56 protein-coding genes and 1 pseudogene (1 of these 57 only partly in view) are annotated in these 54,072 nt (G+C 75.3%); 31 read left to right on the forward strand and 26 right to left on the reverse strand.

Annotated features, from left to right (window positions below; translation table 11 throughout):
• Positions 1 to 156 precede the first annotated feature (156 nt).
• A complete protein-coding gene (locus AB0P35_RS28160; protein ID WP_363516221.1) occupies positions 157 to 840 on the forward strand; it encodes a class F sortase in 684 nt (227 codons plus the stop codon).
• Between the two features lie 556 nt (positions 841 to 1,396).
• Here AB0P35_RS28160 and AB0P35_RS28165 read toward each other — a convergent pair.
• Complete coding sequence (locus tag AB0P35_RS28165; protein WP_363516037.1) at positions 1,397 to 1,879, reverse strand: hypothetical protein; 483 nt, start codon at positions 1,877 to 1,879, stop codon at positions 1,397 to 1,399.
• Positions 1,880 to 1,991: 112 nt separating this feature from the next.
• Here AB0P35_RS28165 and AB0P35_RS28170 point away from each other — a divergent pair, with 112 nt between their 5' ends.
• Positions 1,992 to 2,405: a hypothetical protein gene (locus AB0P35_RS28170; protein ID WP_363516040.1), complete on the forward strand. Its 414-nt coding sequence runs from the start codon at positions 1,992 to 1,994 to the stop codon at positions 2,403 to 2,405.
• Positions 2,406 to 2,413: 8 nt separating this feature from the next.
• Here the strand turns inward: AB0P35_RS28170 and AB0P35_RS28175 are convergent, their stop codons facing one another.
• Both AB0P35_RS28175 and AB0P35_RS28180 read right to left on the reverse strand, forming a co-directional pair.
• On the reverse strand, positions 2,414 to 2,602 hold the full coding sequence (locus AB0P35_RS28175) for a hypothetical protein (RefSeq protein WP_363516043.1): 189 nt from the start codon (positions 2,600 to 2,602) through the stop codon (positions 2,414 to 2,416).
• A complete protein-coding gene (locus AB0P35_RS28180; protein WP_363516046.1) occupies positions 2,595 to 3,635 on the reverse strand; it encodes a hypothetical protein in 1,041 nt (346 codons plus the stop codon). Before AB0P35_RS28180 ends, AB0P35_RS28175 begins: the two co-directional genes overlap by 8 nt.
• A gap of 207 nt (positions 3,636 to 3,842) precedes the next feature.
• On the opposite strand from AB0P35_RS28180, the gene AB0P35_RS28185 reads away from it, so the two are divergent.
• Positions 3,843 to 4,574 carry a DUF4190 domain-containing protein gene (locus AB0P35_RS28185; protein WP_363516049.1) on the forward strand — a complete coding sequence of 244 codons (732 nt, stop codon included), beginning with the start codon at positions 3,843 to 3,845 and terminating at the stop codon, positions 4,572 to 4,574.
• 326 nt (positions 4,575 to 4,900) lie between these two features.
• On the opposite strand, the gene AB0P35_RS28190 is transcribed toward AB0P35_RS28185, so the two are convergent.
• Positions 4,901 to 5,113, reverse strand: a complete 213-nt coding sequence (locus AB0P35_RS28190; RefSeq protein ID WP_363516052.1) for a hypothetical protein — start codon at positions 5,111 to 5,113, stop codon at positions 4,901 to 4,903.
• Positions 5,114 to 5,191: 78 nt separating this feature from the next.
• Entirely contained in the window at positions 5,192 to 6,181 is a 990-nt protein-coding gene (locus AB0P35_RS28195; RefSeq protein ID WP_363516055.1) for a LysR family transcriptional regulator, read from the reverse strand.
• Between the two features lie 173 nt (positions 6,182 to 6,354).
• Here AB0P35_RS28195 and gcvH point away from each other — a divergent pair, with 173 nt between their 5' ends.
• Complete coding sequence (gcvH, locus tag AB0P35_RS28200) at positions 6,355 to 6,750, forward strand: glycine cleavage system protein GcvH (protein ID WP_363516058.1); 396 nt, start codon at positions 6,355 to 6,357, stop codon at positions 6,748 to 6,750.
• Between the two features lie 71 nt (positions 6,751 to 6,821).
• On the opposite strand, the gene AB0P35_RS28205 is transcribed toward gcvH, so the two are convergent.
• Positions 6,822 to 8,225: a PLP-dependent aminotransferase family protein gene (locus AB0P35_RS28205; protein ID WP_363516061.1), complete on the reverse strand. Its 1,404-nt coding sequence runs from the start codon at positions 8,223 to 8,225 to the stop codon at positions 6,822 to 6,824.
• Between AB0P35_RS28205 and AB0P35_RS28210 the strand changes: the two genes are divergently transcribed.
• Together AB0P35_RS28210 and AB0P35_RS28215 are read left to right on the forward strand one after the other, a co-directional pair.
• Positions 8,224 to 9,459: an aminotransferase class V-fold PLP-dependent enzyme gene (locus AB0P35_RS28210; RefSeq protein WP_363516064.1), complete on the forward strand. Its 1,236-nt coding sequence runs from the start codon at positions 8,224 to 8,226 to the stop codon at positions 9,457 to 9,459. The genes AB0P35_RS28205 and AB0P35_RS28210 overlap by 2 nt on opposite strands.
• On the forward strand, positions 9,456 to 10,772 hold the full coding sequence (locus AB0P35_RS28215; protein WP_363516067.1) for an MFS transporter: 1,317 nt from the start codon (positions 9,456 to 9,458) through the stop codon (positions 10,770 to 10,772). Before AB0P35_RS28210 ends, AB0P35_RS28215 begins: the two co-directional genes overlap by 4 nt.
• 79 nt (positions 10,773 to 10,851) lie before the next feature.
• On the opposite strand, the gene AB0P35_RS28220 is transcribed toward AB0P35_RS28215, so the two are convergent.
• On the reverse strand, positions 10,852 to 11,004 hold the full coding sequence (locus AB0P35_RS28220; protein WP_363516070.1) for a DUF6194 family protein: 153 nt from the start codon (positions 11,002 to 11,004) through the stop codon (positions 10,852 to 10,854).
• 4 nt (positions 11,005 to 11,008) lie between these two features.
• Here AB0P35_RS28220 and AB0P35_RS28225 point away from each other — a divergent pair, with 4 nt between their 5' ends.
• Positions 11,009 to 11,200: a hypothetical protein gene (locus AB0P35_RS28225; RefSeq protein ID WP_363516073.1), complete on the forward strand. Its 192-nt coding sequence runs from the start codon at positions 11,009 to 11,011 to the stop codon at positions 11,198 to 11,200.
• A 25-nt stretch (positions 11,201 to 11,225) separates the two neighbouring features.
• Here AB0P35_RS28225 and AB0P35_RS28230 read toward each other — a convergent pair whose 3' ends face one another.
• Positions 11,226 to 12,620 (reverse strand): MFS transporter, encoded by a 1,395-nt coding sequence (locus AB0P35_RS28230; protein ID WP_363516076.1) that lies wholly within the window; start codon positions 12,618 to 12,620, stop codon positions 11,226 to 11,228.
• A 145-nt stretch (positions 12,621 to 12,765) separates the two neighbouring features.
• Between AB0P35_RS28230 and AB0P35_RS28235 the strand changes: the two genes are divergently transcribed.
• Complete coding sequence (locus tag AB0P35_RS28235; protein WP_095875746.1) at positions 12,766 to 13,005, forward strand: ribbon-helix-helix protein, CopG family; 240 nt, start codon at positions 12,766 to 12,768, stop codon at positions 13,003 to 13,005.
• Positions 13,005 to 13,373 (forward strand): fic family toxin-antitoxin system, toxin component, encoded by a 369-nt coding sequence (locus AB0P35_RS28240; RefSeq protein ID WP_363516079.1) that lies wholly within the window; start codon positions 13,005 to 13,007, stop codon positions 13,371 to 13,373. The genes AB0P35_RS28235 and AB0P35_RS28240 overlap by 1 nt, the downstream gene beginning before the upstream one ends.
• A 51-nt stretch (positions 13,374 to 13,424) precedes the next feature.
• Here the strand turns inward: AB0P35_RS28240 and AB0P35_RS28245 are convergent, their stop codons facing one another.
• Positions 13,425 to 13,886: a MarR family transcriptional regulator gene (locus AB0P35_RS28245; RefSeq protein WP_363516082.1), complete on the reverse strand. Its 462-nt coding sequence runs from the start codon at positions 13,884 to 13,886 to the stop codon at positions 13,425 to 13,427.
• A 118-nt stretch (positions 13,887 to 14,004) separates the two neighbouring features.
• On the opposite strand from AB0P35_RS28245, the gene AB0P35_RS28250 reads away from it, so the two are divergent.
• Positions 14,005 to 14,853, forward strand: coding sequence for an SDR family NAD(P)-dependent oxidoreductase (locus AB0P35_RS28250; RefSeq protein WP_179419577.1), 849 nt, complete (start codon positions 14,005 to 14,007; stop codon positions 14,851 to 14,853).
• A gap of 105 nt (positions 14,854 to 14,958) precedes the next feature.
• Here the strand turns inward: AB0P35_RS28250 and AB0P35_RS28255 are convergent, their stop codons facing one another.
• A complete protein-coding gene (locus tag AB0P35_RS28255; protein WP_095875750.1) occupies positions 14,959 to 15,948 on the reverse strand; it encodes an aldo/keto reductase in 990 nt (329 codons plus the stop codon).
• A gap of 233 nt (positions 15,949 to 16,181) precedes the next feature.
• On the opposite strand from AB0P35_RS28255, the gene AB0P35_RS28260 reads away from it, so the two are divergent.
• The gene (locus AB0P35_RS28260; protein ID WP_363516086.1) at positions 16,182 to 16,694 is read left to right on the forward strand and encodes a SigE family RNA polymerase sigma factor; all 513 of its coding nucleotides are present in this window, start codon (positions 16,182 to 16,184) and stop codon (positions 16,692 to 16,694) included.
• A gap of 30 nt (positions 16,695 to 16,724) precedes the next feature.
• Positions 16,725 to 17,702, forward strand: coding sequence for a hypothetical protein (locus AB0P35_RS28265; protein WP_363516089.1), 978 nt, complete (start codon positions 16,725 to 16,727; stop codon positions 17,700 to 17,702).
• A gap of 62 nt (positions 17,703 to 17,764) precedes the next feature.
• Here the strand turns inward: AB0P35_RS28265 and AB0P35_RS28270 are convergent, their stop codons facing one another.
• Both AB0P35_RS28270 and AB0P35_RS28275 read right to left on the reverse strand, forming a co-directional pair.
• Positions 17,765 to 20,218, reverse strand: coding sequence for a WD40 repeat domain-containing protein (locus AB0P35_RS28270; protein ID WP_363516092.1), 2,454 nt, complete (start codon positions 20,216 to 20,218; stop codon positions 17,765 to 17,767).
• A 63-nt stretch (positions 20,219 to 20,281) separates the two neighbouring features.
• Complete coding sequence (locus AB0P35_RS28275; RefSeq protein WP_363516095.1) at positions 20,282 to 21,268, reverse strand: GNAT family N-acetyltransferase; 987 nt, start codon at positions 21,266 to 21,268, stop codon at positions 20,282 to 20,284.
• A gap of 279 nt (positions 21,269 to 21,547) precedes the next feature.
• Here AB0P35_RS28275 and AB0P35_RS28280 point away from each other — a divergent pair, with 279 nt between their 5' ends.
• The 8 genes and pseudogenes from AB0P35_RS28280 (at position 21,548) to AB0P35_RS28315 (ending at position 29,460) form a co-directional block, all read left to right on the forward strand.
• The gene (locus tag AB0P35_RS28280; protein ID WP_363516098.1) at positions 21,548 to 22,186 is read left to right on the forward strand and encodes a TMEM175 family protein; all 639 of its coding nucleotides are present in this window, start codon (positions 21,548 to 21,550) and stop codon (positions 22,184 to 22,186) included.
• A gap of 148 nt (positions 22,187 to 22,334) precedes the next feature.
• Positions 22,335 to 23,695: pseudogene (locus AB0P35_RS28285) on the forward strand (hypothetical protein).
• Between the two features lie 122 nt (positions 23,696 to 23,817).
• The gene (locus tag AB0P35_RS28290) at positions 23,818 to 24,828 is read left to right on the forward strand and encodes an MBL fold metallo-hydrolase (RefSeq protein ID WP_363516101.1); all 1,011 of its coding nucleotides are present in this window, start codon (positions 23,818 to 23,820) and stop codon (positions 24,826 to 24,828) included.
• 94 nt (positions 24,829 to 24,922) lie between these two features.
• Positions 24,923 to 25,735 carry a Mut7-C RNAse domain-containing protein gene (locus AB0P35_RS28295; RefSeq protein ID WP_363516104.1) on the forward strand — a complete coding sequence of 271 codons (813 nt, stop codon included), beginning with the start codon at positions 24,923 to 24,925 and terminating at the stop codon, positions 25,733 to 25,735.
• Positions 25,736 to 25,819: 84 nt separating this feature from the next.
• Entirely contained in the window at positions 25,820 to 26,281 is a 462-nt protein-coding gene (locus AB0P35_RS28300) for a GNAT family N-acetyltransferase (RefSeq protein WP_363516107.1), read from the forward strand.
• Between the two features lie 217 nt (positions 26,282 to 26,498).
• On the forward strand, positions 26,499 to 26,882 hold the full coding sequence (locus tag AB0P35_RS28305) for a VOC family protein (protein ID WP_363516110.1): 384 nt from the start codon (positions 26,499 to 26,501) through the stop codon (positions 26,880 to 26,882).
• A 335-nt stretch (positions 26,883 to 27,217) separates the two neighbouring features.
• Positions 27,218 to 27,811: a peptidase inhibitor family I36 protein gene (locus AB0P35_RS28310; protein ID WP_363516113.1), complete on the forward strand. Its 594-nt coding sequence runs from the start codon at positions 27,218 to 27,220 to the stop codon at positions 27,809 to 27,811.
• A gap of 434 nt (positions 27,812 to 28,245) precedes the next feature.
• Positions 28,246 to 29,460 (forward strand): glycosyltransferase, encoded by a 1,215-nt coding sequence (locus AB0P35_RS28315; protein ID WP_363516116.1) that lies wholly within the window; start codon positions 28,246 to 28,248, stop codon positions 29,458 to 29,460.
• Between the two features lie 54 nt (positions 29,461 to 29,514).
• Here the strand turns inward: AB0P35_RS28315 and AB0P35_RS28320 are convergent, their stop codons facing one another.
• A complete protein-coding gene (locus tag AB0P35_RS28320; RefSeq protein ID WP_363516119.1) occupies positions 29,515 to 29,994 on the reverse strand; it encodes an SRPBCC family protein in 480 nt (159 codons plus the stop codon).
• Between the two features lie 297 nt (positions 29,995 to 30,291).
• Between AB0P35_RS28320 and AB0P35_RS28325 the strand changes: the two genes are divergently transcribed.
• Genes AB0P35_RS28325 through AB0P35_RS28335 form a run of 3 tightly spaced genes read left to right on the forward strand, consistent with a single transcriptional unit; the run spans position 30,292 to position 32,737 of the window.
• Positions 30,292 to 31,188 (forward strand): hypothetical protein, encoded by an 897-nt coding sequence (locus tag AB0P35_RS28325; RefSeq protein WP_363516122.1) that lies wholly within the window; start codon positions 30,292 to 30,294, stop codon positions 31,186 to 31,188.
• 5 nt (positions 31,189 to 31,193) lie between these two features.
• The gene (locus AB0P35_RS28330) at positions 31,194 to 32,009 is read left to right on the forward strand and encodes an SDR family NAD(P)-dependent oxidoreductase (protein WP_363516125.1); all 816 of its coding nucleotides are present in this window, start codon (positions 31,194 to 31,196) and stop codon (positions 32,007 to 32,009) included.
• Positions 32,006 to 32,737, forward strand: a complete 732-nt coding sequence (locus tag AB0P35_RS28335) for a polysaccharide deacetylase family protein (protein ID WP_363516128.1) — start codon at positions 32,006 to 32,008, stop codon at positions 32,735 to 32,737. Before AB0P35_RS28330 ends, AB0P35_RS28335 begins: the two co-directional genes overlap by 4 nt.
• 15 nt (positions 32,738 to 32,752) lie before the next feature.
• Here the strand turns inward: AB0P35_RS28335 and AB0P35_RS28340 are convergent, their stop codons facing one another.
• The 6 genes from AB0P35_RS28340 to AB0P35_RS28365 form a co-directional block, all read right to left on the reverse strand.
• The gene (locus tag AB0P35_RS28340) at positions 32,753 to 33,847 is read right to left on the reverse strand and encodes a hypothetical protein (protein ID WP_363516131.1); all 1,095 of its coding nucleotides are present in this window, start codon (positions 33,845 to 33,847) and stop codon (positions 32,753 to 32,755) included.
• A 16-nt stretch (positions 33,848 to 33,863) separates the two neighbouring features.
• Entirely contained in the window at positions 33,864 to 34,817 is a 954-nt protein-coding gene (locus AB0P35_RS28345) for an NAD-dependent epimerase/dehydratase family protein (RefSeq protein ID WP_363516133.1), read from the reverse strand.
• A gap of 13 nt (positions 34,818 to 34,830) precedes the next feature.
• Complete coding sequence (locus AB0P35_RS28350) at positions 34,831 to 35,955, reverse strand: DegT/DnrJ/EryC1/StrS aminotransferase family protein (RefSeq protein WP_095875767.1); 1,125 nt, start codon at positions 35,953 to 35,955, stop codon at positions 34,831 to 34,833.
• Between the two features lie 321 nt (positions 35,956 to 36,276).
• Positions 36,277 to 37,338 (reverse strand): PhlD, encoded by a 1,062-nt coding sequence (locus AB0P35_RS28355; protein WP_363516136.1) that lies wholly within the window; start codon positions 37,336 to 37,338, stop codon positions 36,277 to 36,279.
• A gap of 278 nt (positions 37,339 to 37,616) precedes the next feature.
• A complete protein-coding gene (locus AB0P35_RS28360; RefSeq protein ID WP_363516139.1) occupies positions 37,617 to 38,549 on the reverse strand; it encodes an MBL fold metallo-hydrolase in 933 nt (310 codons plus the stop codon).
• 450 nt (positions 38,550 to 38,999) lie between these two features.
• On the reverse strand, positions 39,000 to 39,812 hold the full coding sequence (locus AB0P35_RS28365; RefSeq protein WP_363516142.1) for an aminoglycoside adenylyltransferase domain-containing protein: 813 nt from the start codon (positions 39,810 to 39,812) through the stop codon (positions 39,000 to 39,002).
• 220 nt (positions 39,813 to 40,032) lie between these two features.
• On the opposite strand from AB0P35_RS28365, the gene AB0P35_RS28370 reads away from it, so the two are divergent.
• The 3 genes from AB0P35_RS28370 (at position 40,033) to AB0P35_RS28380 (ending at position 42,545) form a co-directional block, all read left to right on the forward strand.
• The gene (locus AB0P35_RS28370) at positions 40,033 to 40,731 is read left to right on the forward strand and encodes a DUF6882 domain-containing protein (RefSeq protein ID WP_363516145.1); all 699 of its coding nucleotides are present in this window, start codon (positions 40,033 to 40,035) and stop codon (positions 40,729 to 40,731) included.
• 126 nt (positions 40,732 to 40,857) lie between these two features.
• Complete coding sequence (locus AB0P35_RS28375; protein WP_363516148.1) at positions 40,858 to 42,114, forward strand: HEAT repeat domain-containing protein; 1,257 nt, start codon at positions 40,858 to 40,860, stop codon at positions 42,112 to 42,114.
• 224 nt (positions 42,115 to 42,338) lie between these two features.
• Positions 42,339 to 42,545 (forward strand): hypothetical protein, encoded by a 207-nt coding sequence (locus tag AB0P35_RS28380; protein ID WP_363516151.1) that lies wholly within the window; start codon positions 42,339 to 42,341, stop codon positions 42,543 to 42,545.
• A 20-nt stretch (positions 42,546 to 42,565) separates the two neighbouring features.
• Here the strand turns inward: AB0P35_RS28380 and AB0P35_RS28385 are convergent, their stop codons facing one another.
• A complete protein-coding gene (locus AB0P35_RS28385) occupies positions 42,566 to 43,183 on the reverse strand; it encodes a TetR/AcrR family transcriptional regulator (protein WP_363516154.1) in 618 nt (205 codons plus the stop codon).
• A gap of 95 nt (positions 43,184 to 43,278) precedes the next feature.
• Here AB0P35_RS28385 and AB0P35_RS28390 point away from each other — a divergent pair, with 95 nt between their 5' ends.
• Together AB0P35_RS28390 and AB0P35_RS28395 are read left to right on the forward strand one after the other, a co-directional pair.
• Complete coding sequence (locus AB0P35_RS28390; RefSeq protein WP_363516157.1) at positions 43,279 to 44,931, forward strand: MFS transporter; 1,653 nt, start codon at positions 43,279 to 43,281, stop codon at positions 44,929 to 44,931.
• Between the two features lie 59 nt (positions 44,932 to 44,990).
• Positions 44,991 to 46,319 (forward strand): M48 family metallopeptidase, encoded by a 1,329-nt coding sequence (locus AB0P35_RS28395; protein ID WP_363516160.1) that lies wholly within the window; start codon positions 44,991 to 44,993, stop codon positions 46,317 to 46,319.
• Positions 46,320 to 46,373: 54 nt separating this feature from the next.
• Here AB0P35_RS28395 and AB0P35_RS28400 read toward each other — a convergent pair whose 3' ends face one another.
• Both AB0P35_RS28400 and AB0P35_RS28405 read right to left on the reverse strand, forming a co-directional pair.
• Positions 46,374 to 46,850, reverse strand: coding sequence for a hypothetical protein (locus AB0P35_RS28400; protein WP_363516163.1), 477 nt, complete (start codon positions 46,848 to 46,850; stop codon positions 46,374 to 46,376).
• 92 nt (positions 46,851 to 46,942) lie between these two features.
• Entirely contained in the window at positions 46,943 to 47,830 is an 888-nt protein-coding gene (locus AB0P35_RS28405; protein ID WP_363516166.1) for a hypothetical protein, read from the reverse strand.
• A 252-nt stretch (positions 47,831 to 48,082) separates the two neighbouring features.
• Here AB0P35_RS28405 and AB0P35_RS28410 point away from each other — a divergent pair, with 252 nt between their 5' ends.
• A complete protein-coding gene (locus tag AB0P35_RS28410) occupies positions 48,083 to 49,135 on the forward strand; it encodes an NUDIX hydrolase (protein WP_363516169.1) in 1,053 nt (350 codons plus the stop codon).
• 63 nt (positions 49,136 to 49,198) lie between these two features.
• Here AB0P35_RS28410 and AB0P35_RS28415 read toward each other — a convergent pair whose 3' ends face one another.
• Positions 49,199 to 50,689 carry a HAMP domain-containing sensor histidine kinase gene (locus tag AB0P35_RS28415; protein WP_363516172.1) on the reverse strand — a complete coding sequence of 497 codons (1,491 nt, stop codon included), beginning with the start codon at positions 50,687 to 50,689 and terminating at the stop codon, positions 49,199 to 49,201.
• Positions 50,682 to 51,359 (reverse strand): response regulator transcription factor, encoded by a 678-nt coding sequence (locus tag AB0P35_RS28420; protein ID WP_363516175.1) that lies wholly within the window; start codon positions 51,357 to 51,359, stop codon positions 50,682 to 50,684. The genes AB0P35_RS28415 and AB0P35_RS28420 overlap by 8 nt, the downstream gene beginning before the upstream one ends.
• A gap of 184 nt (positions 51,360 to 51,543) precedes the next feature.
• On the opposite strand from AB0P35_RS28420, the gene AB0P35_RS28425 reads away from it, so the two are divergent.
• Positions 51,544 to 52,173: a hypothetical protein gene (locus AB0P35_RS28425; RefSeq protein WP_363516178.1), complete on the forward strand. Its 630-nt coding sequence runs from the start codon at positions 51,544 to 51,546 to the stop codon at positions 52,171 to 52,173.
• A 73-nt stretch (positions 52,174 to 52,246) separates the two neighbouring features.
• Here the strand turns inward: AB0P35_RS28425 and AB0P35_RS28430 are convergent, their stop codons facing one another.
• Positions 52,247 to 52,906, reverse strand: a complete 660-nt coding sequence (locus AB0P35_RS28430) for an NAD(P)-binding domain-containing protein (protein ID WP_095875781.1) — start codon at positions 52,904 to 52,906, stop codon at positions 52,247 to 52,249.
• A gap of 152 nt (positions 52,907 to 53,058) precedes the next feature.
• Entirely contained in the window at positions 53,059 to 53,676 is a 618-nt protein-coding gene (locus AB0P35_RS28435) for a carbonic anhydrase (RefSeq protein WP_363516181.1), read from the reverse strand.
• A gap of 83 nt (positions 53,677 to 53,759) precedes the next feature.
• Here AB0P35_RS28435 and cynR point away from each other — a divergent pair, with 83 nt between their 5' ends.
• Positions 53,760 to 54,072, forward strand: the beginning of a protein-coding gene (cynR, locus tag AB0P35_RS28440) for a transcriptional regulator CynR (RefSeq protein ID WP_363516184.1). It continues 587 nt past the right edge of the window; the window shows 313 of its 900 coding nt (coding positions 1–313); the start codon lies at positions 53,760 to 53,762; the stop codon falls past the right edge of the window.

Raw genomic sequence — 54,072 nt, forward strand, 5'->3', positions numbered from 1 at the left:
CCTGACCGGCCGGCCCCGCTGCCCGGCGCCCCGGACGCACCTGTCCGGGGCGCCGGGCCGTCCCGCCTTTCCGCGCGAACGAAGGGCCCGATCACCATGGACACCCGGCACGACACCTCCGCCCCCGGACGGCTGCCCACCCCGTCGGCCCTCCTGCTGGGCTGCGCGCTCGCGACCGGGATCCTGCTGATCGGACAGGGGACGCACCCCGAGCGGCCACCGCAGCCCTCCGCCGCCCAGGCCTTCCCCAGCCAGAGCCCGACCGCCCCCGCACCGGCCACCGCACCGGCCGCCGCACCGCCGTCCACCGCACCGCCGAGCGCCTCCGCCTCGACCCCCGCCCTGCCGTCCCCTGCCGAGCCGGAGACCCTCCGGCCGCTGCCACCCTCGGACCCGGTCCGGCTGCGGATCCCCGCCATCGGAGTCGACGCCCCGATGACCGGACTGGACCTCGACGCGGCCGGAGCACTGCAACCGCCGTCCGCCGACAACCCGAACCTCACGGGCTGGTACCGCGGCGGCGCCTCCCCCGGCTCGTCCGGCACGGCCATCGCGACCGGGCACGTGGACACCCGCAGCGGTCCCGCCGTCTTCTTCCGGCTCGGCGCCCTGCCCAAGGGGAGCACCGTCGAGGTCGCCCGGGCCGACGGCAGCACGGCGGTGTTCACCGTCGACGCGGTCGAGGTCTACGACAAGAAGGCCTTCCCCGACGACAAGGTCTACGGCAACACCTCCGGACTGCCGGAACTTCGGGTGATCACCTGCGGCGGCGGCTACACGAAGCCGACCGGCTACCTCGGCAACGTCGTCGTGTACGCCACCCTCTCCGGCACCGAGTAGCTCGGTCGCCGGTGACCCCCCAGAAGTACGGCTCCTCCGGCCGGCCGACCTACCGGGCAGTACCACCTCCGCCGTGGCCCGGCCCTTTTCGCCTGCTGAGACGGTCCGGCGGACCGCGGCGGATGTGTGGAACAGTCCTCGGCGGGCGGCCTGGGCCTGGGGCCAGGTCATGGTTGGGCCGCAGGCCGCCCGCTCGACCACAGGTACGGGACAGCCTTTGGCCCTGTGGCTGACCGGCGGCGCGATCTGCTCGGACCTGTATGGGTCACGCCGGTGGCGGTGGCGGATTCCGAGGTCCGTCAGTGGCGCGGCGCCGCTTCAGATGCAAGTACAGCCATGAGCCGCCCGAGGCCAGGGCGCCGGACAGAACGGGCATGAGGGCGTCGGCGGCATCAGAGACGCTCGCCAGAACCGCCACGATCTGTCAGCATCCAAGCCACCCCATCGTCCGCCGCGTGCGGCCGCCTCATGTGACGGTAGCCCCTCCCGGGCGGGCGCACAGGGCCTTACCGCACAAAAGGGCACATCCGGCCCGGCCGGCGGCCCGGCCCGGGCTTCAGGGGTCTCCGTGGGTGACGACCGCGGCCGTTCCGTGCAGCACCAGGCCCTGGAGTCGGGCCGCCTCCAGGCTCCGTCCGAAGGCCTCGGCCTGTTCGAGCGGGTCGAGGCCCATCAGCCCGGGCGGCCAGGTGCCGGGCGGGACGACGAGGACCAGGACGCCGGTCGGTTCGGCCGCGGCGGACGTCCAGACCGGGGAGGCCGCCACCGGCGGGTGGGGCTCCCAGACGCCGCGGCCGCCGACCAGGACCAGGCGCTCGAACCAGCCTTCGCGGACCTCCACCACGCCCGTGGTCGTGGGCGGGTTGCCGGCCGCCAGCATGAACCCGCTGTCCAGGGCGTCCTGGACGAGTTCTCCGTACCAGTCCTCGCCGACCTCGACGATCGCCTCCGCGGCCGACCTGCCCTCCGGCCCCTCGCGTACCGCCAGCGCCCACACCATCGGCGCCGCCCGCCGCCCACCACCCGCATTCTCCGCCACACCCACCCAACGAGCGAGGCTGCGAAAGTGCACACCCGACCCGCCGAACGGCCCTGCAGCCCCGACCGCAGCCGGCGCCGGTGACGCCGACCGGTTTGGCTAGGCTGCCGCCATGGCGCGCAAGAACGAGGCACCGCGGCGGATGGTCGTCGGCGACGAGACCTACGTCTGGTCGGTCCGGCACGACCACTCGCGCCGCGGCGAGGGCGACGAACGTCACTGCCGGACGCTGCTGACGGTGCGTCGGCCGGGCGGCACCGGGCGGCTCGTGCTGACCTTCGAGGCGGGGCCGGGCCGGATGGTGGCGGAGGCCTTCATGCCGGCCGGCGCGGTCGAGACGGCGGACAGCCCGATGGTGAACCTCCACGAGCCGGGGACGGCCCGGGCCTTCCTCGACGCGGCGCTCGCCGGCGGCTGGGACCCGCAAGGCCGCACCACCCTCCTGGTGGACGGCTGGCCGCTGCTCCCGGGGGTCGCCGCCGAGCGTGCGGGTGCCGCCGGCCCGGGGCTCCAGGACCGCCCCTGACTCCGGGCTCAGCGCTTGAGCCGGCGGTAGCGCCGCATCAGCTCGGTGAGGCGGTCCGGGTCGGCCGGCCCGTTGAGCTCGCCGAGGAGGTCGTCCGGGCAGTGCTCGTACAGGTCTCCCCACCAGCGGCGTACCCGGTTGTCCCAGATCCGGTAGCCGCCGGGAACGCCCCGGGCCACGTATCGCCGCCTAGCCATGCCGCCGCCCCTCACCCTGGCTGCCCTCGCCCCGGCTGCCTTCACCCCGGCTGCCCTCGCCCCCGGGCCGGGCCACCCGGGGTTCCTGCCGGCGGACGAGGACGGTGACCTCGCGTCCGTGGGCGGCGAGCAGGCGTTCCACGGGCAGGGCGGCGAGCGCGGTCACCGGTTGCGGCAACCGCAGGTCGGGGGCGGACGGGCCACGGGTCGTCAGATCGGTGAGCCGCAGCGTCCCGTCGTCCCCGCCGGTCGCGAGGACGGGACCGTCGGCCCACTGCGCCACGGCCATCGCCCCGATCATGCCGTGGTGGGAGGCGGGCCGGTGTGCGAACTCCCGCGCCGCGGGCACGTCCCAGAGGCGGAGGGCGCCGCGCCAGTCGCCGGTGGCGAGCACGGCACGGCCGTTCGCGGTGGTGAGGGCGACCGCGTTGACCGCTGCGGTGGCGGCGGCCGGGAGGCGGGCGAGCAGCCGGCCGTCCGTCAGGTCGCGGACCAGGACGTCGTGGTCCCAGCTCTGGTCGACGTCCATGCCGGTGGAGGTGGCCGCGACGGGCCGGCCGTCGACGACGGTCACCGCGATCGCGTGCACCGCCTGGCCGTGGCCGCCGAGGACCGGGCCGAGCGGGGTGTGGTCGGTGAGGTCCCAGGTGCGGGTGGTGCCGTCCTCGTGGCCGGTGACGGCGATCGGGCGGCCGGCCGGGCTGCAGACCGCCACCGCCGTGGCGTCGTCGACGGGGAGGGCCCACAGGCAGTCCCCGGTCAGCGGGTCGCGGACGAACCGCGGGTCGTAGTCCCCGACCGTCAGGACGACCGGGCGGCCCGCGACGACGGCCACCGCGATCGCCGGATGGCTGCCGACGGCGAATCCGCCGAGCGCCCGGCCGGCCGCCGGGTCCCACCACCGCACGGTGCCGTCCTGGCCGGCGCTGGCCGCCACCGGCCGCCCGTCGACGACGGCTGTCGCCACGGCGGCCACCGGCGCCGGATGCCCGCTGTCCTCCGGTCCGGCCGCCCACTCCGCCACCCATGCCATCCGCTCCCCCTCAGGCGCGATCCCCCGGCCCGCTACGGCGCCGCTGCCGGTCGCCGCCCATGATCCCCCACGGACGAGCCGGCGGCCGTGGTCCGGTGTGCGAACGAGGCCGATGTTCCGTGGACGGCTCCGGTGCGGGTGTGATCGACTGCGCGCCGATCCACGCGGAGCAGGTCCGGGCAGTGGAGGGGGAACCCGGGAGGGGTCATGACGGCGGCCGCGGACGAGGGCACCGGCGGGTCACCGGCTTCCAGCCGGTCCGCCGACGACACCCGCTCGGCGGCACTCGCCGCGTTCCTGCAGCGGTCGGTGGAGCCGGATCCGGATGCTCGGCCGGCGTGGAGCCGACTGGCGTTCGCCTCGGCGATCGCCGGGCTGATCGGCCCGCTGTGGCCGGTCGGCCTGGTGGCGGGCGTGGTCGCCCTGGTACGGGTCCGCCGGTCGAAGCGGGGCGGTCAGGCCTTCGCGGTCGCGGGGATCGCCCTGAGCGCCCTGTGGGCGGCGATGTTCCTGGTGGTCGACACCGGCACCTCGGGTGACGACAGGGTCAGGACCGTCAGCGGCTACGACCTCCGCGCGGGCGACTGCTTCGGCCTGCAGTCCGCCGATGCGTTCCTCGCCCACGAGGTCACGGCCGTGCCGTGCGCACGCACCCACCACGGCGAGGCGGTCGGCTTCGCGGACCTGGGCGTCCTGATCGCCGGCAGCCCGGCCGACCGGGAGCGTCAGGCCCGGACGGACTGCGCCGCCCTGGTCCGCGACCATGTCGCCGCCGGACGGGACCTGCCGGCCACGGCGGCCGTCGACGTCCTTCTGCCGCAGGGCAACTCCGTGGTGGTGCGGACACGGACCAGGGTGGTGTGCGCCGTCGTCGACCCGGGCCCCGGGTGGACGGGCTCGCTCCGCGACCCCGTCCCGGCGGATGCCGCCGGGGCCTGACCCGGGTACGGGCGGCACGGCTCATGCACGTGGTCGCCGAGGTCGGTTTCCGTCCGCTCCGCCGTGCCGGTTGCCGACGCACACGGACGGAGCGGTCACCGGCCGGTGCCGGTGACCGCTCCGCAGGCGCTCAGCACTGTGGACGACGACCGTGGTTCGCTCCGCGCCTGGCGCGTGCCTTCTTCTTCCGACGCCGCTTCGACGACATGGACCGCTCCTCTCACCGCGGGGTGGCCGGCCCCCCGGTCCCACGGTTCCACACCCCGGCCGGAGTGGCCTCCGGACGGCCTTCCGGGCGGACGTCGCCGGATCGTGCCCCGGGCGGGTCACCGGCGCAGGCTGCGGCCGTACGCCAGGTAGGCGGCGACGCCGAAGAGGTTGCCGAGGAGGCAGATGAGCAGCCAGGTCTGCGGCGGGTAGCGGCGGGTGTCGGGGTGTCGCGAGATGTCGACCATGCAGGTCGGCGCGGGGACGAGCGCGACCAGCAGGACGAGGGCGGCCGGCAGCCCCGGGGACGGGGGCAGGGAGGCGGTGAGCACGCGGTCGCCCCTTCCGGTCGGCGGACGGGCGGCCGCCGGGGCCGCACATCCAGAGCTTTGGCCGCTCGCGGCCGCGCGTCAAGGTCCGGTGGCGGGGTGCGGGTGTCGCAGCGCCGGCTCCGACGGCGCGCTGCCGGTGGAGGCCTCCGGGAGCCAGTCGCGGCCGGGCCGGTACTCCAGCCAGCGATGGCGGCGGGCGGTGTCGGCGAAGGCGCGGAGCAGGGCCGGCAGGCCGGGGTCGGGCCGGTCGCGGTGCCAGAGCAGCGACCATGCGTAGAGCGGTGTCGGGTCGGTGAGGGGCACGGCCGCGATGCCGCGGCCCGGGGTGAGAGGGAGTTCGGCGGGCAGCAGGGTGAAGCCGTCGCCGCTGGTCCGGACCCGTTCCAGCAGGTGGCCGAGGCCGAGGTTGGTCCCGCCGGGTTCGACCTTCGGGCCGAACCGTGCGGCGAAGGCGCCGAGGAAGTCCAGCCGGCCGGTGGCCGCGGGCAGGAGCAGGCGCAGGTCGGCGAGGTCGGCGGGGCGGAGCCGGTCGGCGGCCGCGTGCGGGTGGCCGGCCGGGAGCACCGCGTCGACCGGCTCCAGGCGGACCGGGCGGTGGGCGATCGCCCGGTCGAGGCCCTCGTCGAGCGGGTGGAAGCGGCCGAGTCCGGCGCCGATCTCGCCGCGCAGCAGTGCGGCGGCGACGCCGGGCAGGTCGCGTCCGCGGCCGAGTTCGACGGGTGGCGCGCCGTCGGCGTCGAGTGCCGCCCGGACGGTCCGCAGCGGGTCGAACAGGTGGCCCCAGACGTCGACCCGGATCGGGCGGTCCTGCTGTCGTGCGGCGGCCGTCGCCGCGGTGCCGGCGGCCAGGGCCGCGCGGGCCGGGTCGAGGAAGCGTGTCCCGGCGGGGGTGAGCCGGACGTGTGCGGGGGTGCGGTCGAACAGCCGGGTGCCGAGGGTGGCCTCCAGGCGGGCGACGCGTTTGGAGAGGCCCTGCTGGGTGAGTGCGAGGGACTGTGCGGCCCGGCCGAAGTGCAGGTGCTCGGCGGCGGCGACGAAGGCCCGTACCTGCGCCAGATCAAGATCCACGGTGGCATTCTCCCGGACGTCCGGCCTGGGGCCGACCCCGCCCCCTCCGCGTGCGACCCACCCGGTCGGGTGACAATCCCCGGCCCGGCCCGGAGGGTTGTAGGAGTCTTCCCGGGAGCGCCCTCGACGGGGGCGCCGACCGGCGCCCACGCGGCCGCAGCACGGAGGACCCCATGGCGAACGTCCCGCAGGATCTCAGGTACACCAAGGACCACGAGTGGGTCCGCGAGCTCGGCAACGGCCGGGTCCGGGTGGGCATCACCGACTACGCCCAGCGGCAGCTCGGCGACGTGGTCTACGTCGAGCTGTGGAAGGTGGGCGACCGGCTGGAGGCGGAGGAGCCCTTCGGCAGCGTCGAGTCGGTCAAGTCGGTCAGCGAGCTCTTCGCGCCCCTGGGCGGGAAGATCGCCGCGGTGAACGAGCTGCTGGAGGGCGAGCCCGAGCAGGTCAACGACGACCCGTACGGGGACGGTTGGATGATCGAGATCGAGGTCGGCAGGTCTCCGGACCTCACGTCCCTGCTCTCCGCGTCCGGGTACGAGGAGTTCATCTCCCCCGGCACCGAGTAGCGGTCGGTCACCGCGCGGGCTCCGGCCGGTCCCCGGCGGAGCCCGCACGCCGTCGCCGGGGCGGCGCGCCGTCAGTGTGCGGTGCGGGCGGCCGCGGCGAGGCGGCGGGCCGCCTCGGAGAGTTCCACCGGGTCCGCCGCGGCGGCGAAGGCGAGCCGCAGGTGGGCGGCGGGCGGTTCGGCGGGGAAGAACCGGCGGCCGGCGTCCACGGCCACGCGGTGGGCGCGGGCCGCGTCCACGACGGCCTCCTCGGTGAGTCCGGGCGGGAGGCGGAGCCACAGGTGCAGGCCGCCCTCCGGCGGTGCGGCGGGGGCCCAGTCGGGGAGTTCGCGGGCCACGGCGCCGGACAGGACGGCGCAGCGGCGTCGCAGTTCGGTGCCGAGGGAGCGCAGGTGGCGGTCCCAGGCGGGGGTGGAGAGCAGTTCGACGGCGGCTTCCTGGAGCGGGCGGGCGATGAAGAAGTCGTCGGCGCGGCGCAGGCTGTGCAGCCGGTGCAGGACGGGGCCGCGGGCGACGACGGCGCCGATCCGCAGGCTGGGCGAGGCCGGTTTGGTGAGCGAGGTGAGGTGGACGACGGTGCCGTCGCGGTCGTCGGCGGCGAGCGGTCGCGGCAGGGGGCGGCCGTGGCCGAGGTGGCGGGCGAAGTCGTCCTCGATCAGGAAGGCGCCGGCGGCGCGTGCGACGTCGGTGATCTGGCGGCGCCGTTCGGGGGCGAGGACGGTGCCGGTCGGGTTGTGGACGGTGGGCTGGCAGTAGAGCAGTCGGGCGCCGGTCATCGCGAAGGCGTCGGCGAGCAGGTCCGGTCGCAGGCCCTGCGCGTCCATGGGGACGGGGACGGGTCGCAGGCCCGCGGCCCGTGCGGCGGCGAGTGCGCCGGGGTAGGTGGGGGACTCCACGAGGACGGGTGCGCCGGGGGCGGCGGTGGCGCGGAAGAGCATCGAGAGGGCGTTCTGGCCGCCGCCGGTGACGAGCACGTCCTCGGGGGTGTGGTCGCCGCCGGCCTGGCGGGCGAAGAGGGCGCGCAGGGTGGCGAGCCCGGCGGCCGGTGCGCGGTGCCAGGCGTCGGGGCGGCGGGCGGCGCGGGCGAGGGCGGCGCCGAGGGTCTTCGCGGGTTGGAGGCTCTCGTGCAGGTAGCCGCCGGAGAGGTTGGCGGCGCCGGCGGCGGGCTCCTGCGGTGCCGTCTCCTCGTGCCGGGCGTCGATGTGGCGGCCCGCCAGGGCGACGGACTGCCAGGAGGTGTCGGGGGCCGCGGTGGTGGCGGGCGGGCGGGCGGTGACGTAGGTGCCGCTGCCGGGCCGGGTCACGACGGCGCCCTCGGCCGCGAGCTGGGCGATGGCGCGGGAGACGGTGACCGGGCCGACCCCGTGACGGGTGATCAGGTCGCGGCTGCTGGGCAGGCGGTCACCGGGGGCGAGCCGGGCGATCTCGGTACGGAGGATCGCCAACAACGTCTCGATACTGCTACCGTCGGACATGAGGAAACAGAATAGCGCTTTCGCAGGAACGACGGAACCGCTCCTGGACGTGGCGGCCCTGCGGGCCGACACCCCGGGCTGTGCGAACGTCGTCCACTTCAACAACGCCGGCTGCGGTCTGATGGCCCGTCCGGTGCTGCAGGCGACGCTCGACCATCTGCGACTGGAGGCCGAGACGGGCGGCTACGAGGCGGCCGCGGCCCGCGCGGAGGGCATCGCCGACTTCTACGCCGCGACGGCCGAGCTGGTGAACACCCGCCGCCGCAACATCGCGTTCGCCGCGAGCGCGACCCATGCCTGGTCGAAGGCGGTGTCCGCGATCGACTTCCGGACCGGCGACACCGTCCTGACGACCCGCAACGACTTCATCTCCAACCAGATCGCCCTGCTGTCGCTGCGCCGGCGCCACGGCGTCCGGATCGTGCACGCGCCGGACCGCGCCGACGGCGGCGGTGTCGACGTGGACGCGATGGCCGCGCTGATGCGGGCCCACCGTCCGCGTCTGGTCGCCGTCACCCACGTGCCCACCAACTCCGGCCTGGTCCAGCCGGTGGCCGCGATCGGCCGGCACTGCCGGGACCTCGGCCTGCTCTACCTGGTCGACGCCTGCCAGTCGGTCGGCCAGCTCCCGGTCGACGTGGCGGAGATCGGCTGCGACCTGCTGACCGCCACCTGCCGCAAGTTCCTGCGCGGTCCGCGCGGCTCGGGCTTCCTGTACGTCTCCGACCGGGTGCTCGACGCCGGCTCCGAGCCGCTGTTCATCGACATGCACGGCGCGCGCTGGGTCGCCCCCGGCCACTACCGCCCGGTGGCCACCGCCGCCCGCTTCGAGGAGTGGGAGTTCCCGTACGCCACCGTGCTCGGCTGTGCCGCCGCCGTCCGCTACGCCCTGCGGGTCGGCCCGGACGCGGTCGCCCGGCGCACCCCGGCCCTCGCCGGCCGGCTCCGCGACCGGCTGGACGCCATCGCGGGCGTGCGCACCCTCGACCGGGGCCCGGCACCCGCCGCCCTGGTCACCTTCGCGATCGAGGGCTGGGAGGCCCGGCCGTTCAAGGCGGCGCTGGACGCGCGCGGCGTCAACTCGGCGCTGAGCTTCCGCGAGTTCGCCCAGTTCGACTTCCGCGACAAGGAGGTGGAGTGGTGCCTGCGGCTCTCGCCGCACTACTACAACACCGAGGAGGAGGTCGACCTGGTGGCCGGCGCGGTGGCCGAGCTGGCGGGGGCCGCGCGGTGACCGGCTCCCCTCCCCCGCTCGCGGAACCGCGGTCGGCCCTGTCGGAGCCGGGGACGGCGCCGCGGAGCCTCTGGCGCAACCGCGACTTCGTGCGGTTCTGGCTGGGCGAGACGGTGTCGCTGCTCGGCACCCAGGTCACCGCGCTCGCCCTGCCGCTCACCGCCATCGGCGCCTTCGGAGCCACCGACGAGCAGGTCGGACTGCTGCGCTTCCTGCAGCTCGTGCCCTACCTCGGGCTGGCGCTGCTGATCGGCGTGTGGACGGACCGGGTGCGGCGACGGCCGGTGATGCTGGGCGCCAACGTGGTCCGGCTGCTGCTGCTCGCCCTCGTCCCGCTGCTGTACTGGCGGCACGCCCTGACCCTGCCGGTGCTGATGGTGATCGCCTGCGCGGTGGGGATCGCCTCCGTGGCGTTCGACGTCAGCTGGATGTCGTACCTGCCGGTCGTGGTGGGCCGCGGCGAGCAGTACGTCGGGGCGAGCGCCAGGATGGGCGCGAGCTCGTCGGCGGCGGACGTGGCCGGGCCCGGACTCGCGGGAGTGCTGGTGTCCGCCGTCGGCGCACCGGCGGCCCTGCTCGTCGACGCGGGCTCCTACCTGGTCTCGGTGGTCTCGCTGCTGCTGATCCGCACCCCCGAGCCGCGCCCCGGACGGGCGGCCGAGCGGCACCTGCTGCGTGAACTGAAGGACGGCCTCGGCTTCGTCCTGCGGGACGGCGTGCTGCGGGCGCTGGCGCTGATCGGGTTCTGCTGCAACTTCTCGATGATCACCGTGTGGACGATGTTCCTGCTCTACGGCACCCGCGAGCTGGGGCTGTCGTCGACGGTGCTCGGCGCCGTCCTCGCCACTGCCTCGGTCGGCGGACTCGTCGGCGCCCTGGTGTCCGGACGGGTGATCGCCCGGTTCCCGCTCGGCCGGGTCTACCTGGTCGCGCAGTCCGCACTGCTGCTCGGCCCGGTCCTGATACCCGCCGCGGCCGGCCCCCGGCCGGTGATGATCGGCCTGTTCGTGCTCTCCTTCTTCACCACCTATCTCGGCCTGGGCGTCGCCGGGGTGGTCATCGTCAGCCTCCGACAGGCCGTCACCCCGCAGTCGATGACCGGCCGGATGACCGCCGCCTTCCGCACGCTGCTGTTCGGCGGCGGCGCGCTCGGCGGCCTGGCGGCCGGTCTGCTCGCCGGGCAGTTCGGCGCCCGGGGAGCCCTGGCGATCGCCGCCGTCGGCTCCGCCGCGGTCGTCCCCGTCCTGCTGCGGACACCCGTCGTCCGGCTGCGCGCGATGCCGGCCCCGGTCGGGGAGCCCGCGGGCGGCTGACGGCCACGACACCGGACGGCCCGTCAGCGGTCGGGGCACGCCGCCCCGGCCGCTGCGGATCGGCCGCCGCGCGGGTGCCTCACTCCGGCCGCCGGTGCCTGCGGGCGGCGCGGGCGTGCGCGTCGGCCAGCAGAGCGCGGGCCCGGTCGGCGGTGGCCGGGCCCGGGTTGAGGATGCAGACCCAGCCCTGGACGGCGTAGGCCCCGGCCGACGTCCGGGACGCGCAGGTCACGGCGGTGCTCCGGCAGGCGCACCACCGGCTGCCGCAGATCCGGGCCGTCCTCGACGACCTCCGCCGCACCGGCAGCACCGAGGCCCTCCGCGCGGCCGTCGCCCACCGGCACGCCGCCCTCGACCGGCAGTCGGCGGCCCTGCTGGAAGCCTCCGGCCACCTGCACCGCTGTCTCACCGCGGCTGAAGGGCGGTGACCCGGTCGCCAGCAGGCCCCCGCTGTCAGCGCTGCGCCGACCGCGCGGGCACGCACAGCCGGCCGAGGACGGCCGCCGCCAGGTAGGCGAGGGCTCCGGCGGCCATGGACGTACGCAGACCCGCGCTGTAGCTGGTCGCGGTGGCGAGCAGGGTGCCGCCCAGTGCGACACCGGCGGCGCTGCCGATCTGGCGGGTCGTGTTGAACAGGGCGGAGGCCGTACCCGCGTACGCGGCAGGTGCGGCCGTCATCGCCGTCGTCGTGGTGCCGGTGAGGGCGAACGAGGTGCCGAACCCGGCGGCCGTCATCGGGAGCACGAGCAGCGGGTAGGCGGGGTCGGGACCGAGCGCGGCCCAGAACGCCAGTCCGGCGGCTGCGACGAGCAGGCCGGAGACGACGAGCGGGCGGTGACCGGTGCGGCGGGCCAGCCGTCCGGAGAGCACGGAGGCGAACATGGTCATCGCCACCGCCGGGAAGAGCGCGGCCCCGGTGCCGAGGGCGCTGTAGCCGCGCTGGTGCTGGAAGTAGAGGCTGGCCGTGAACACCATGCCGTAGAAGGCGAAGTTGAACAGCAGGCCGATGGCCGCCGCGCCGCTCAGTGCCCGCGACCGCAGCAGGCCGAGCGGCAGCACCGGGGACCGGGCCCACCACTCGCGGGCGGTGAAGGCGGCGACCGCGACCAGCGACAGGCCCGCCGCGGCGAGCACCGCCGGGCTGGTCCAGCCGCGCCGGCCGGCCTCGTTGAGTGCGGAGACGAGCAGCGCGACCGCCGCGACGACGGCGCACTGCGCCGGCCAGTCCACGGACCGGCTGCGGTGGCGGGGCGAGGCGGCCACGTGCCGCAGGGTCAGGGCCAGGCAGGCGGCGCCGACCGGCAGGTTGATCAGGAAGACCCACCGCCAGCCGACGGTGCTCACCAGCAGTCCGCCGAGCAGTGGTCCGGCGGAGGCGGCGATGCCGGCCATCGAGCCCCACAGGCCGAAGGCGCGCGATCGGGCGGCCGGCTCCGGGTAGGACTGCTGGAGGAGGGCGAGCGAGCCGGGCACGATCAGTGCCGCGCCGAGCCCCTCCACCAGGCGGGCGGCGACCAGCACCGGGGTGTCCCGGGCGAGCGCGCAGGCGGCCGAGGCCGCGGTGAACACCAGGACGCCGGCGCAGAAGACCCGCCGGTGGCCGAGCCTGTCCCCCAGTGCGCCACCGGTCAGCAGCAGGCCGGCGAAGACCAGCGTGTAGCCGTCGGTGATCCACTGGATCCCGGTGAGCGACGCCCCGAGCTCCCGGCCGATCACCGGCACGGCGACGTTGATGATCGTCACGTCGAGGATGACCATGAAGTACCCGGCGCACACCGCGAGCAGCGGCACCCAGTGCCCGCCGCCGCCCGGTGCGGGCCCGCCCCGCGGCTGCTCCGTCTCCGCCACGCCTGCACTCTTCCCCGCCCGTGGTCACCCTGGACGCCTGCCACCTTACGGGACGTCAGGGCCACGGGGCGGAAGCGCGCGGCCGGGGCGGAGGCCGCTCGGCCCGGCTGTTGTAGTGCGGTGTACCCGCCGCTACGCTGCCGGTATGAAGCAGCTGAACGTCCGACTCGACGACGAGGCCCACGAGGCGCTGGAGCAGCGCGCGGAGGCCGCGGGGATGAGCCTGCCGGAGTACGCGCGCAGGATTCTGGCGGAGGAGGCGGACGAGCGGCGCGAGCGGTTCCTGACGGCTGCGGCGCACTTCTCGCAGGCGTGGGGTTCCGCCTTCGAGGCCGAGTTCGGCCCGTACCCGCAGGACGGCGGCAGGGCGGCGAGCGCCGCGTGATGCTGCGCATCGACCGGGGCTGGCTGCTCGACATCGCCCACCAGTTCCTGCCCGGCGATCCGGACGTGACGGACTACGGCTCGCTGGCGGCGGCCGTCGCCCGGCACGTGGACGAGGTGATGGAGGTGCCGGTCTACGGCGGCCTCCACCAGCGGGCCGCGGCGCTGATGCACCAGCTCGTCCGGGTGCCGGCGCTGCAGTTCGGCAACGAGCACTTCGCCGCGGTGGTCGCGGCGTCCTATCTGAGCGCGTCCGGGGTGATCGTCACCGCGGAGCCCAAGCAGGCGGCGGAGCTCGCGGCGCGGCTGCGCGACGGCTCGGCGAACGTCCGGGACTGCGCCGAGGCGATCCGCGGCTGGTACCGCTGATCCGTCCGGCGAAGGCCGGCCGTACGTCCGGGGCCCCGGTACGGGAGGTTGTCAGCCCTCCTTGTGGGCCTTGAGCTTGCGCCAGACGGTGCCGAGCGCGGCCAGGTCCTGCTGGTCCAGGACGTCGGTGAAGACCGGGGCCAGGCAGGCGCGCCGGGTCTCGTCGGCCTCCTCGAAGACCTCGCGGCCGCGGGGGGTCAGCGCGACCTCGACGGAGCGGGCGTCCCGGGCCGACGGGGTGCGGGAGACCAGGCCGCGGGTCTGGAGGGCGTCGAGCACGCGGGAGACCTGGCTGCGGCTGAGCATGGTGCTGTTGCCGAGCACGGAGGCGGCGACCGGCTCGTCGCTGTTGGCGAGCCACAGCATGACCTCGAACCAGGAGACCGGCAGGTCGTGCGCCTTGGACAGAGCGCGATCGACGCGCTCGGTCAGTGTGGTGCCGGCCCAGACCAGGCCGTAGAAGGCGTGGTCGGCCTCGGACATCTCCGCCGGGGTGAGCTTCCTGGTCGCCATGGTCCCTGATCATACCGGGTTGCGTGTGTGCGCACGCAATGCTTATGGTGTGTGTGCACACACCGAACGGATGACGGCTCCCGCTGCCCGTTCCACCGCTCCGGAAGGAACCCTCGCCATGTCCTCCTCCAAGGTCGTTCTGATCACCGGCACCTCCTCCGGCATCGGCCTCGCCGCCGCGATCGCGGCCGCCCGGGCCGGCTGGCGGACGGTCGCCACCCTGCGCGACCCGAACCGGGCCGACGCGCTCCGCAAGGCCGCCGCCGAGGCCGGTGTCGAGCTGGACATCCGCCGGCTCGACGTCGTCGACGAGGCCGCCGTGAACGCCGTCGTCGACGCGGTGATCGCCGACCACGGCCGGCTCGACGCCGTGGTCAACAACGCGGGCGCCGGCCACCTCGGCACCCTGGAGAACGAGACCGTCGCCGACGTCCGCGAGGTCATGGAGGTCAACTTCTTCGGCGTCCTGAACGTCTCCAAGGCCGCCCTCCCGCACCTGCGCGCCACCGGCGGCCGGCTGATCACCGTCACCAGCGTCGGCGGCGTCGTCGGTCAGCCCTTCAACGAGGCCTACTGCGCCGCCAAGTTCGCGGTCGAGGGCTACATGGAGAGCCTCGCCCCCGCGGCCGCCTCGGTCGGCGTCTCCGTCAGCGTGGTCGAACCGGGCGCCGTCGCCACCGAGTTCGTCAACAACATCGGCCTCGACCTGGAGGCCGAGGTCGCCGCGGCCGGCCCCTACGCCCCCGCCCTCGGCGCCTACCTGAACCGGACGGTCTCCCAGTTCCTCAACGGCGCCCAGACCCCGGCCGAGGTCGCGGAGACGGTGATGGAGGCACTGACCGCCGACCGCCCCGCCTTCCGCCTGCAGACCTCCGACTGGGCCCGCACCTTCACCGGCCTCAAGCTGGCCGACCTCGACGGCTCCGCCGTCCTCGGCATGACCAACGGCTGGGTCACCGGCTCCTGACCCGCACACCGCCCCCGGCCCGCACACCGCCGCTGCCTCGGCCCGCACCCGGAACCCGGCTGCGCCGCCGGGGCCGCGGTGTGCCAGGGGCCGGCCGAGGTGCGCTCACGCCCAGGGCAGCCCGGCCCGGGTCCGCCAGTACGCGTCCGCCGGTTCGGCGAGCGGGGCCAGGGCGGCCAGGTCCTCCGCGGTGGGGGCGAGGTCGGCGGCGGTGAGGTTGGAGGCCAGCTGCTCCGCGGTGGCCGCGCCGGAGAGCACCAGGTCGGCCCAGGGCTGTGCGGCGGCGGCCGCCAGTGCCAGGGCGTCGCAGCGGGCGCCGGTACGGGCGGCGAGCGCCCGCAGGGCGGCGGTGTCGGGGCCGGTGGCATGGCGGTCGGCGAGCCGGCCGTTGGCCATGCCCTCCTTCACCACCACCAGCCATCCGGCCGCGTGCGCCTCGGCCAGGGCCGGCCCCGCCGAGGGCTCCAGCACGTTCCAGGTGGCCTGGACGGCCCCGAACAGCGGCCGGCCGCCGAACTCCACCGCCAGGGCCGCCCGTACGGCCTCCCCCTGTGCGGGGCCGCTGGTCGACAGCCCGATCCGGACGCCCTCCGCGGCGAGCTCCGCCAGGCGGGCGTGCAGCGCGGTGTCGGTCAGCGCCGGGCTGTCCGGCGTGACCGAGTGCACCAGGTACACGTCCGGGTGGCGGCCCAACGACGCGAGGGTCTCCTTCACCTGCCGGTCGAACACCGCGACCGCGTGCTCCTTGACCTCGTGCACCGGCACCCCGGAGGCCCGCCAGTCCGCGGTGTAGGTGTAGCCCCACTTGCTGCCCACGGTCGACTCCGCCGCCGCCCCCGGCCGGGCCGCCAGCCACTCGCCGAGGAACTCCTCCGCCCGGCCGTAGGAGCGGGCCGTGTCGAAGTACCGCACGCCGGCCGCGAACGCGGCGTCCAGCAGTGCGTGCGTCCGCTCCCGCATCGCCTCGACCGTGCGCTCGGCCGGCAGGTCGAGGTCCCGGCCGAGCGTGATGTAGCCGGGCCGACCGACGGCGGCCGTGCCGAGGCCGAACCGCGCGATCGACGGGCGGACGGGTCCGGGGGCTGCGGCCGGCATGGCGGGGGTCCTCTCGGTCGTTCCGGCAGGCCGGGGTCGGTGTGCCCCGCCCGCACCAGCACCCTACCGACCCGCCGCGGGCACCGGCCGCCCGGCGGGCGCGGCCCGCTCCCCGGCCGCTCGCGCCCACGAATCCGAAAGATCGTCAGATCGCGTGCGACCCCCGCCCGGGTCGAGGCGTCTTCTCAGGGTGACAGCAGATCGATCGAGCAGAAACCGCCGGGGGACGACACATGCACGAGGCACTCGACTTCGACGAGTTCGCGTCCACCCGGGCGCGGAGGCTCTTCCAGGTCGCGTACCTGATGTGCGGTGACTTCCACCAGGCGCAGGACCTCGTGCAGGTCACCTTCGCCAAGCTCTTCGCCGTCTGGGGCAGGCTCGGGCGCACGGTGCCGGACGCGGGCCTGGACGCCTACGCCCGCAAGGTGCTGCTGCGGACGTACCTGTCGCAGCGCCGGCTGCGCCGGTCCGGGGAGGTCCCGACCGGGGCCGTCCCCGAGCTGCCGGACGGCGACGGCGGCAGCGCGAGCGAGCTGCGGCTGACCCTGCTGGCGGCGCTGCGCCAGCTGCCCCCGCGCAACCGGGCGGCGGTGGTGCTGCGCTACCTGGAGGACCACAGCCTCGAATCGGTGGCCGAGATCCTCGGCTGCAGCGTGGGCGCCGTCAAGGGTCTCAACACGCGCGGCCTGGCCAAGCTGCGCGAACTGCTCGGCGAGGACCGCGAACTGCTGTTCCGACACTGACGAACGACCAACAGCGCAAGGGGTGTTGAGATGGGACTTGAGGACGACCTGACCGGGATGCTCGCGGAGAGCGTCCATGAACTGAGCCCACCGGTGAGCGCGATGGTGGCGGAGGGAAAGCGCGCCGGGCGACGGCGCCTGAAGATCAGGCGGAGCCTCCAGGCGGTCGGGGCCGCCGCGGTGGTCGCCGCTCTGGTGTCGACGGTCGCCGTGCTCGGGCCGCGGCCCGGCGGCTCCGACACCGTGCAGGCGGCGGGGCCCGCGACCGGCGCCGGCACCGGCTCCTCGGCGCCCGCATCGGTGCCGAGCGCAGGTGGCGCCGGGAGGGGCGGCAGCAGCACGTCGCCGAGCCCGAGCCCGAGCGTGCCGGCCGAGCCGGCCACGGCGGACCTGTCCTGGCAGGCGATGCTGAAGATCCTCTCGGACCTGCTGCCGCCCGGCGCCCACCTGGGCAATCTGGATCCGTTCGCGGTCAAGTTCCGCACCGGTGCGGACGCCCGCTACATCGAGCTCCAGTACAACGACGGCCACGGCGCCTCGACGGTCATGGTGGAGGTGAGCCGCGGCGGCCGCCCGAGCCCGGTCACCTGCGAGAACTGGGGCGGCGGCTCGGACGAGGGGACGCGGAAGCCCGGCTACGAGAAGCCCGCCTGCCTGTTCGAGCAGCTGCCGGACGGCGGCACGCTGCGCAGCTTCGTCACCGGCACCGACGTGGCCGGCCTGTACGACGAGATGGTGCACCTGGTCCGGCCCGACGGGGTCACCGTCTCGGTGACGGCCGCGAACGCGACCCTCGACCAGTACACCGGCCAGGGGGGCCTGCCGATCACGGTGACCCGCGACCGGCCGCCGCTCGGCCTGGCCGGCTGGAAGGACGTGGCCCGGAGCCCGAAGTGGCAGTTCAAGGTGCCGCAGTCGGTGGCGGACGCAGGCGTCGCCTTCGCCCGGACGGTCTCCCGCTTCCCCTGCCCGAAGGACGCGAAGAAGGCCGACTGCGTGATCGACTGACGCCCGAAGGGCGATCGGGGTGACGCCGGGTCACCCCCGCCGCTGCCGCCCCCGCTCCGCCGTCAGTGCGGGGCCAGCAGGGCGAGATGCGGTCCGAACGCCGCGAGGAGCCGGCCGCCCGGTGCGGCGGCGAGTGCCCGGACGGGCAGCGGCAGCAGACGGTCCGGGGCCGCGCTGCGCCCGGTGACCGGATCGAGGAACCGTACGGCCCGGTCCTCGGCCACGGCGGCCAGCGGAGCCCCGCCGCCGGAGGCGACCAGTACCGCCGGAGCACCGGCCGACCCCACACTGCCGATCGGCGCCATGGACGTCAGGTCCCACAGGCGCAGCACGCCCTCGCGTCCCGTGGTCGCGACGACCGGGGTGCCGCAGATCGTCGTGGCGGACACCGAGGTCACCCAGTCGGTGTGACCGGTGAGCGGTTCGCCGATCGGGCGGCCGGTGGTGAGGTCCCACACCCGTACGGTCCTGTCCCAGCTGCCGGTGACGGCGACGGGGCGTCCGCCGAGCAGGGTAGTGGTGACGGCCGTGACCCGGCTGGTGTGGCCGGTGAGCGGGTCGAGCACCGGCTCGCCCGTGGCGAGGTCCCGGACGCCGGTCGTGCGGTCGCTGCCGGCGGTGAGGACCACCGGCCGGCCGTCCAGCACGGCGGCGGCCACGGCCAGCACCCTGCCGTGGTCGGTGCCGACCGGGCGGTGCACCGCCAGGCCGGTCAGCGGGTCCAGTGTGTGCACGGTGGCGTCCGGGGCGACGCAGACCAGGACGGTGCGGCCGCCCGTCTCGACGGCCGTGACGGCGGTGGTCTCGGTGCGCAGCGGTGCCGCGGCGGGTCGGCCGGTCTCCAGGTCCCAGGTGCGGACGGTGCGGTCCGCACCTGCGGTGACGGCCACCGGGCAGCCGTCGAGGTGCGTGGCGGTCAGGGCGAGGACGTCCGCGGTGTGCCGGGCCGCCTCGCCGTCCTCGGCCTGCCGCGCCTCGGCCGGAGGTCCCGGGTGCCAGACGCGCACGGTGTGGTCGTCGCCCGCGGTGACGGCGACGGGCCGGCCGTCGACGAGTGCGGTGGCGACGTCCCAGACCTGGCCGGTGTGGCCGGCGAGGGGTTCGCCGAGCTGTCGGCCGGTGGCGGTGTCCCAGATCCGGACGGTCCGGTCGAGGCCGGTGGTCACCGCCAGGGCGGTTGTCCCGTCCGTCACCGTGTCGAGGGCCCAGACCCGGTCGGTGTGGCCGGTCAGCGGTGGTTCGGCGGTGGCGTCGGCGGTGACGGTGCCGTCCTTCGCTGCGGTGAGGACGACCGCCCGTCCGTGCCGTGCGGTGGCCACGGTCGGGGCCTCGCCGGGTCCGGCCGCCGGCCGGGTGGCGAGGCCGCCGTTCCTGCGGGTGGAGATCACGTCCCACAGGTCGGGCTGCCCGCTCGGGCCGGGGGTCGGTTCCGCGTGCCGCTGTCCGTCCGGGACGGTCCGGAAGGCCCGGGGGCCGTCGCCGGTCCGAAGGTCGGTCAGGTCCCAGCGGTGCAGGGTCAGGTCGGCGCCGGCGACGAGGGCGATGCGGCGCCCGTCCAGGTGCACGGTGGTGGTCCGCCGGGCGAGCGCGGCGTCGTGGCCCTCGGCGGCCAGGTCTCCGAGGAGTTCGGGCTCGTCCTGGTAGTCGAGGGTCACGGCGACGGCCCGGCCGTCCACGACCGCGAGGGCCTCGACGCCGAAGAGCTCCGTACTCGCCGACCACGGCAGGTCCGGGGCCGCGACCGGGAGGCCACTGCTCAGATCCCAGAGTCTGGGCGTCGCACCGTCCGCGGCGGTCTCCGCGCGGGCCGTTCCGTCCATCCCCACGGCGGCGTGCAGGACCTGGCAGGTCTCGTCGATCCGGGTGTTCGCGGCGATGTCCCACACCTCCACGGGCCGGATTCCCGGGGCCGACACGGCGATCCGGCGGCCGCCGACGACGCCGGTGGCCAGCACCGCGGAGTGGCTGCCGAGCAGCTGCCCGGTGGCCGCGTCCCACACCTGCAGGGTCCGGGTCGCGTCCATGGTCAGCACCGCGGCCCGCCCGTTCACGGCCGCGCACTCCACCAGGGCGACGATCTCACCGACCGGCCTGCCGGTCGCCAAGTCCCGGACACGGACGGCCTCGTCCGTACCGGCGCCGAACACGAGGGGCCGGCCGTCGACCTCGGCCACGGCCAGGGCGAGCACCTCGGCCGTCATCGAGGACAGCGGATCGATCGGGCCCGTCGACCACCGGTGCAGCTGCTGCCCGCTCTTCACGTCCCACACCCGCACGGTGGTGTCCCGGCTTGCCGACACGGCCATCGCCCGGCCGCCCGCGACGGCCGCGGCGACCGCCGTCACCGGTCCGCCGTGGCCGGCGAGAGTCCGCCGGAGCCGGGCGTCGGTGTCGGCACCGCTCGTCCACACGGTGCACCACCCCGGCCCGTCCCCGCCCGTCGGCACGGCCTCCGCCTGTGCACCGGCCGTGTGCCCGCCGATGTCCGATCCGTCCCCGCGCCCCGTGTCACCCATGACGGGAACCGTAGCCCCCGCCACCCACAACCCGTGGACCCGGCCCAGGCGCTCGGGCCCCGGTCAGCCCCAGGTCATGACGTACTCGTGCCTGAACACGCGGTAGCCGGCGCGCCCGAAGGCGGCCGCCATCGGCGTGTTGCCGACGTCGGTGGCGGCCCGGACCACCTCGGCCCCGGCCCCGGCCAGCACGCGGGTGCCCTCGCCGAGGATCTCCTCCGCCCAGCCGCGTCCGCGGTGCGCGGGCAGCACGCCCAGGTAGGCGATGATCGGCCGGTACGCGTTGCGGGCGGCGATCACCAGGCCCACCGGCTCGCCGGTCTCGGCCGATTCGGCGACCCGCCACCACTCGCGCGGGGTGGTGAAGTGCGCGAACTCCTCGTCGAACTGGAGCTGTGCGGCCTCGCGGGCGGTCATCCGGCTCAGGTCGTCGCGGCTGTGGGCGTCGAGGGTGTCGGTGAGGATCTCCGTGAGCAGGCCGACGAGTTCGGCCTCGCCCGTGACCGGGCGGAAGCGAAGACGTCCGGACGGCGCGGGCACGGGTGCGGCGGCCGTCCACTCCAGGCTCAGCCGTTCCACGAACGGTACGGCACCGAGGCGTCGGACGACGGCGAACGGGCCGTCGACGACCGCGCGGACGGCCGGGTCCTCCCGCCAACCGGTCGGCAGGAAGCGGCCGTACTTCGGCGGCACCGTGCCCTCGGGGACGACCGCGGCCGTGGCGCGCCGCAGCAGTGCCTCCGCGGTGGCCTCGTGGCCTGGCACGTGGTCGAACACGTCCAGCAGCAGCGGCTCGGTGCTCCCGGGCGGGCACCACCAGGCCGCGCGGGCGAGGAGCCGGCCCTCGGCGTCGAGCGCCGTCCACATCAGCTCCGGTCGGCGCCGCCCGGAGGCGAGGTCGTCGGCCAGCTCGTGGTTGAAGCAGTACGGCAGCCGGTTGAACAGGTCGATCTCGTCCGGCCCGGTGATCGGGCGCAGGACGGGAGTTCCTGCGCCGTCGGCGCGGGCAGGAACGGGGGGAATTGCGGGTACTGCCGGTACTGCGGTCAAGGCACGCTCCGTGGTGTGGTGCGCCCGGCCGCTCCGGGTCAGCGCTGCTGCGCCGCCCGGGAGGGTCCGTGCGCGGTGGTCCTGCTGGTCATCGCCGGCCCTCCTCTCGTGTGCTCACGTCGGTGACTGTCCGTCGGCCCGTAGTTCTACCCGCCGTCCGCGCCGTTCGCAATCGATTTGTCCCCGGCCGGTCAATGGCGCGGGACTGCCAGCGTGTCGTAGCGCCGGCGGCGGCCGGTCGCGCGGCGAGGATGGGCCGGACCGACGAGGGAGGCTGCGGTGCAGGCGAGGAAGCTGCGGAGATTCGAGGAGCGCGCCGCGGACCGGCTGGTGTTCTTCTCCGACGCCGTGGTGGCCATCGCGATCACCCTGCTGGCGCTGGAGCTTCCAGTGCCCGAGGGACACACGGTCGCCGAGTTCCGGTCCGCCGTCCGCGACGACCTCGGCCACTACCTGGCGTTCGTGATCAGCTTCGCGGTGATCGCCTCCGCCTGGGGCCAGCACAACCGGGTGTTCTGCTACACCGAGCGCACCGACACGCGGCTGCGCATGCTCAACGCGGGCTGGCTGCTGACGATCGTGCTCAACCCGTTCGCCACCAAGCTCCTCACCACCGAGGGCGACGACGTGGAGACGGTCGGCCTGCGCTTCGGGTTCTACGCCCTGCTGCAGTTCCTGGCGCACGCGGCGGTGATCGCCATGGAGCGCCGGATGACCTCGCACGACCTGCGGGCCCCGGACGTCCCGCCGGAGCTGGTCGCCGCCGGGGAGCCGGTGCTGTACGGGGTGCTGCTCGGCTTCGGGCTGTCCGTGCCGTTGTTCTTCCTCACCTCGTACGCCTGGGTCCTGTGGATCGTCTGCCCCGTGGTGGCCGGCCGGCTGCCCCGGAGCCGGCCGGCCGCCACCGGCGGCGACTGACCGGGGACCCCCTCAGGTCGTACGGGCCGTACGCACGGAGGCGGAGGCCGGCCGGCTCCGGGCCCGGCCCCAGGTCGTGCCGGGCATCGATTTCGGGCCGATGCCGCGGCGGGTGGCGCCTCGCCAGCATGGTGGCCTGACCGAGAACATGACGTTGTTTCGAATGTCGCCCGCCGATCTCCTGGCGGTGCTGGGGGCCGTGGCGCTCGTGCTGGTGCGCTGGCTGCCGCCCCGGGCCCGCCGGGCGACGGCGCTGGGTGCCGCGGGCGCGGTGCTGGCGGCCGGCGCGGTGTCGGCGGTGGGCGGTGCGCTGCGCTGGCCGTCGGCGCCGGTGTTCCTGGCGGCGGCCCTGGTCGCGCCGTTCGCCCTCGTAGCCGCGCTGCCGTCGCGGTCGGGCCGGCCGCGGCGTGGGCGTTCCCGGTGCCGGAGTTCCCGCGGCCGTCCGGGCCGTTCGCGGTCGGCACCCGGGTGCTGGAGTGGACGGACGAGCAGCGCCCCGAGACGGCGACCGCCGACCCGGACGACCGGCGCACCGTCGTGGTCCAGCTCTGGTACCCGTCCGAGCCGTCCGCCGGCGGGGCGCGCGCCCGCTACCTGGGGCGCACCGAGCAGGAGGCCCGGACGGTCTCGGACGGTCTCGCCGACTACGCGGGCCCGCCCGGCTTCCTGCTCGACGGGCTTCCGCGCGCCCGCACCGCGTCGGTTCCGGACGCGCCGGTGGCCGCCGCGGGCGGGCGGTTCCCGGTCGTGCTCTTCTCCCCCGGCCTGGGCGGGGTCCGCGGCCAGAACACCGCCTGGGCGGAGGAGTTGGCCAGTCACGGCTATGTGGTGGCCGGTGTCGACCATCCCTACGACTCCGCGGCCGTGGTGCTCGCCGACGGCCGGACGGTCCGCACCGAGGTCTCCGCCACCGGCGACCGCGCCGAGGACGAGCGGCGGGCCGTCCGCTGGACGGAGATCCGGGCCGCCGACCTCGGCTTCGTCCTCGACCGGCTGGGCCTGATCGGGAGCGGGCAGGCGCCGGGCCCGCTGACCGGCCGACTCGACACCGGCCGGGCCGCGGTGGCCGGCCACTCGCTCGGCGGTGCCGCGGCCCTCCTGGCGGCCCGCCGGAACGCGGCCTTCGCCGCCGTCATCGACCTGGACGGCGCCCCGCACGACCCCGCTCCGCAGCCGTACCACCAGCCGGTGCTCGCCCTCACCCAGGCCATCGGCCCGCAGACCGACCCGGACTACCTGCCGAGGCTCACCGAGGTCCTCGCCCTCAGCACCGCGACCACCTACCGGCTGACCGGGCCCGGGGCGGCACACCTGAGCTTCACCGACGCCCCGCTCTACCTGCCGCCGATGCCGTCGCTCGTCGGCTCCCTCGGCCGTTCCGACGGCGCCGCGCTGACCGCCGCCGCGAGCCTGGCCTTCCTCGACAGCGCACTGCGCGGCGTCCCCGGGGACCCGGCCCCGGCGCTGGCCGCGCACGGCGAACTCACCGTCCACCGCGCGAGCCGCTGAGACCTCACCGACCGTCACCTCGCCTCGTGGCGCGCGAAGTTCGCATGCAACCGGAAGCAGTCGGGGCGCCGTCCCTGTCCACAGGTGCCGGCCGGCACCCGCACCCGGGGAGAGGGAACCGCATGCACGAGAACCCGATCGCACGCCGCAGCCTGCTCAGGACGGCCGCCGCGGGGGCCGCCGCTCTGCCCCTGGCCGCCACCGCCGCCACTGCCGCCGCACCGCAGGCGGTCGCCGCCGAGGCGGCACCGGGCACGACGGGGGCACCGGGCACGGGGGCACCGGACACGGGGGCGGCCTCGCACGGCGACACGGCGTTCCGCTGGCTGGGCACGGCCGGCTGGCGGATCGAGTCCGCCGGGAAGAACGTGCTGTTCGACCCGTACATCACCCGCTTCGACACCGGCCTGTTCAAGCCGCCGTTCAACAGCGCGACACCGCTGACGGTCGACGGCGACCTGGTGGACCGTCACGCCGGCACCCCCGACCTGATCCTGGTCAGCCACAGCCACTGGGACCACATCAACGACGTGCCGCACCTGGCGGCCCGGAGCTCGGCCCAGGTGATCGGCACCGCCACCACCTGCCACCTGCTGCGCGCCATGGGGGTGCCCGCCTCCCGGCTGGTCGTGGTGAAGGGCGGCGAGGTCCTGGACTTCGGGTACTGCACGGTCGAGGTGGTGGCGAGCCTGCACAGCCGCAACGCGGAGCACCGGTACTTCGCCCCGGGCACGCTCACCGCACCGCCCGCCGCAGCGCCGGCCACCATCGCCGACCTGCCGGAGGGCGACACCCTGGCGTTCCGGATCCGCTTCGGCGACGGCCCGTCCGCGTTCCTGATGGGCGCGAGCGACTTCGTGGCGCGCAACCTCGCCGGGCTGCGGCCGGACGTCGCCATGGTCGCCGTACAGAGCAGCACCGCCACCCACACCTACGTCGAGCGCCTGCTGACCGCACTCGACGGCCCGCGGACGGTCGTCCCGGTGCACTGGGACAACTTCGAGACGCCGCTCGCCGAACCGGCCGTCCGCGACCCCGGTGCCGACCTGGACGGCTTCCTCGCCCGGGTCCGCCGCCACTCCCCCGGAACCCGGCTGGTCGTCCCCGAGCACCTGGCTCCGCTCCGGTTCTGACCGGGGACGGTGCCGTTTCCGACCTAGGGAGGGCGCGGACCGCCCGCCGGGAAATGGCGGGACCGGCGGGTCCCTCACCTGGCATCCTGGGCGTGTGGAGAGATCGGAGATCCGGATCGAGTTCGACCCGGCACTGCAGCTGTTCGTGAACGTGCGCCGACGGGCCGGCCGGTCGGCCGTGAAGACCGACGGCACCTCGACACTCGGGCACGTGGTGGAGTCGCTCGGCGTGCCGCTCACCGAGGTCGGCGGCCTGGTCGTGGACGGCGCGCCGGCCGGCACCGCCCATGTCCCCTCGCCCGGCGAGCAGGTGACGGTGCTGGCCGTGGCCAGGCCCCAGCGGCTCGCCGGACCGCCCCGGTTCCTCCTCGACGTCCACCTGGGCACGCTCGCCCGACGCCTGCGCCTGCTCGGCGTCGACGCCGCCTACGAGAGCGTGGACATCGGCGACCCGGCGCTCGCGGCCCGCTCGGCCGCCGAGCAGCGCGTCCTGCTCTCCCGCGACCGCGGGCTCCTGCACCGGCGGGAGCTCTGGGCCGGCGCCTACGTGTACAGCCACCGCCCCGCCGACCAACTGCGGGACGTGCTCTCCCGGTTCGCTCCCCCGCTCGCCCCGTGGACACGCTGCACCGCCTGCAACGGCACCCTGCGCGAGGCCGCCAAGACCTCCGTCCTGGAACACCTGGAGGACGGCACCGAGCGCTCCTACGACGTCTTCGCGCAGTGCACGGAGTGCGAGCAGGTGTACTGGCGCGGTGCGCACCACGAGCAGCTCAGCGGCATCGTGGCCGAGGCCGTGGCGGAGTTCGGCGGGCCGGACGGGCGGCCGGCCGCGCCGGCGGGCCCGCTCCACACCTCCGTCGCCGCGCAGCGCCCGGCGCCGGCGTCGGCCGGCAGAACCCGATGACCCTGGTCCACTTCGCCGGAGCCCACCGCGAGAGGGGTGGTTAATCGCATGCCGCGGAGCCTCCCACCGGCCATACTCTGCGGCGTGACGAACGACCACGGCCCCGGCCTGACCCTGACCACCGGTGAACGCGACGCCGAGCTCAACGAGCGGCTGTCCGACGAACTGGACGCCTTCAACACGGCTGCCACCGGTGCGGCCGACCGCGGCACGTTCTCGGTGAAGGTCACCGACGAGACGGGGGCATTGGTCGGCGGCCTGGCCGCATGGACCTGGGGCGGTCTCTGCGGCATCGGCATGCTCTGGCTGCGCGAGGACAGCCGCAAGGGCGGCCTGGGCGGCAGAATCCTGCGGGCCGCCGAGGCGGAGGCGCTGCGACGCGGCTGCGACCGCGTGACCGTCTCCTCGTTCACCTTCCAGGCCCCCGGCTTCTACCAGCGCCACGGCTATGTCGAGACCGGCCGAACGCTCGGCATCCCCGGCGGGCACGAGGACGTCCACATGTTCAAGTCGCTGACCGAGCCGACACCTTCGGACGCCCACTGACCGCACCGCTCACCGCGGTCGCGTCGAGGCCTTGCGGATGAGCCCCCGGCAGTGCACGTCCGATCGAAGGTCCACGACCGCTCGGACCGATCCCGCAGGAACCTTCCCGGTCCTTCCAGTGCGGGTATCGAGAGGTTGTCAGGCGCCGGAGCCGCACACGCGAGGAACGAGCGTGACTCGGTGGCGTTCGGAGTGGAAATCAGGAAGGCTCGGGCGCATGATCTCGGTACTGCAGAACGTGGCGATTGACTGTGCGGATGCCTACGAGCTGGCCCGGTTCTGGAGCAGGGTGACCGGCCGTCCGCTGCATCCGGAGGACAAGCCGGGTGATCCGGAGGCTCAGGTCCTGCTGACGGAGGGCCCGGTCCTGCACTTCAACCAGGTGCCCGAAGCCAAGACGATCAAGAACCGGATCCATCTGTGCTTGCGCCCGGATACCTCGCGCGAGCAGGAGGTGGAGAGACTGCTGGGTCTCGGCGCCACCCTTGTCGCCGATCACCGGAATCCCGATGGCTCCGGCTGGGCGATCCTCGCTGATCCCGAAGGCAACGAATTCTGCGTTCTGCGCAGCGAGTCCGACCGAGCCGCCATGAATTCCTGACTCTTCCACGGCCGCCGTGGCCGGCTTCGGACGAGTGCCGGGCGCAGCCGTTCGTCGATGGCCGCAACGAGGACGGCCACTTCGTACAGGCGCGGTTCTCCCGGGAGGAGGACGCCTCATGGGCATCCAGCTCGGTCGTTACCGGCCGTGGCGGGGGCCCATCGGAGGCCGTTCACAGCGTGTTGCAATCTGGTCTCACAGTGTGATTGCAGCCTGGTCGCCGACCTCTGGGGCGGCAAGAATGTGTGCCCCGGACACCACGACCGCCAGGGGGAGTCAGTGGCTGCTGTTCACATGAGCACGCCCACGCCGACCGTGACCACCATGGGGGACCGATGAGTACTCAGCCCCCTACACCACCAAGCTTCTTCGCCAGGCACGCCAAGTTGATCATCGGAGGCATCGCAGTACCGATCCTCGTGGCTCTGATCCCGATCATCCTCGGCAATTTCGCGGGCAGGGGCGGCTCCGGAAATCCCACCACGATCGGTGCAGCCGGAAACAGCCCCACCAACCCTCCTCCGACGAGCGGCCCCACCAGCCCTCCGCCGACAAGCCATCCCACCACGAGCCGCCCCACCACGAGCCGCCCCATCAGCCCTCCCAGAAATTCCCCCACCACGGCAAAGGGCGGCAGTGAGACCGACTGGGTCTGCCCCGGCGGAACGTTCTGCGCCTGGGACAGTCCAAATGCGGCCGGCAACATGATCGTCGAGAAGGACTCTGCGTGCCGCCTGTACGACATTGGGAGCGCTGGGCTGGGTGACCGGATCAGCTCGTATCAGAATCGGACCGGTGTAGCCGTCGGCCTCTACAACTGGGATGGCAAACAGTGGGTGCTTCTCCTGAGCGTGGCAGACGGCAAACGAGGCAACTTGCCGGGATCGGCGGACAAACAGACTGATGCGGTCAAGGTCTGCGACGGCTGAGAAGCGGTACTCGACCCGGTGTACGGCCAGGCTCGCCCCAGTGGAGAGTCCGTGAATTCGGAACGGCGGGGCTGGCCCCCAGATGCGGGAGACCGGTCGTTCAGCGCGCAGCGCGCGTGGCCGTCTACGCGGCATCGGCCTTTCGACACATGATCATGAGAGTCATGATGCCAGGCACGGCTGTCCTGCCGCACCCAGTTCGACGTCCGCAACGGCCTCCGGGCCGCCGGCGAGGGCAGTTTCGGGTCGACTCTGAGAGTCACCCGGCCCCGAGGGCCGCCGGCAGGAAGGCATCGGGCAAATGACAGAGGCAGGGAGACACAACTCCCTGCCACTATCAACCTATAGCGCACCGGGGGGCTTGCGGCAAGACCCCGGTGTTGCCGCAGAATCGGCGGCCGAAAGCCACTGCCTGCGGAAACGGGAGTCGCGAAGTGCGTGTGTTGTTGACGACGTGGGGATCGCGCGGAGATGTCGAACCGCTGGCGGGGCTGGCGGCGGCGTTGCGGGAACTCGGTGCGCAGGTGCGGGTGTGCGCGCCGCCGGACGAGGAATTCGTGGCGTTGCTGGCGCGTGTCGGCGTGCCGCTGGTGCCGCTCGGGCCGACGGTGCGGTCGGTGGTCGCCGGTACGAGGCCGCCGACGGCGCAGGACGCCTTTCGGCTCGCTCCCGAGCTGGTCGCGGCGCGGTTCGACACGCTCACCGCGGCGGCCGAGGGATGTGACGTGCTGCTGGCGACCGGCCTGATGCCGGCCGGCGCGCGGGACGTGGCCGAGGCGTCGGGTGTCCGCTACGTGTACGCGTGTTTCCACCTCGCCGGGCTGCCGTCGCGGCACTTCCGTCCCGGGGTGCGGCCGGGCACGCCGTCTCCGCAGGACGAGACGGACAACCGGGTGCTGTGGGAGCAGGACGCCCAGCGGGTGAACGCGTTGTACGGTGCGGCGCTCAACGGCCGTCGGGCGGCGATCGGCCTGCCGGCGGTGGACAACGTCCGCGACCACGTCTTCACCGACCGGCCGTGGCTGGCGGCCGATGCGACGCTCTGTCCGTCGCAGGGCATGACGGACCTCGACCTGGTGCAGACCGGGGCATGGATCCTGCCCGACGACCGTCCGCTCCCGGACGGGTTGGAGGCGTTCCTGAACGCCGGCACACCACCCGTGTACGTGGGCTTCGGCAGCATGGCCGCACACGCCCCGGAGGGCATCGCCCGGGTGGCCGTCGAGGCGTGCCGCGCCCACGGCCGCCGCGTACTCCTCGCCCGCGGCTGGGCCGACCTGGCCCCGATCGACGACGCCGACGACTGCTTCGTCGTCGGCGAGGTCAACCAGCAGGCACTGTTCCGCCGGGTGACGGCCGTGGTGCACCACGGCGGCGCGGGCACCACGACGACGGCGGCCCGGGCCGGCGCGCCCCAGGTGGTGGTCCCGCGGATCGCGGACCAGCCGTACTGGGCGGCCCGGGTGGCGGCGCTGGGCGTCGGCGCGGCTCACGACGGCTCGACGCCGACCTTCGACTCGCTGTCCGCCGCGCTCAGCACGGCACTGATGCCCGGGACCCGTACCCGGGCGACGGCCGTGGCCGGCACGGTCCGGGCCGACGGGGCGATGGTGGCCGCGAAGCTGCTGTTCGACGCGGTCGGCCGGTGACGGCCACCCGTGACCGTATGAGCCAAAGGACACGGGAGGTCGGCTGACCGGCCGTCAGGCGGTTGCCGGCAGGCAGGCCGCCCGGAGGCGCTGCAGGGTGGTGCGCATTCCCGCCCGGTTGTGTTCGGCCCGCTGTCCGGCCGGGGTGCCGGAGAAGACCAGGCCCAGGGTCTCGGCGGTCCGCGCGCCGGCGCCGCCGCGGCGGTGGTCGATCCAGTACTCGGTGACCAGGGTGCCGTGGCCCAGGGGTTCGAGCCGGTAGCCCCAGCGTGCGATCGGCAGGCCGAAGGTGGTGACGTCGAAGGCGAATTCCCGGTCCGACTCGTCGACGGCGATGCGGCAGGTGGTGAACCAGATCCACGCCGCCCGCCGGTTGAAGCCGACGAAGTTGCGTCCGCGCCGCCAGATGCCGATCACCTCGGGGCTGAACTCCTTCATCCGCCGGACGTCGGCCAGCAGTCCGTACACCGCCTCCGGCGGTACCCCGGGGAACTCCAGCGACTCCTCGACGGTCCAGACCCGCGTGGCGGTCATCGGTCGGCCTCCTTCTCGGCGGTGGGCGCGGCGGCGCCCGCCGCCCCCGTACCGTGCACGATACGGGCGGGGGCGACGGCGTCGGCAGGGGGATCCCCGTACCGGTCGGGCCGGTTCGCCGCGGGCGGTGCCCTGCCGTCGTCCCGCCGTGTCCCCCGGCACGTCGGCGCCGGAGCACACCTCCCGGCCGGGCGCGCTGCACGGCGGCGGGGGGTGGCACAGACTGAGGAGGGATCCCGTCGCAGTGGGGCGGGCGGTTGGGCCGTGCGGGACGGCCCTGGCGGCATTGGAGCACCCATGCTTCTGGGACTGGCCACCGCGCTCGCGGCGGCCGTGTGCTTCGGCTTCGCGTGCGTGTTCCAGGCCCGTGGCGCGCGGGCCGCACCGACCGCGGACCGGGTCCGGCCCGGGCTGCTCGCCCAGCTCGCCCGGTCGGGTCCGTTCCTGCTCGGGACGGGGCTGGACATCGCCGGGTTCGCGCTGAGCATCGTCGCGCTGCGCACCATGCCGCTGTTCTTCGTGCAGGCGGTGACCAACGCCGGCCTGGCCGTCACCGCGGGCGCCGCGGTGTGGCTGCTGGGCGCCCGGCTCCACCGCAGTGACCTGGCGGGCATCGCCGCCGTCGTCGTCGGGCTGACCCTGCTGGCCTTCGCCTCCGGCGCCGACGGCCGCAACCACGCCGGGCCGGCCTTCCACGTCGCGCTGCTCGCCGCGACCTTCGCCATGCTGCTGCTGATCGTGCCGGCGGCCCGGCACCGGGGGAACGGGGCCGCGGCCGCGCTGGGTGTGCTGAGCGGTGTCGGGTTCGGTGTCACCAGCCTGGCGGTGCGTGTCCTCGACGTGTCGGGGGTGGGTGCGCTGCTCGCCGATCCGGCGACCTACGCGCTGGTCCTCGGCGGGCTCGGCGGCTACCTGGCCTTCGCGCTCGCCCTGCAGCGCGGCAGTGTCACGGCGGCGACCGCGGCGGGCACGGTGTCCGAGACCTTCGGCCCGGCGCTGGTCGGTGTGCTCGCCCTGGGCGACCAGGCCCGGCCGGGCGCGGGCTGGGCGGCGATGGTCGGCTTCACCGCCGCGGTCGGCGGCACCGTCGTCCTCGCCCGGTTCGGCGACGTCGAGGCACCGTCGGACGGGCCGGGCGCGCCGCCGACGGACGTACCGGCCCCAGCTCCCCTCCCCCGGACCGCAGACAGGTGACCCAGGTGACCATCGACGACAGCACCGCGACCCGGTCGGCCCCCGCCGTGGACGGCGGCGGCCGCGGGGCCCGGCCGGTCCGGCCGGTCGCCCTCATCACCGGCGCGTCCTCCGGGATCGGTGCCGCCACCGCCGACCGGCTGCACGCCATGGGCTGGTCGCTGCTGCTCTCCGGGACGGACGAGTCACGGCTGGCCGCGGTCGCCGCACGGACCGGCGGCACCGCGCTGGCCGAGGACCTCAACGGCGCCGACGGGCCCCGGCGGCTGGCCGAGCGCGCGCTGGCCGCGACGGGCCGGGTGGACGCCCTGGTGGCCAGCGCCGGGATCGGCTGGCGCGGCCCGTTCGCCGAGATGCCGCCGGAGGTCCTCGCCGAGGTGGTGACGGTGGATCTCGCGGCGCCGCTGCAGCTCACCCGCGCGCTGCTGCCCGGCATGCTGGAGCGCGGCCGCGGCCGGATCGTGCTGCTCGGCTCGATGGCCGGCCAGGTCGGGGTGGGCGGCGAGGCCGCGTACGCGGCGGTCAAGGGCGGCCTCTCGCTCTTCGCCGAGAGCCTCTGGTACGAGCTGCGCGGCACCGGCGTCGGGGTCCGGATCATCCTGCCCGGGGCCGTCGACACCCCGTTCTTCGCCCGGCGCGGCACGCCGTTCCATCGCAGCCGGCCGCGCCCGCTGCCGCCGGAGTCCATCGCGGACAGCATCGCCCGGACGATCACCGGCAGCCGCAGCCGGGTGTTCGCCCCGCACTGGCTGGCCCTGCCGGCCCGGCTGCACGGTGTCGCGCCCGGGGTGTTCCGGCGGCTGGCGGACCGGTTCGCATGACCGGGCAGGGCCGGTGGGCGGTCAGGGCCGTGGCCGCGGCGGCCGGGGTGGAGGTGCTGCACCTGGCGCCGGCGGTGACCCGGCTGCCCCCGGTCGCCCGGATCGCCGCCCCGCGCACCGCCGGCATCGGTGCGCCCGGGCACGTCGCGCTGACCTTCGACGACGGACCCGACCCGCGGAGCACGCCCGCCTTCCTCGGCGCGCTCGACGCACTCGGGGTGCGGGCCACGTTCTTCGTCCTCGGCAGCATGCTGGAGCGCTCCCCCGAGCTCGGGCGCGAGCTCGTCCGGCGCGGCCACGAGGTCGGGGTGCACGGCTGGTACCACCGGCGCCCCTGGTACCCGCGGCCGGGCCGGGACCTCGCCGAGCTGCGCGCCACCGCCGATGCGGTCACCGAGCTCTGCGGAACTCCGCCGCGGTGGTACCGGCCGCCGTACGGGGTTCTGAGCTCGGGCCTAGCCGCGGCTGCGCACCGGCTGGGCATGCGCACGGTGCTGTGGACGGCGTCCGGCCGGGACTGGACCGCGCACGCCTCGCCGGAGTCGGTGTACGACGCGCTCCACCCGGATCTGCGGGGCGGGGCGACGGTGCTGCTGCACGACTCCGACTGCACCTCGGCGCCCGGCTCCTGGCGGTCCGCGCTCGGCGCGCTGCCGGCCGTCGCGGACCGCTGCGCCGCGCTCGGGCTTCGGCTGGGCCCGCTGCGGGAGCACGGCCTGGCCGCGTGAGCGGCGGGAGCGCGGTCAGGCGGCGGCGGTGAGACCGACCCGGGCGAGGGCGGCCTCGAACGCGGTCCGCCACGCGTCCGGGGTGGCGCTGGGGGACGGTTCCGGGGCCGGGCGGCGGAGCGCGGCGAGGGCGTTGCGGGCGACCTCGGGGGGCCGGGCGGAGGTGACGTCGGCGTGCCCGAGTTCCAGTTCGTGCTGGAGGTTGTCCCGGCCGTGGCCCTGGACGGTGTCGAGCAGCAGCAGACGGCGGCCGAGGGCGCGGGCCTCGCTGCAGGTGTCGCCGGAGCTGGTGACCACGAGGTCGGCGGCGGCCATCAGGGCGGGGATGCGGTCCGTCCAGCCGAAGGCGTGCACCCGGGGCTGCCGGTCCTGGACGGCGCGCAGGCGGCGCTCCAGCGTGGGGTTGCGGCCGGCGACGGCGAGGACGTGCGGTCCGGCGTCGGCGAGCGCGGCGGCGGTGCGGGCCAGCGGGCCGAGGCCCCAGGAGCCGGACATCAGCAGGACGCACCGCGCGTCCTGCGGGACGCCGAGTTCGGCGCGGGCCTCGGCGCGGCCGGGCGGCCGGTAGAACGGCCGGCGCAGCGGCGGGGGCACCACGGCGGTCGGCGCGTCGGGGCGGTAGCGGCGGACGGCGCAGGCCGCGACCTCGGAGGTGACCAGGAAGAGGTCGGTGCCGTCCTGGACCCAGAGGCGGTGCGGGGTGACGTCGGTGCACAGCACGACGTGCCGCATGCCGGGCCGTCCGGCGCGCAGGTCGTTGACGGCGGAGGTGGCGGTGGCGAAGACGGAGACGACCAGGTCGGGGCGGTGCCGGTCGAGCAGCAGCCGGATCTGGCGGGTGAGGCGGGTGCGGGCGGCGCCGTCGGCGAGCAGGGCGAGGCGGGCGCCGGGGCGCAGCGCGGCGAAGTGGAAGGCGTCGTAGAGGCCCGGCAGGTCGTGCATGCGCCGGAAGACGGCTTCGCCTGCGTTTCCGGCCCGGCGGCCGAGGAGGGCCATGGCGTCGACGGTGGTGGTGTTCCAGCCGCCGGCGCGCAGGGTGTCGGCGCAGGCCTCGGCCATCACGTCGTGGCCCTGGCCGATCGAGCCGGAGATCAGCAGTGCGGTGGGCATGGCGGCGCCGGTCCGCTCAGCGGCCGGGCCGGCCCGGTGCGGGCCGGCCGGCGGGTTGCGCGCGGTGCCAGTCGATGTAGCGGCCGACGCCGTCGGTGAAGCTGGTCTGCGGGGACCATCCGAGCAGGCGCTTGGCGCGGGCGGCGGAGATCCGGCGCGGGTTGTAGTCGGCGGGGCGGGCTTCGATGTGCTCGATGGCGACCGGTCCGAGGAGGCGGTCGACGGTGTCGGCGATCTGGCGGATCGAGACGGCGGTGGGGCCCTCCAGGGCGAAGGTCTGGTCCTGGGCGGCCGGGGAGAGGGCGTGGACGTGGGCCTCGGCGAGGTCCTCGACGTAGACGAAGTTGCGGGTCTGGCGGCCGTCGCCGGCGATGGTGATCGGCTGGTGCGCCAGGGCCGCCTTGACGAAGCGGGCGACGACGAGTTCGTCGCGCATCCGCGGCCCGTAGGGGATGCCGTAGCGCAGGATGGTGAAGTGCTGGCCGTAGAGCTCGCGGTAGCTGTGGACGAGCATTTCGGCGGCGAGTTTGCTGGCGACGTAGAGGTGGCCGCTGCGTTCGAGGTCGACGGGGACGTGCTCGTCGAGTTCGCCGCCGTCGGGTCCGGGTTCGCTCTGGGCGGCGCCGTAGACCCAGACGGTGCTGGCGAGGACGGTGCGGCTGAGGTCGGCGAGGCGGGCGGCCTCGAGGACGGTGGCGGTGCCGTCGATGTTGACGCGGACGGCGCGGACGGGGTCGGCGGCGACCTTCTCGACGTCCGCCATGGCCGCGAGGTGGAAGACGACCTCGGTGCCGTGCAGGGCGGCGGTGAGGGCGGGCAGGTCCAGGATGTCGAGCCGGGCGTGCTCGGCGGCGGGGTTGACGTACTGGTCGGTGGTGTCCACGACCAGGACCTCGTGGCCGGCGGCGAGCAGCCGGTCGACGACGTGGGAGCCGATGAATCCGCAGCCTCCGGTGACCGCTACGCGCATGGTGCGTCCTCCTTCATCCGGCCAGTCGGCGGTGGACGGCCGTGACGGCCTCGATCACTCGGGTGCTCTCGTCCTCGGTCATGTCGGAGTGGACCGGGAGGCAGATCTGGCGGGCGCACAGGTCCTCGGCGACCGGCAGCGGCGGGCCCTGGTAGGGGCCGAAGACGGGCTGGCGGTGCAGCGGCAGGTCGTAGACCTCGCCGGCGAGGCGGACGCCGAAGCCGTCGAACACCTCGCGTTTGAAGCGGGTGCGGTCGGTGCCGGGGGGCAGCAGGACGACGTACTTGTAGATGTTGCTGCGGCAGCCGGGGGGTTCCGGGATCGCGTCGAGGCCGTCGACGGCGGCGAGCGCGGTGTCGTAGCGGCGGGCGACCTCGCGGCGGGTCTCGACGAACTCCTTGAGGCGGCGGAGGTGGATGGTGCCGACGGCGGCGTTCAGTTCGCTGAGGCGCCAGGCGTAGCCCTGCCGGACGTGGTGGTTGGTGGTGAAGGAGCCCTTGCCCTGGTCGCGGTAGATCCGGGCCTCGTCGCGGACGGCGGGCGACTCGGTGAGGATCATGCCGCCCTCGCCGCTGGTGACGACCTTCGTCGGGTAGAACGAGAAGGCGCCGCCGAGTCCGAAGGAGCCGGCCGGGCGGCCCGCGTAGCTGCTGCCGTGGGCGTGGGCGGCGTCCTCGATCAGGGGGATCCCGCGGGCGTCGCAGAGTGCCCGCAGGGCGTCCACCCGGGGGGTGACGAGGCCGCCGATGTGGACGAGGACGACGGCGGCGGTGTCCGGGGTGAGGGCTGCTTCCAGGGTCTCGGGGCCGAGGGCGAGGGTGTCGGGGTCGACGTCGGCCATCACCGGGTTGCCGCCGGCGTGCAGGACGGCGGCGCCGGTGGCGTAGAAGGTGACGGCGGGGACGACGACGTCGCGTCCGCGGACGCCGACGGTGCGCAGCAGCACTTCGAGGGCGGCGGTGCCGCTGGCGACGGCGACCGCGTGGGCGGCCCCGTGCTCGGCCGCGAAGGCCTGCTCGAACCGTTCCGTCCAGGGGCCGAGGGTCAGCGCGCCGGTGGCGAGGATCTGATCCAGTGCCTCGGCGGCCGCCGCACGGTCGGCCTCGTCGAACACGATGCGAGCCGCGGGTACCCCCACGTGACACCTCCAGCAGCCGGATGGGCAGCCCGCCCACACTTGGTCAGGGCATCTCAGGCTAAATCCGGCAGACCGGACGGGGGCGATCGGAGAGCGCCGGCGGCGAGGGCCGGGGCGGCCGCCGCCGGGGCGAACTCCGCGGCCGCGGGCGGCCGGGCCGCCCCGCGGCCGGGGGATCATGCGACGGAATGCCGGTTCGTCCACCCGGGTGGCTCGACCGGTGCCGGGGCGGGGCCGCCGGGCCGCGCGCGGTGGGGACGGGGAGGCCGGCGCGGCGGGCGGGTGGCTGGTGCGGGGCGCGGCACGTCGGGCCGCAGCGGGTCAGCCCGCGGCGGGGTCGTGCCAGCCGACGAGCAGGGCGCCGCAGGTGACGCCTGGGCCGATGCCGAGCAGCAGGCCGCGGTCGCCGTGCCGGGGCGGGGTGCGGTGGGTGCGGTCGAGGACGGAGAGGACGGTGACGCCGCCGAGGTTGCCCTCCTCGGTGAGGACGCCGCGGGAGTGCGCGAGGAAGGCCTCGTCGACGCCGAGGACGCGGCCGAGGCGGTCGAGGATGGCCGGGCCGCCGGGGTGCAGGACGCCGAAGTCGAGGCGGGTGGCGCCGTGCTTCTCCAGCCAGCCGGTCAGGGTGGGGGCGAGGTCGCCGACGGAGCGCAGCGAGGCCCGGGTGGAGGCGAAGTGGTCGCCGCGCTCGTCGGTCTCCTTGCGGTAGCGGTCGACGGTGTCCGGGATCGTGTACTCGAGGACGTGGTCGATCCGCAGGCCGGGCGCGAGCGGCCGGGAGGTGACGACGGCGGCGGCGGCCGAGTCGCCCCAGAGCGCCTTGTAGATGTGGTCCTCGACGGTGTCGTCGGTGTGCTGGTAGAGGGAGGAGAGGGACTCGGCGGCGACCACCAGGACGACGGCGTCGGGGTGGCGGGCGAGGTGCTCCTCGGCCATCAGCAGCACGTGGGCGCCGCCGGCGCAGGCCAGCTGGGTCATCGGGCGCCGGCTGATGTCCGGGCGCAGCGGCAGCAGTTGCTGCAGGCGGATGTCGAGGCCGGGCATCATGTCGCCGGTGGAGCTGGTGACGATGACGCAGTCGACGTCGGCCGGCGCGAGGCCGACCCGGTCGAGGGCGGTGCGGCAGGCGCGTTCGGCGGCCGCGGTGAGGTCGGCCAGCACGGCTGCCTGGCGGTCCGTCACGGTGCGGCCGGGGTCGGTGACCTCCTCGTAGGGGCGGGTGTAGCGGCGGGTGCCGGGCAGGTTGGCGAGTGCCTTGCGGATGACCTCGCGCCGGGGGTGGTCGGGGTTCCGGTCGAGGAAGTCCCGGCGGATCCGGTCGGCGTCGACGATGTGCTCGCCGAGGACGAGGGCCGGCGGGCTTATGTGGGCGGTGGTGTTCACGGGCGGCGTTGTCCCTCGGCGTCTTCCGGGGCCGTGCGCGGTGCGGGCGCGCGGCCGGCTGCGGTCTGCTTCGGGGGCTGGTGCCGGTCGCCGTCGCGGCGGCCGCGGCGCCGTGCCCGGTCGTGGGCGCGGCGCGGTGCGCGCCGTCCGTCATGCCCCCGCGGTGCGCACCCGACCTGACGCTACCTCGTCAAGTCGAGTGGTGATGCCGCACCCCCGGGCGGGCGCGGGCCACCGCCTGCCCGGCCCCCGGTGCCGTCGAGTTGTGCGGGTGGTCGTCAGGCGAGGCAGCGCAGCGGGGCGCCGCCGTTGCAGGTGATCATGTCGGCGAGCACCGGCGGGATCGCCAGGCGCTCGCCGGGCCGGCCGCCGGAGAGGTCGTGGTAGGCGCGGTGCAGGTTGGCCACCAGGCGCTCCGACTCGGGGAGTTCGGCGAACTCGCCGAGGTCGGCGTCCATGGCGACCTGGAGGGGTGTGAGCCCGGCGGCGCGGCCCTGGCGGGCGAGCTGCAGGACGCGGCGCAGGTAGCGGAGGTTGGTGCCGATGACGGAGGCGTCCTGGACGGGGCCGTGGCCGCTGACGACGACCGCCGGGTCCAGGGCGGCGAGTTGCTCCAGGGTGTCGATGCAGCCGGTGACGGAGCCCATCATCACGAAGGGGGTGGTCTCGCTGAAGGTGAGGTCGCCGGCGAACAGCACGCGGCTGTCGGGCAGCCAGGCGACGAGGTCGCCGGTGGTGTGGGCGGGGCCGTGGTGGATGAGCTCGACCCGGCGGTCGTCGAGGTGGAGGGTGAGCCGGTCACCGAAGGTCAGGTCGGGCTCCATCGGCTGCACGGCGCCCCACTGGACCTCGGGCCAGATCAGGGGCAGGTTGAGGCCGTCGATCAGGTTGGCCGCGCGGGCGCCCTCGTGCGCGATGACGGTGGCCTGCGGCGTGAACAGGCTTGCCCCGTAGTGGTGGTCGCCGTGGTGGTGGGTGACGACGACGCGGGTGACGGGGTGCGGGGTGAGGGCGGCGACCGCGGCCTTGAGGTCCCGGGCGCGGCGCTCGGTGGCGGTGCAGTCGATCAGGGTGGTGGACCGGCGGCCGGTGAGGACTCCCGCGTTGCTGACGCACCATCCGCTGTGCGACTGGAGGTAGACGTGCACCCCGTCCTCGATCTCGACGAGGCGTGCGGTGTCCTGGATCAGGTCGTGCGTGGCGTGCGACATGGGTCCCCCGGCCGGCGCGGCCGCCGCTGCCGTGCGGTCGCGGCGGCGATCATTGGTTGACCGGCCATTCTGTCCGCCGTGACGCCACATCAAGCTATGACCTGCATCACAGATTTACATATCGTGTGCTTTATTGATCGATCTCGAAGTCGGCCCACTGGATCCCGGTGAACTCCACCGCCAGGCCCGCCGACCGGCGTCGCGGACGTACGCCTCCTACAGGCCCTCCGCGAGAATGGCCGCCAGCCGGCCCTCGTCGGCGCCCGCGTCGGCGCCCGCGTCGCGCGCCGCGAACAGCCGCCGCGCGACCTCGGGCGGCAGGTGCTGGGAGTCTGCCGCAGCCGCGGATCGTCGGTGGAGCCGGCCGCCGACGCGAAGCCGGACTGGGCACCGGTGCGCAGCATGAACCCGCGACAAGTGGCCTTATCGCCCTGACAAACCCCGCGCGTCTCAGTGGGCCGGTCGGGCGGGGCCGTCCGCCGCCGCGGCCTCCTCCACCCGGTCGCGCACCCGGGCGAGAAAGGCCCGCACGTCGGCCTGGGGCAGCGGGCGGGCCTCGGCGCGGGGTCGGGCGAAGCTGTCCAGGGCCGCGGCGATCAGCGGGCGGAACGCCTCCTCCTCGGCGGCGATCAGACGGGCCGCCGAGCGTTTGGGCAGCCAGCGGCCGGTGCGGCAGAAGGCCGCCGCGCGGCAGCCGTTGAGCACCCGGTTGTCCGCGAGGTGGCCGGTGCCCTCGGTGTGCTCGCGGACGGAGGCGACGAGCGCGGTGAGCAGCTCGGCGCGCTGCGGGGCGGCGATCGCCTCCTGCGCTGCGCGGCCGAGCAGCGCGATACCGGACTGGTGGGCCACCGCGCGGTCGATGGCGTACCAGAACGCCGGTGTCCCGGCCGAATCGAGGCTCGCGCGACCCGGCAGCAGCGGGCCGGTGTTGAGGTCCAGCAGATAGCCGGCCCGCCCGGACGGGCGGCGGGCGAAGTCCGAGCCGTAGACCACCAGTTCCAGCCCGGCCGCCGGGCACGGCAGCCCGGGGTGGGCGAGCACCTCGGCGAGTTCGCGCAGCGCGTCGCCGGGCAGCGCCGGATCCACCAGCACCGTCACGTCCACGTCGCTGCGCCCGGGCCGGTAGTCCCCCAGCGCGACCGACCCGACCGCGTACACCCCGGCCACCGCCGGTCCGCACACGGCCCGGGTGCGGCGCACCAGTTCGCCCAGGTAGGGGCGCAGTTCGGCCGGGAGGGGCTGCGGCTGTCCGGAAGCAGTCATGGTGACAGTCTCCCCTGCGCGCCCGGACGAGGCTGCGGTTTCGGTCAGGGCCCTTCCGCAGGCCTCCGGGCGGCCGGCGCATGCATGGCGGCGGGCGCGCCGCGTTCCTGGACCTCGTCGGTCTCAGCGAGGCGGGCGAGTGTCCCGTCGTAGCCGTACCGGGGCTGCGCAAGTGTTCCCCGGTGGCGGGGCCGTCGGTGGTGCGCGGTAGGAAAGGCCCATGACCACCGCATTCAGTGACGCGTTGTTGGACGCCGCCGAGTACCACGCCGCGTGGGGCGCCGAGCAGCTCGAAACGCTCGGCTCCTTCGTCCCGGGCGGACCGTGGACGGCCGACCTGCAGACCCGGCTGTTCCGCCGGGGCGGACGCGAGTTCGTCTTCGCCGTGCTCGGCACCTTCGACCCGGCGGAGCGGTCCTGGCTGTGGGGGTGGGCGAACCCGGGCCTGCAGGGCACGCCCGCGGCGGCCGTCGCCGGACGCGCCCGCGCGTTCGGCCACCGGTACGGCGTCCCGGAGTTCACCGACGGCTTCCTCGACCTCGCCGGGTTCCCCGACCCCCGGTACGCCGCCGAGACGCTCGCCTTCGCCGCCATGGGGGTCACCGGCTCGGCCGGCTACCTGGGCGTCGACGCCGGGCCCACCACCCGGCTCTACCTGGTGCCGGACGACCCGCGGGTGCCACGGGCGGCGCCCGATCCGGTCACCGTGCCGCGTTTCCTGCTGACCGGCGCCGGCCTGTTCGGCCGCTCGGCGCGCACCGCCGTCACCGGCTACCTCGACCACCACGGCCTGCCCCGCCACGAGGAGCCGGGCCGCCTCCGCGCGACCCTCCCCGGCGGCTCGGCCATGACCGTGGACCTCGACCCCGCCGGACGCGTCGGTTCGATCCACCTGGACGCGGTCGCCCCGCGCGCCTGACCTCAAGCCCGCCGAACCCGGCCCGGTTCGGTCAGGTGCCGGCGCCGGACCCTACCGCCGGTCCGCCGTCCGGCCCCGTCGGCTTCGGCGGACGGGGCGTCAGTGGGGTGTCCTAGCCTCTCGGTCATGGGCACGGAACAGCAGGTGGACGGGCTGATCGAGCAGCTGCGGTGCGGAGCGGGCGACGGGCGGGAGGCGGTCGACCGGCTGGTGTCGGCGGGCGAGCCGGTCGTGCCTGCGCTGCTCGCCGCACTGCCCGGCTTCGACCGGTCCGGGCGGGCGGCGGTCGGGCAGGTGCTGCGCGGGATCGGCCCGGCAGCCTGCCGGGTGGCGGTCGAGGTGCTCACGGGGGGCGGCACGCCGCCGACGACGTGGGAGCTCACCGCCGTGCTCGACATGCTCGACGACCGCTGCTCGGACGAGTTGACGGGCCTGCTGCGGCACCCGCTGCCGCAGGTCCGCAGCGCCGCGCTCCACGCCCTGGGGGCTCTGGGGCGGGCGGGCGCGCCCGCGGTGCTCTCCGTCCTGCCGCTGCTCGCCGACGGGCGGGATTCGTCCTCGGCCGAGCGGGCCCTGCGGGCGATGGGCCCCGGGATCGTCCCGGAGCTGCTGGCCGTCCGGGCGGCGGGCCCGGGCCGTCTGCGGCGCCATGCCCTGCATGCCCTCGCCGCGCTGGGCGCCTGCGACCGACTGACGGAGCGTGACCGCAGGACGTTGGAGCGGCTGGTGCGGATCAAGCTGATCGACGACCGGCGCCCCGACCCGGACTGGGACTACCACTGGGTCGCGGTGCCGGGCGACACGTACGAGGGCGCGTTCGAGGTGCTGGGGCTGCACGACCGGATCCCCGCCACGCTGGCGATGGGCGTGTCCGGCCGGATCCACGACGAGGCGGTCGTGCCGGGCCCGGACGGCACCGGGCTGACGGTGAACCGGGTGTTCGTCACGCCCGAGATCGCCGGGTGGCGGCTGCTGTTCGGCGGGATCCTGGTGAACTGCCCAGACGAGGGGGTGCTGGAGCTGCTCGCCGAACGGTGCGGGCAGGCGTGCTACTTCGGCCGGGACGGCTACGACGACGAGCACCTGTGGGCCGTTGCGGAGCGGGGCCGCGGCATCGTCCGTTCCTACGCGACGTACCGCGAGCCCGCCTGGACGGGCGAGCCGCTCCCCTGGGAGGAGCCGCAGACGGCGGACCCGCAGTGGGAGCCCGGCCTGTACGAGCCCAACGCCTCGCTGGAGTCGGATTCGCAGGCGGTGGCCGCCCGGCTCTGCGTCGACCCCGAGGACATCGGCGACGACACCCCGATGACCGGTCACGGCTGGTTCGCGCTGACGGCGCCCGGTGTCGGGCACGGGGTCTTCCCCGGGGTTCTCTCCATCTGACGGACCGCTGACCGAGCGCTGACCGACCGACGGAGACCGGGGTGGGTGTGAACGGGACGGCGGTGGCCGCCGGCCGCGGAGCTGCTGCCAGGCTTCGCCGGCACGCTGCCGGAAGTCCTCGCCGCGCACGGAAGTCGGCCGCCGGCCGGTGAGGCTTCGGCCCCTGGTCCGGCATCCCGTTCTCGGTGAGACTGGCCTCGACCGCCGTTCCACGAGGGGGAGACATGAAGCGGTGGAGGAACCGCCTGCTGAGCGTGCTGTTGGTCGCGCCGCTGCCGGCGATCGGCTGCCTGGTGTGGTTGGCGTTCGCCGGGCGGGGCGGTTGGGCGGTGCTGGGGGCCGTCGTCGCGGGCGCCGCGGCCGTCGCCGGGTTCGGGGTCTGGGCGTTCCTGCTGCTCATCGGCAAGGCGCTGCGTGACTGCAGGTTCTGACCGCGGGTCGGGGCCGGGTGTCAGAGCCCGCGGGCGACGGCGGCGAGCACGGTCTCGACGGCGAGCCCGAGTTCGTCGGCCGGGAGGTCGCGCAGCGGGCCGTCCACGAGCAGGTCGGCGAGGCCGTGCACGGCCGACCAGGCCGTGTACTCCGCGCCGGGCCGCCGCTCGGGCGGGAGTTCGCCGACCTCGACGAGTTCGTCGAGGCGGGCGGCGAGCAGGGTGTAGGGGTCGGTGCCGCCGCCGTCCTGGGGCGGCCGGGGGTGCTTGGCACCGTGGGCGGCGGCGCCGGAGAAGGCGGTGCGGAACCAGCCGTGCTCGGTGAGTGCGAAGTCGACGTAGGCGCGGCCGATGGCCGCCAGCCTGGCCCAGGCGCGCGGCGCGGGATCGTCCGCGGCCACCTGGGCGGTGCGCTCGACCATCAGCAGGCCGAGCTGCTCCATGCAGCGGGCGGCGACGGCGGCGAGTAGGTCCTGGTGGTCGGCGAAGTGCCGGTAGGCGGCGTTGTGCGAGACCCCGGCCTCGCGGCTGACGGCGCGCAGCACGACGGCGGACGGGCCGCCGGTGCGGGCGAGTTCGACACCGGCCGCGACCAGGGCCGCACGGAGATTCCCGTGGTGATATGTCCGATTCTCCAAGGTTTCACCGCTTTTCCTACTAGATGTTGACAGTGTCCACTTCGAGTGGAAACGTGTCAATCACCGCATGTTGTCACTGTCAACATGCTCGGCGGATGGAGCCACTGATGCCCGCCCTCACCCCTCGCCGACGCCTCCTCGTTCTGGCCACGGTCTGTCTGGCCGCGTTCGCGATCAATCTCGACACCACGATCGTGAACGTCGCGCTGCCCGACCTGAGCCGGGAGTTGGACGCCACCACCCGCGACCTGCAGTGGGTGGTGGACGGCTACAACCTGGCCTTCGCCGCGCTGGTGCTCACGGCGGGCTCGCTCGGCGACCGGTTCGGCCGCCGGCCCGCGCTGCTGTGGGGGCTCGGCGGTTTCGCCGCGACCAGCGCCCTCGGCAGCGCGGTCGGCTCTCCGGGCTGGCTGGTGGCGGTCCGCTTCGCGATGGGCGCCTGTGCGGCGACCATCTTCCCGACCACCCTGTCGATCATCACCAACACCTTCCCGGACCGCCGCTCCCGGGCCAAGGCGGTCGGCGTCTGGGGTGCCGTCACCGGCCTCGGCGTCGCGGTCGGCCCGGTGGTCGGCGGCCTGCTGCTGGCCCACTTCGGCTGGCCGTCGGTGTTCCTGGCCCTGGTGCCGGTCGCCCTCCTCGCCTTCGCCGCCACCTGGGCCTGGGTGCCCGAGTCGAGCGACCCGGCCTCGGCCCGCCTCGACCTGCCCGGGCTGGCCGCGTCCTCGGCGGCCATCGGCATCCTGGTCTACACGATCATCGAGGCGCCGAGCCGCGGCTGGGACGCCCCCGCCACCGTGGCCGGCTTCGCCGCCGCCGCCGTGCTCGCCGCGGCCTTCGTCCGGATCGAGCGGGGCCGCGCCCACCCGATGATCGACATGACGCTCTTCCGCACGCCGGCCTTCTCGGCCGCCAGCGGCGCGGTCACCGTCGCCTTCTTCGCCCTCTTCGGCTTCATCTTCCTGGTCACCCAGTACTTCCAGTTCGTCCGCGGCTACGGGACGCTCTCCACCGGCGTGCGGGTCCTGCCGGTGGCACTGACCATCGCCGTCGGCTCGCTCGGCGGGGTCGCCCTGGTCGCCCGGCTGGGCACCCGCGCCGTCGTCACCACCGGCCTCGTCCTGCTCGGCGTCTCCTTCGCCTGGATCGCCGCCTCGCCGACCTACATGCCGTACGACCGGATCGTCGGCCAGATGGTGCTCATCGGCCTCGGCCTCGGGCTCACCACCGCCCCCGCCACCGAGTCGATCCTCAGCGTGCTGCCGCCGGCCAAGGCCGGTGTCGGTTCCGCGGTCAACGACGCCACCCGCGAGGCGGGCGGCACCCTGGGCGTCGCCGTCCTGGGCTCGGTCTTCACCTCCGTCTACGCGAGCCGGCTGGCCGACACCTCCTTCGCCGCCCTGCCGCCCCGGACGGCCGCTGCGGCCGAGGACTCGGTCGCGTCCGCCCTCGGTACCGCCGCCGGCCTCGGCCGGGCCGATCTGCTGACCGCCGTCCAGACCTCGTTCATGGACGCCTTCCACCTCGCCTGCCTGGTGGCGGCCGGGGTCGCCCTGCTCGGCGCGGTGGGCGCCCGGCTGGCGCTGCCCGGACGTCCCCTGCCGGTCACCGTGCCGGAGTACAGCGGCCGGGAGACGGCCGGAGCGGCGGCCGGAGCAGAGGCGCCGGGGAGCAGCGACCGGGCCCTCCGCACGGGCTCGGGACCTCGCACCGGACGCCGCGCCGCCGTACCGGAACGGCGCACCTGACCACGGTGCCGTCCGGCTCCTCTTCCGGCCGACCGCTCGTGGTGGAAGGATCGGACAGCGTGACGGGAGCCCGCGCGGCCGACCCCGCGCTCTGCCCGAAGTGCTCGTCCCCGGTGGCCGACGACCCGCGCTTCACCTCCTGGTGCCCGGCCTGCGAGTGGAACCTCGACCCCACCCCGGCCCCGGCACCGGCCGGCTCGGCCCGTGAGCGGCGGCGCGCCGAGCACCGCGACCGGAAGGAGGCAGCGGCCCGCCGCACCGTCCGGGCCCGGGTGGAACGGGTGTACACGGCCACTGCGGCCGGCCGGTCCGCGGTCCGCGACCCGGCATGGCTCGGGGCCGCCGTCCTCGCCGGCGCCGTGCACCTCACCACCCTGGCGCTCGCCGCCGGCGCCCTCGTCCTGCTGATCGCGGCACCCACCTGGCCGCTGCGGGTGCTCGGCCTGTTCGCCGCCCTGCTGGTCTGCGCACTCCGCCCGCGGCTGGGACGGCTGCCGCGCGACTCCGCGCTCCTGCGCCGTGGCGACGCCCCCGCGCTCTTCGCGCTGACCGACCGGGTCGTGCAGGCACTCGGCGGCAGGCCGGTCGACACCGTCCTGGTGACCCGCGAGTTCAACGCCCGCTTCGGCCGGATCGGCCTGCGACGCCGCCGCGTGCTCTGGCTCGGCCTCCCGCTGTGGGCCGTGCTGACGCCGGGCGAGCGGCTGGCCATGCTCGGCCACGAGACGGGACACCAGGTCAACGCGGACAGCCGGCGCGGCCTCTGGCTGCGCTCGGCCCTCGCCGCACTCGACGAATGGGAGGAGCTGACCCGGCCGGCCCTGTACCGGCCGTCCTTCGGCACCTTCGTCGAGCTGGCCGCCGCGGCCCTCCTCCAGCTGCTGATGCGGCCGTTCAACCTCGCGGCCCGCGCCCTGCTGGACCTGCTCGACCGGCTGACGCTGCGCTCCGGTCAGGCCGCCGAGTACCGCGCCGACCGGCTGGCCGCCGACCTCGCCGGCCGCGAGGCCGCCATCGGCCTGCTGCACACCCTGATGCTGCGGCAGACGGTCACCACCTCCCTGCAGCGCATGCGCGCCGACCACGCCCGACGGCCCGCCGGTCGCACCGGCGCGCCGGCCCCGACCGCCGGGCCCTGGCAGGAACTCGCCGCCCGCACGGCCGCCGTCCCACCGCTGGAACGCGAGCGGCTGTTGCGGCTCTCCGCCCGCGAGTTCGGCACCGTCGACAGCTCGCACCCGCCCACCCACCTGCGGCTCGCGATGCTCGGCAGCCGACCGCCCACGCCGGCCCGGCTGCGGCCCGCCGCCGCGGAGTGGGCCGCGATCGACGCCGAGCTCGCGCCCGCCGCCCGACGGATCGCCGCGGACCTGGAACTCGGCGGCTGAGCCGGCGGACCGAGGTGTCCGGGCGTGCCGTCGGGGACGGCCGGGTGGCGGCCCTCAGCGAGCCGGGCGCGGGTAGCGGCGGTTGGCGCGCATGGCCGCGCGGACCTCGGCCGCGCGGCGGGCCTGCTCGGTGGGGTCGAGGCGGCGGCCGCCGGGTTCGTCGTCCGCGCGGACGTCGATGACGGTGTTGTTCGGGCGGCACCAGGGACAGACCCGCGACTGGTCGAGCAGCCAGCCGTCCTCGCAGCCCAGCGGGCAGGTCGGGGCGGCGACCAGTTCGAGGGCGATGTCGTCGGCGCGCTGCAGCAGCTCGGGCCCGGCCAGCTGGGCGTACCGCTCCCACCAGCGGCGCTCGATGCGGTCGCGGATCCGGCCGGCGGGGGTGCCGTCGGCGAGCTGGCGGGCGATGTCCTGGCGCACCGTGTGCGGGAGGCCGCCCCGCTGGTCGAGGGCGCGCATCAGCGGGCCCGGCACCGCGGCGGCGGCCCAGGCGGCCGGATCCTGGCCGCGGGCCGGGAAGGCGCTGCTCATGGCATTCCTCCGGGCGTCGGTCGGTTCGGTCCCAGTGAATCCCGCCGGGGCGGCGCGGCGCAACGCCGCCCCGGACGGGACCGCGGGTCTGGTCACAGGAGCTCGCGCAGGGCCCGCCACTCCAGGTAGAGCAGGAACCGGATGTGGTTGTACGCGGCGTGCAGGTCGCCGCTGCGGTCGTCGACCATCTTCGTGGTGCCGTGCTCCTTCTTGAACGGCTTGCCGTCGCGGCCGTTGACCGCGATCAGGTTGAGTTCCTGGAGGCGGGTGAGCGCGGGCGAGGCGGCGAACATGTCCGCGGCGATGATGCCGTTCATCTCCCGGCCGGCCTCGTCGGTGGACGGCGGCCGCTGCACCACCGCGGCCCGGGCGCGGAGCCGGGTGACGATCGCGGCCCGGCCGGCCCGGAAGACCGGGCCCCAGTCGATGGTGAGCCGCTCGGCCTGCTGCGTCGGGCGGCCGCCGTTCACCACGAGGTCGACGGTGCCGACGTTGAGCTTGCCCATCAGCACCGTCCGCGCCTCGACCGCTCCGCGCAGGGACACCAGGTGCACGGCGAGCCTGCGCTCCTCGGCCGTGGCGAGGACGGCCGGGAAGACGAAGCCCTCGGCGCGGTCCACCTCCGGACGCCACTTCCAGCCGTTCGGGGTGGTGATGAGGGCGGCGAGCACCGGGTCCAGCAGGCTGGCTCCCGGGGCGAGCGCGCACGGCAGGGTGCTCGCGGTGGGCGGGACGAGACCTGCGACCACGGCGCGCAGCGGCGCGAACGGGACGCCCTGGAACTGCTGCGGATCGCCGTGGTTGGTCCACCGGTCGACCTCGTAGGAGTCCTGTGCGGTGACTCCTCCGGCGTCGGCGAAGCTGAAGAGGTTCACCGCATCGTGGATCAGTTCGCTGCCGGAGACCCGGCCGCCCGGGCCGGGCCGGAAGTTCCACCAACAGGTGGTCCTGGCGACGACCGGCGGAATGTGCGTGGTCATGGGATCCCCCCCGGGTTCCGGCGGCCGCGAACGGGCGGCCGCTCGCTCCGATGCTGGCACCGCGTGCGCCGCACCTGGAAGGGAGCGCGCGGGAGTGGTGGCGCTGTCCACCGGCGCACGGCGGCCGCCCGCGCGCCACCCCCCGGGCCCGTGGGCGCACGGACGCGGGCGGAGGTCGCCGGCCGTGCATGAAGGGCGGCCCCCGTGGGGGAGGTTCCTGGCCGACCGTCCCTCCGGCTGGAAGGCCCGACCGTGACCCGGCACCCCTCCCCCACCTCCGTCCCGACGACCGAATCCGCATCCGAATCCGGACCTGCGCCCGGGTCCGGGTCCGACCGGTCAGCGCCGGTCGTCCGCGCGGACGCCCTGGTCCGCGACGACCGGGGCCGCGTGCTGCTGGTCGTTCCCGACCGCCCGGACGACACGACCGGTACGGGGGGCACGGGAGGCACGGAGGGCTGGGAGCTGCCCGGCGGGGCGGTCGGGGACGAGGAGCCCGCGCCGGCGCTCGTCCGCGGGCTCGCCGCCTGCCTCGGCCGGTCCGCCGAGGTGGGCCGTCTGCTGGCGGTCGACACCGTTCCGGCCCGGCAGCGGGGCCGCACCGTGCTCGCCCTGGTGTACGCCGTCCGCCTCGACGACGGTCCGGCGGCGGACGCGCTCGCCCCGCGGTCCCCGGAGTTCCGCGCGGTCGCCTTCCATCCCGAACAGGAGGCGCTCACCCTGCTGCCGCCGCCCGCGGCCCGGCGACTCGCGGCCGCCGTCGCGGCCGAGCGCGGGGCGCACACCGCGGCGCTGCGCGACGGCCACCGCCCGCCGATGGGTCCGCGCGACCACTACGCGCAGCTGCCCGCGCCGATGGCGGCCGCCACCGCCCTGGTCACCGACACCGCGGGCCGGGTGCTCGTGCTGCACCCCGGGTACAAGGACCACCTGGAACTCCCGGGCGGAATGGTGGAGGCCCACGAGTCGCCGGGGCAGGCCGCGGCGCGGGAGCTGATGGAGGAGCTGACGCTGGACGTGCCCGTCGGGCGGCTGCTGGTCGTGGACACCGCCTCGGCGTCCGCGGTGAAGCACGGCCGGGCCCTGACCTGCTTCGTCTTCGACACCCCGCCCCTGACCCCGCAGCAGGCCGCGGGCCTGGTGTTCGCGGACGGGGAGATCCGGGCGGCGAGCTGGCTGCCGCCCGAGGAGGCCGTGCGCCGCCTGCCGCCGGTTCTGGCCGCGCGGGTCTCCGCGGCACTGCGGGCCCGCGAGGACGGCGGCCTCGTCCACCTGGAGGCGGGCCGCCCGGCCGGACCGGCCTGACCGCCGGTCACGAGCCGCCGCGGCCGCGAGGCTGGGAGGCCAAGAGGCCAAGAGGCTACGAGCCTACGAGGCCGCGATCGGCAGGTGCGTCCTGAAGACGGTGCCGTCCGCTGCCGGGACGAGCGCGAGCCCGCCGCCGTGGTGGCGGGCGATGTCGCGGGCGATGGGCAGGCCGAGGCCGGCGCCGCCGTGGTCGCGGCTGCGGGCGTCGTCGAGGCGGGTGAATCGCTCGAAGATCCGCTCCCCGTCCTCCGGGGCGACCGCGGGGCCGTCGTTGGCGACGTCCAGCACGGCCCGCCCGGCACCGGGATCGCGGTACAGCCGCACGGTCACACCCCGGCCGGCGTGGCGCTGGGCGTTGTCCAGCAGGTTGGTCAGCAGCCGGCCGAGCCAGAGCGGGCTGCCGGCCACGGTGATGCCCTCCGCCAGGTCGAGGCGGACCGGGTGGGGGTCGCCGGCCCGGGCCCGCACGGTGGAGTCGACCAGGTCGGCGAGGTCGACGGAGTCGTCCGGCCGGTCGGGGCCGGCGGAGTCGAGCCGGGCCAGCAGCAGGAGGTCGGTGGCGAGGGCCTGGAGCCGGTCGGTGTCCTCCAGGGCGCCTTCGAGCAGGGCGGTGCGCACCGCCGGGTCGGGATGGGCGAGCGCGACCTCCAGCTGGGTGCGCAGGACGGCGAGCGGGCTGCGCAGCTCGTGCGAGGCGTCCGCGATGAAGCGGCGCTGGCGTGCCCCGGCGGCCTCCAGCCGGGCCAGCATGGCGTTCATGGTGCCGGCCAGGCGGGCGATCTCGTCGTCGGCGGCCGGGACGGGCACCCGGAGGTCCAGCTGCCGGTCGCCGACGGCGGCCACGCCGGCGCGGATCGCCTCGACCGGGGCGAGCGCCCGGCCGGTGGTGCGCCAGGTGAGGACGCCGACGGTGAGCAGCAGCAGCGGGCAGAGCGCCAGGAGCGCGGCGGCGGCGACGTCCTGGGCGGCGTCCACGGTGCGCAGCGACGAGCCGACGTGCACCGTCACCGGACCGTTGGGGGTGGTGGCGGTGACGGTGGCGACCCGTTGACGGTGCTCCTCGCCGAGCGGCCTCAGGTCGAAGGTGGTACGGCCGTCGGGCGCTCCGACGGGGGCGAGGGCGGGACGGCCGGCCACGTTCTGGCTGGTGGCCACCACCCGACCGCGGGCGTCGACGACCTGGATGAAGTCGGTGCCGTGGTCGAGCGGCAGGAGCGGGGTGAGCTGCTCGTCGGCGGCCAGCCTGGCGACGGCACGGGCCTGCTCCCGGGTGCCGCTCTCCACCGTGTGTTCGAGGTTGGCGTGCAGCAGTCCGAGCAGTGCGGCGGAGGCGACCAGGAGGGCCGCGCCGACGGTGGTGCAGGCGGCGAGGGTGGTCCTGGCACGCACCGAGCGCGGGGTGAGGCGCGCCGCCAGCACGGCCGGTCGGGCGGCTGCGGAGTGGCGGCGGACGGCGGCGCGCAGCCGGCCGGCGCGCAGCCGGGCGGTGCGGGAGCGCCGTATCGTGAGCCCGTCCGCTGCGGGCGCGGGGGGCGTCGTCGGGTCAGCCACCGTCGGCCGCCAACCGGTAGCCGGCGCCGCGCACGGTCTGGAGTGCCGCCCGCCCGAACGAGGTGTCGATCTTGCGGCGCAGGGCGCTGATGTGGACCTCGACGATGTTCGGGTCGCCGTCCGGGCCGGACTCCCACACCTCGTCGAGGATCTCCCGCTTGGTCACGACCTCCCCGGCCCGCCGGGCGAGGTGGTCGAGCACGGCGAACTCGCGGGCGGTCAGCCGCACCGGCGTCCCCGCGCGGGTGCAGGTGCGCCCGGCGGTGTCGACGACGAGGTCGCCGAGGACGGTCGCGCGGGGCGCCCGGCTGCCGATGCGGCGGGCCAGCGCCCGCAGCCGCGCGACCAGCACGACGTAGGAGAACGGCTTGGAGAGGAAGTCGTCGGCGCCGGTGTCCAGTGCCTCCGCCTCGTCCCACTCGCCGTCCTTGGCGGTGAGCATGAGGATGCCCGCATCGTTCCCGGCGGCGCGCAGCAGCGAGCAGACCCGGTAGCCGTTGAGGCCGGGCAGCATGATGTCCAGCACGATCACGTCGTACGGGTGCTCGGCGGCGCGGGCGAGGCCCGTCAGCCCGTCGTTGGCGACGTCCACCGTGAAGCCCTCGGCCGTCAGGCCGTGCCGCAGGGCGGCAGCCAGCCGCCGTTCGTCCTCCACCACCAGTACCCGCATGCGGTACAGGGTGACAGGTGCCCGCGGCCGCTCCCTGAAGGGGTCTTCAGCTTCTTCAGCACCGCTTCAGGAACGTTCCCCCATGCTGGCGCCCGCCGCACCGGCCGGGCGAGGGCCCGGCGGCGGCGTGCGGCGCCCGAACGGGAACGAGCGGGCGGGAACAAGCGAGGAGGAGAGGCGGCCGATGAGCGAGCCTGTGGGTCCGGCGGACCCGGGTACGGAGAGCGGTAAGGAGCCGGCGGCGGGCAGCCCTGCGGGGCGGCGGACCGCGGCCGGGCGGTGGGTGCGCGGCCGCTGGGTCGGCGGGCGGACGGTGCGCTGGGTGGCGGTCGGGGCGGCCGTGGTCGTGCTGGGCGGTGCCGCGGCCGCGGCCGTGCACCACGCGGAGGAGCACCACGGGATGCGGGTCGCCGCCCGGGACGGCCTGCCCGGCGGAATCGGTGCCCCGCGGCTCCGGGACGGCCGTGGTGAGGGCGGCGAGCGGCACGTGGAGGTCGGACGTCCCGCGGACGGCGGACGGGTCGTGGACGGCGGGCGGGACGGCGACGGCGGGCGCGCGACCGGGGGCGCGGCGATACCGCGGCTCGCCCCGGCGCCGCTGCCGGAGCTCGCCGCCGGGGACGCGGTGGCGAAGGCCGCCGCGGCCGTGCCGGGCGGCAAGGTCGAGGCGCTGCGCCCGGCGGACCGTCAGGGTGGCGGCCGCAGCTGGCAGGCGGTGGTGATCGGCACGGACGGCGTCCGGCACCTCGTCACCGTGGACGGCACCACCGGCGCTGTCACCGGCAACACCGTCCTGGACGGCTCGGTGGGCTGACCGAACCGTCTGCCGCGCCCGGTGCGGCGGCCCTCCCGACGAGCGCCGCCGCACCGTGGACGGACCCGCGCATTCAGCCGCGGAAGGCCTCCGGTCGCTCGGGCGAGGCCGCGGCAAGGGCCTTCTCGACCTCGGCGACGCCGCCGCGGAGACCGTACACGGGGCTGTCGGGCTGCTGGCGCCAGGAGTCGTCGATGGTGCCCGCGTCGACCGTGTCGAAGCCCAGCTCGTCGATAAGGTCACGGACCAGCTGCTTGGCGGCGGGATCGTCACCGGCCACCGGCAGCGCTATCCGGTCGGCGTCGCCCTGGGGGCGCGGCCTGTCCAGCAGGTCCTGGGCGTAGGTGCCGTTGAAGGCCTTCACCACCGGGTGGCCCAACCGGTCGCTGGTCCAACGGCTCTCGGTGAGCCCGTCCTCGATGGCGGCGATCCGACCGTCCCGCTGGCGGGGGTAGTAGTTGCCGGTGTCGATGACCACGAAGCCGGCGGCGGCGCCGTCGAAGAGCCCGGCCGGCAGGTCCGTCACGTTCTTCAACGGGACGGTCACCACCACGACCTCGGCGCCCTCGGCCGCCTCCGGAACCGTGACGGGTGTCGCGCCGGTCTCCTCGGCCAGTGCCGCCAGGGTCTGCGGGCCCCGCGAATTGGCCACCCGTACCTCGTGGCCGAGGGCCGTGAGCCGGCGGGTGAGGTTGCCGCCGATGTTTCCGGCGCCGATGATCCCGATCTTCATTGCACGCTCCCTGGGTGGCCACGGGCGGCCCGGTGGCCGCACGTCGTACCCGAACCCGCCCGACGCCCTCCCTATTTCCGCGAACCCGTTCGACCGGCGGAATTCACCCGGGCGAGGGACGGACTGACGCAGGATCAGGCATGTACGGGTCGTCAGCCGACCGGCGGGCGGAAGCGGCGCTCGGCCGGGTCGTACGCCTCGACCGTGCCGGAGGCGATGTCGAAGACCCAGCCGTGCAAGGCCAGGGCCCGCCGCTCCAGGGCCTCGGCGACGGAGGGATGGGTCCGCAGGCGGTCGAGCTGGGCGACCACGTTGGCGCGCACCAGCGCGGCCACCCGCTGCTCGACCCCGGGACCGCCGTCGGCCACCGGCGCGGCCGCCCCGCCGCCCGCGGCGTGCCGCAGCCACGCGGCGACCGACGGCAGCCGGTCGAGGCCGTCGCCGGTGGCGAGGGCGGTCATCGCGCCGCAGTCGGAGTGGCCGCAGACGACCACGTCGCGGACGCCCAGGGCCCCGACCGCGTACTCGATGCTCGCGGCGACCCCGTCCGCCCCGGCCGGGTGGGGCGGCACCAGGTTGCCGGCCGTCCGGACGACGAACAGCTCGCCGGGTCCGCGCTGGGTGATCAGCTCGGGCACCACCCGGCTGTCGGAGCAGCCGATGAAGAGCGCCTCGGGCCGGTGCCGGCCGGCCAGCTCCGCGAACAGCGCCGCCCGCGGCGGAAAGGCCTCGCGCCGGAAGCGCCGGAGCCCGTCGGTGATGTCCTGCATGCCCCCGACTCTGCCCGACCCGTACCTATAGCGTCCAAGAGCAGAAATCCATACCTCCCATTGACACCATCTATGATCGGCCCATGGAGCTGCGTCACCTGCGCTACCTGCTCGCCGTGGCGGAGCACGCGAGCTTCACCAGGGCCGCCGAGGCGCTGCACATCTCGCAGCCGACGCTCTCGCAGCAGATCAGGCAGCTCGAACGCACGCTGGGCGTCGAACTGCTCGACCGCACCGGCCGCCGGGTGCGGCCGACCGACGCGGGCGAGGCCTACCTGCGGCACGCCCGCCGGGCGCTGCGCGAGCTCGCGGCCGCCGAGCGCGCCGTGCAGGACGTGCAGGACCTCTCGCGGGGCACGCTGCGCCTGGCCACCACGCCGACCTTCAGCGCGTACC

The sequence above is a fragment of the Kitasatospora sp. NPDC085879 genome (assembly GCF_040686255.1).
GTDB lineage: Bacteria > Actinomycetota > Actinomycetes > Streptomycetales > Streptomycetaceae > Kitasatospora.

Bases quoted from the DNA above. Each gene is read 5' to 3' on its own strand.
- AB0P35_RS28250 (WP_179419577.1), top strand. From the start codon at position 14,005: ATGTCCTCCTCCAAGGTCGTTCTGATCACCGGCACCTCCTCCGGCATC.
- AB0P35_RS28210 (WP_363516064.1), top strand. From the start codon at position 8,224: ATGAGGAAACAGAATAGCGCTTTCGCAGGAACGACGGAACCGCTCCTG.
- AB0P35_RS28265 (WP_363516089.1), top strand. From the start codon at position 16,725: ATGGGACTTGAGGACGACCTGACCGGGATGCTCGCGGAGAGCGTCCAT.
- AB0P35_RS28205 (WP_363516061.1), bottom strand. From the start codon at position 8,225: ATGTCCGACGGTAGCAGTATCGAGACGTTGTTGGCGATCCTCCGTACC.
- AB0P35_RS28235 (WP_095875746.1), top strand. From the start codon at position 12,766: ATGAAGCAGCTGAACGTCCGACTCGACGACGAGGCCCACGAGGCGCTG.
- AB0P35_RS28375 (WP_363516148.1), top strand. From the start codon at position 40,858: ATGGGCACGGAACAGCAGGTGGACGGGCTGATCGAGCAGCTGCGGTGC.
- AB0P35_RS28340 (WP_363516131.1), bottom strand. From the start codon at position 33,847: ATGCCCACCGCACTGCTGATCTCCGGCTCGATCGGCCAGGGCCACGAC.
- AB0P35_RS28175 (WP_363516043.1), bottom strand. From the start codon at position 2,602: ATGGCTAGGCGGCGATACGTGGCCCGGGGCGTTCCCGGCGGCTACCGG.
- AB0P35_RS28365 (WP_363516142.1), bottom strand. From the start codon at position 39,812: ATGACTGCTTCCGGACAGCCGCAGCCCCTCCCGGCCGAACTGCGCCCC.
- AB0P35_RS28360 (WP_363516139.1), bottom strand. From the start codon at position 38,549: ATGTCGCACGCCACGCACGACCTGATCCAGGACACCGCACGCCTCGTC.
- AB0P35_RS28400 (WP_363516163.1), bottom strand. From the start codon at position 46,850: ATGAGCAGCGCCTTCCCGGCCCGCGGCCAGGATCCGGCCGCCTGGGCC.
- AB0P35_RS28180 (WP_363516046.1), bottom strand. From the start codon at position 3,635: ATGGCATGGGTGGCGGAGTGGGCGGCCGGACCGGAGGACAGCGGGCAT.
- AB0P35_RS28185 (WP_363516049.1), top strand. From the start codon at position 3,843: ATGACGGCGGCCGCGGACGAGGGCACCGGCGGGTCACCGGCTTCCAGC.
- AB0P35_RS28270 (WP_363516092.1), bottom strand. From the start codon at position 20,218: ATGGGTGACACGGGGCGCGGGGACGGATCGGACATCGGCGGGCACACG.
- AB0P35_RS28245 (WP_363516082.1), bottom strand. From the start codon at position 13,886: ATGGCGACCAGGAAGCTCACCCCGGCGGAGATGTCCGAGGCCGACCAC.
- AB0P35_RS28260 (WP_363516086.1), top strand. From the start codon at position 16,182: ATGCACGAGGCACTCGACTTCGACGAGTTCGCGTCCACCCGGGCGCGG.
- AB0P35_RS28335 (WP_363516128.1), top strand. From the start codon at position 32,006: ATGACCGGGCAGGGCCGGTGGGCGGTCAGGGCCGTGGCCGCGGCGGCC.
- AB0P35_RS28240 (WP_363516079.1), top strand. From the start codon at position 13,005: ATGCTGCGCATCGACCGGGGCTGGCTGCTCGACATCGCCCACCAGTTC.
- AB0P35_RS28425 (WP_363516178.1), top strand. From the start codon at position 51,544: ATGAGCGAGCCTGTGGGTCCGGCGGACCCGGGTACGGAGAGCGGTAAG.
- AB0P35_RS28370 (WP_363516145.1), top strand. From the start codon at position 40,033: ATGACCACCGCATTCAGTGACGCGTTGTTGGACGCCGCCGAGTACCAC.
- AB0P35_RS28435 (WP_363516181.1), bottom strand. From the start codon at position 53,676: ATGCAGGACATCACCGACGGGCTCCGGCGCTTCCGGCGCGAGGCCTTT.
- AB0P35_RS28170 (WP_363516040.1), top strand. From the start codon at position 1,992: ATGGCGCGCAAGAACGAGGCACCGCGGCGGATGGTCGTCGGCGACGAG.
- AB0P35_RS28345 (WP_363516133.1), bottom strand. From the start codon at position 34,817: ATGCGCGTAGCGGTCACCGGAGGCTGCGGATTCATCGGCTCCCACGTC.
- gcvH (WP_363516058.1), top strand. From the start codon at position 6,355: ATGGCGAACGTCCCGCAGGATCTCAGGTACACCAAGGACCACGAGTGG.
- AB0P35_RS28305 (WP_363516110.1), top strand. From the start codon at position 26,499: ATGATCTCGGTACTGCAGAACGTGGCGATTGACTGTGCGGATGCCTAC.
- AB0P35_RS28325 (WP_363516122.1), top strand. From the start codon at position 30,292: ATGCTTCTGGGACTGGCCACCGCGCTCGCGGCGGCCGTGTGCTTCGGC.
- AB0P35_RS28320 (WP_363516119.1), bottom strand. From the start codon at position 29,994: ATGACCGCCACGCGGGTCTGGACCGTCGAGGAGTCGCTGGAGTTCCCC.
- AB0P35_RS28255 (WP_095875750.1), bottom strand. From the start codon at position 15,948: ATGCCGGCCGCAGCCCCCGGACCCGTCCGCCCGTCGATCGCGCGGTTC.
- AB0P35_RS28390 (WP_363516157.1), top strand. From the start codon at position 43,279: ATGGAGCCACTGATGCCCGCCCTCACCCCTCGCCGACGCCTCCTCGTT.
- AB0P35_RS28380 (WP_363516151.1), top strand. From the start codon at position 42,339: ATGAAGCGGTGGAGGAACCGCCTGCTGAGCGTGCTGTTGGTCGCGCCG.
- AB0P35_RS28310 (WP_363516113.1), top strand. From the start codon at position 27,218: ATGAGTACTCAGCCCCCTACACCACCAAGCTTCTTCGCCAGGCACGCC.
- AB0P35_RS28405 (WP_363516166.1), bottom strand. From the start codon at position 47,830: ATGACCACGCACATTCCGCCGGTCGTCGCCAGGACCACCTGTTGGTGG.
- AB0P35_RS28420 (WP_363516175.1), bottom strand. From the start codon at position 51,359: ATGCGGGTACTGGTGGTGGAGGACGAACGGCGGCTGGCTGCCGCCCTG.
- AB0P35_RS28290 (WP_363516101.1), top strand. From the start codon at position 23,818: ATGCACGAGAACCCGATCGCACGCCGCAGCCTGCTCAGGACGGCCGCC.
- AB0P35_RS28430 (WP_095875781.1), bottom strand. From the start codon at position 52,906: ATGAAGATCGGGATCATCGGCGCCGGAAACATCGGCGGCAACCTCACC.